General features: G+C 66.8%; 47 protein-coding genes, 1 tRNA gene and 1 pseudogene (2 of these 49 running past the window's edge). 16 read left to right on the top strand and 33 right to left on the bottom strand.

Annotated features, from left to right (window positions below):
* The 6 genes from ABC728_RS16830 to ABC728_RS16805 all read right to left on the bottom strand — a co-directional run.
* On the bottom strand, positions 1 to 269 hold the start of the coding sequence (locus tag ABC728_RS16830) for an ABC transporter ATP-binding protein (protein ID WP_416621745.1). It extends 637 nt beyond the left edge of the window; the window shows 269 of its 906 coding nt (coding positions 1-269); its start codon is at positions 267 to 269; its stop codon lies beyond the left edge, outside the window.
* Positions 266 to 1,156 (bottom strand): ABC transporter ATP-binding protein, encoded by an 891-nt coding sequence (locus tag ABC728_RS16825; protein ID WP_416621746.1) that lies wholly within the window; start codon positions 1,154 to 1,156, stop codon positions 266 to 268. The genes ABC728_RS16830 and ABC728_RS16825 overlap by 4 nt, the downstream gene beginning before the upstream one ends.
* The gene (locus ABC728_RS16820) at positions 1,153 to 2,067 is read right to left on the bottom strand and encodes an ABC transporter permease (protein ID WP_416621747.1); all 915 of its coding nucleotides are present in this window, start codon (positions 2,065 to 2,067) and stop codon (positions 1,153 to 1,155) included. Before ABC728_RS16820 ends, ABC728_RS16825 begins: the two co-directional genes overlap by 4 nt.
* A gap of 4 nt (positions 2,068 to 2,071) precedes the next feature.
* Complete coding sequence (locus ABC728_RS16815) at positions 2,072 to 3,049, bottom strand: ABC transporter permease (protein WP_416621748.1); 978 nt, start codon at positions 3,047 to 3,049, stop codon at positions 2,072 to 2,074.
* Between the two features lie 81 nt (positions 3,050 to 3,130).
* Positions 3,131 to 4,822 carry an ABC transporter substrate-binding protein gene (locus ABC728_RS16810; protein ID WP_416621749.1) on the bottom strand — a complete coding sequence of 564 codons (1,692 nt, stop codon included), beginning with the start codon at positions 4,820 to 4,822 and terminating at the stop codon, positions 3,131 to 3,133.
* A 234-nt stretch (positions 4,823 to 5,056) separates the two neighbouring features.
* Positions 5,057 to 6,085: a glycoside hydrolase family 3 N-terminal domain-containing protein gene (locus tag ABC728_RS16805; protein ID WP_416621750.1), complete on the bottom strand. Its 1,029-nt coding sequence runs from the start codon at positions 6,083 to 6,085 to the stop codon at positions 5,057 to 5,059.
* 295 nt (positions 6,086 to 6,380) lie between these two features.
* On the opposite strand from ABC728_RS16805, the gene ABC728_RS16800 reads away from it, so the two are divergent.
* From ABC728_RS16800 to ABC728_RS16790, 3 genes are all read left to right on the top strand, one after another.
* A complete protein-coding gene (locus ABC728_RS16800; RefSeq protein ID WP_416621751.1) occupies positions 6,381 to 7,898 on the top strand; it encodes a hypothetical protein in 1,518 nt (505 codons plus the stop codon).
* Positions 7,899 to 8,235: 337 nt separating this feature from the next.
* Positions 8,236 to 9,171: an IS110 family transposase gene (locus ABC728_RS16795; RefSeq protein ID WP_445376268.1), complete on the top strand. Its 936-nt coding sequence runs from the start codon at positions 8,236 to 8,238 to the stop codon at positions 9,169 to 9,171.
* A gap of 362 nt (positions 9,172 to 9,533) precedes the next feature.
* On the top strand, positions 9,534 to 12,149 hold the full coding sequence (locus ABC728_RS16790) for a TonB-dependent receptor (RefSeq protein WP_416619556.1): 2,616 nt from the start codon (positions 9,534 to 9,536) through the stop codon (positions 12,147 to 12,149).
* A gap of 294 nt (positions 12,150 to 12,443) precedes the next feature.
* Here ABC728_RS16790 and ABC728_RS16785 read toward each other — a convergent pair whose 3' ends face one another.
* From ABC728_RS16785 to ABC728_RS16750, 8 genes are all read right to left on the bottom strand, one after another.
* Positions 12,444 to 14,264, bottom strand: coding sequence for an SLC13 family permease (locus ABC728_RS16785; protein WP_416619555.1), 1,821 nt, complete (start codon positions 14,262 to 14,264; stop codon positions 12,444 to 12,446).
* Positions 14,265 to 14,380: 116 nt separating this feature from the next.
* On the bottom strand, positions 14,381 to 16,057 hold the full coding sequence (locus ABC728_RS16780; protein WP_416619554.1) for a diguanylate cyclase domain-containing protein: 1,677 nt from the start codon (positions 16,055 to 16,057) through the stop codon (positions 14,381 to 14,383).
* 16 nt (positions 16,058 to 16,073) lie between these two features.
* The gene (locus tag ABC728_RS16775) at positions 16,074 to 16,871 is read right to left on the bottom strand and encodes a hypothetical protein (RefSeq protein WP_416619553.1); all 798 of its coding nucleotides are present in this window, start codon (positions 16,869 to 16,871) and stop codon (positions 16,074 to 16,076) included.
* Positions 16,868 to 17,827: a response regulator gene (locus ABC728_RS16770; RefSeq protein WP_416619552.1), complete on the bottom strand. Its 960-nt coding sequence runs from the start codon at positions 17,825 to 17,827 to the stop codon at positions 16,868 to 16,870. Before ABC728_RS16770 ends, ABC728_RS16775 begins: the two co-directional genes overlap by 4 nt.
* Positions 17,824 to 19,416 (bottom strand): hypothetical protein, encoded by a 1,593-nt coding sequence (locus ABC728_RS16765; RefSeq protein ID WP_416619551.1) that lies wholly within the window; start codon positions 19,414 to 19,416, stop codon positions 17,824 to 17,826. Before ABC728_RS16765 ends, ABC728_RS16770 begins: the two co-directional genes overlap by 4 nt.
* Positions 19,413 to 21,317, bottom strand: a complete 1,905-nt coding sequence (locus ABC728_RS16760) for a glycosyltransferase family 2 protein (RefSeq protein WP_416619550.1) — start codon at positions 21,315 to 21,317, stop codon at positions 19,413 to 19,415. The genes ABC728_RS16765 and ABC728_RS16760 overlap by 4 nt, the downstream gene beginning before the upstream one ends.
* 13 nt (positions 21,318 to 21,330) lie before the next feature.
* Entirely contained in the window at positions 21,331 to 22,404 is a 1,074-nt protein-coding gene (locus tag ABC728_RS16755; RefSeq protein ID WP_445376616.1) for a hypothetical protein, read from the bottom strand.
* A 113-nt stretch (positions 22,405 to 22,517) separates the two neighbouring features.
* Positions 22,518 to 23,348: a cellulose biosynthesis cyclic di-GMP-binding regulatory protein BcsB gene (locus ABC728_RS16750; RefSeq protein WP_445376615.1), complete on the bottom strand. Its 831-nt coding sequence runs from the start codon at positions 23,346 to 23,348 to the stop codon at positions 22,518 to 22,520.
* 38 nt (positions 23,349 to 23,386) lie between these two features.
* Between ABC728_RS16750 and ABC728_RS16745 the strand changes: the two genes are divergently transcribed.
* A complete protein-coding gene (locus tag ABC728_RS16745; RefSeq protein WP_416619548.1) occupies positions 23,387 to 24,427 on the top strand; it encodes a glycoside hydrolase family 113 in 1,041 nt (346 codons plus the stop codon).
* Between the two features lie 388 nt (positions 24,428 to 24,815).
* Here ABC728_RS16745 and ABC728_RS16740 read toward each other — a convergent pair whose 3' ends face one another.
* From ABC728_RS16740 to argB, 4 genes are all read right to left on the bottom strand, one after another.
* Positions 24,816 to 26,390, bottom strand: coding sequence for a hypothetical protein (locus ABC728_RS16740; protein WP_416619547.1), 1,575 nt, complete (start codon positions 26,388 to 26,390; stop codon positions 24,816 to 24,818).
* Positions 26,387 to 27,166 carry a response regulator gene (locus ABC728_RS16735; RefSeq protein ID WP_416619546.1) on the bottom strand — a complete coding sequence of 260 codons (780 nt, stop codon included), beginning with the start codon at positions 27,164 to 27,166 and terminating at the stop codon, positions 26,387 to 26,389. Before ABC728_RS16735 ends, ABC728_RS16740 begins: the two co-directional genes overlap by 4 nt.
* A gap of 129 nt (positions 27,167 to 27,295) precedes the next feature.
* Positions 27,296 to 27,778, bottom strand: a complete 483-nt coding sequence (locus tag ABC728_RS16730) for an AAA family ATPase (protein ID WP_416619545.1) — start codon at positions 27,776 to 27,778, stop codon at positions 27,296 to 27,298.
* A 31-nt stretch (positions 27,779 to 27,809) separates the two neighbouring features.
* Complete coding sequence (gene argB, locus ABC728_RS16725; protein ID WP_416619544.1) at positions 27,810 to 28,724, bottom strand: acetylglutamate kinase; 915 nt, start codon at positions 28,722 to 28,724, stop codon at positions 27,810 to 27,812.
* A 183-nt stretch (positions 28,725 to 28,907) separates the two neighbouring features.
* Here argB and ABC728_RS16720 point away from each other — a divergent pair, with 183 nt between their 5' ends.
* Positions 28,908 to 29,564, top strand: coding sequence for a glutathione S-transferase (locus ABC728_RS16720; protein ID WP_416619542.1), 657 nt, complete (start codon positions 28,908 to 28,910; stop codon positions 29,562 to 29,564).
* Positions 29,565 to 30,129: 565 nt separating this feature from the next.
* Here ABC728_RS16720 and infC read toward each other — a convergent pair.
* The 3 genes from infC to ABC728_RS16705 form a co-directional block, all read right to left on the bottom strand.
* Positions 30,130 to 30,669 carry a translation initiation factor IF-3 gene (gene infC / locus ABC728_RS16715; protein ID WP_416619562.1) on the bottom strand — a complete coding sequence of 180 codons (540 nt, stop codon included), beginning with the start codon at positions 30,667 to 30,669 and terminating at the stop codon, positions 30,130 to 30,132.
* 98 nt (positions 30,670 to 30,767) lie between these two features.
* Positions 30,768 to 32,759 (bottom strand): threonine--tRNA ligase, encoded by a 1,992-nt coding sequence (gene thrS, locus ABC728_RS16710; protein ID WP_445376614.1) that lies wholly within the window; start codon positions 32,757 to 32,759, stop codon positions 30,768 to 30,770.
* Positions 32,760 to 32,934: 175 nt separating this feature from the next.
* On the bottom strand, positions 32,935 to 33,951 hold the full coding sequence (locus ABC728_RS16705) for a porin (protein ID WP_416619540.1): 1,017 nt from the start codon (positions 33,949 to 33,951) through the stop codon (positions 32,935 to 32,937).
* Positions 33,952 to 34,086: 135 nt separating this feature from the next.
* Here ABC728_RS16705 and ABC728_RS16700 point away from each other — a divergent pair, with 135 nt between their 5' ends.
* The 4 genes and pseudogenes from ABC728_RS16700 to catB form a co-directional block, all read left to right on the top strand.
* The gene (locus ABC728_RS16700) at positions 34,087 to 34,794 is read left to right on the top strand and encodes a YggS family pyridoxal phosphate-dependent enzyme (protein ID WP_416619538.1); all 708 of its coding nucleotides are present in this window, start codon (positions 34,087 to 34,089) and stop codon (positions 34,792 to 34,794) included.
* Positions 34,787 to 35,395 carry a DUF4269 domain-containing protein gene (locus ABC728_RS16695; protein ID WP_416619537.1) on the top strand — a complete coding sequence of 203 codons (609 nt, stop codon included), beginning with the start codon at positions 34,787 to 34,789 and terminating at the stop codon, positions 35,393 to 35,395. Before ABC728_RS16700 ends, ABC728_RS16695 begins: the two co-directional genes overlap by 8 nt.
* Positions 35,396 to 35,450: 55 nt before the next feature.
* A tRNA-Ser gene (locus tag ABC728_RS16690) sits at positions 35,451 to 35,541 on the top strand.
* 351 nt (positions 35,542 to 35,892) lie between these two features.
* Positions 35,893 to 36,504, top strand: a pseudogene (gene catB, locus ABC728_RS16685) (type B chloramphenicol O-acetyltransferase); the annotation flags it as partial.
* A gap of 429 nt (positions 36,505 to 36,933) precedes the next feature.
* Here catB and ABC728_RS16680 read toward each other — a convergent pair.
* Entirely contained in the window at positions 36,934 to 37,422 is a 489-nt protein-coding gene (locus tag ABC728_RS16680; RefSeq protein WP_416619535.1) for a MarR family winged helix-turn-helix transcriptional regulator, read from the bottom strand.
* Between the two features lie 181 nt (positions 37,423 to 37,603).
* On the opposite strand from ABC728_RS16680, the gene ABC728_RS16675 reads away from it, so the two are divergent.
* From ABC728_RS16675 to ABC728_RS16655, 5 genes are all read left to right on the top strand, one after another.
* A complete protein-coding gene (locus tag ABC728_RS16675) occupies positions 37,604 to 38,986 on the top strand; it encodes an acyclic terpene utilization AtuA family protein (protein ID WP_416619534.1) in 1,383 nt (460 codons plus the stop codon).
* 10 nt (positions 38,987 to 38,996) lie between these two features.
* Entirely contained in the window at positions 38,997 to 39,311 is a 315-nt protein-coding gene (locus ABC728_RS16670; protein WP_416619532.1) for a DUF4387 domain-containing protein, read from the top strand.
* Positions 39,312 to 39,706: 395 nt separating this feature from the next.
* A complete protein-coding gene (locus tag ABC728_RS16665; protein ID WP_416619530.1) occupies positions 39,707 to 41,323 on the top strand; it encodes a peptide ABC transporter substrate-binding protein in 1,617 nt (538 codons plus the stop codon).
* Positions 41,324 to 41,445: 122 nt separating this feature from the next.
* Positions 41,446 to 43,056, top strand: a complete 1,611-nt coding sequence (locus ABC728_RS16660) for a peptide ABC transporter substrate-binding protein (protein WP_416619527.1) — start codon at positions 41,446 to 41,448, stop codon at positions 43,054 to 43,056.
* Positions 43,057 to 43,341: 285 nt separating this feature from the next.
* Positions 43,342 to 44,937, top strand: a complete 1,596-nt coding sequence (locus tag ABC728_RS16655) for a peptide ABC transporter substrate-binding protein (RefSeq protein WP_416619525.1) — start codon at positions 43,342 to 43,344, stop codon at positions 44,935 to 44,937.
* A gap of 22 nt (positions 44,938 to 44,959) precedes the next feature.
* Here the strand turns inward: ABC728_RS16655 and ABC728_RS16650 are convergent, their stop codons facing one another.
* From ABC728_RS16650 to ABC728_RS16640, 3 genes are read right to left on the bottom strand one after another with little or no spacing between them, the layout of a single operon-like run.
* Positions 44,960 to 46,147, bottom strand: coding sequence for a CaiB/BaiF CoA transferase family protein (locus tag ABC728_RS16650; RefSeq protein WP_416619523.1), 1,188 nt, complete (start codon positions 46,145 to 46,147; stop codon positions 44,960 to 44,962).
* 25 nt (positions 46,148 to 46,172) lie between these two features.
* Entirely contained in the window at positions 46,173 to 46,958 is a 786-nt protein-coding gene (gene proC / locus ABC728_RS16645; RefSeq protein WP_416619521.1) for a pyrroline-5-carboxylate reductase, read from the bottom strand.
* Complete coding sequence (locus ABC728_RS16640) at positions 46,951 to 47,580, bottom strand: FMN-binding negative transcriptional regulator (RefSeq protein ID WP_416619519.1); 630 nt, start codon at positions 47,578 to 47,580, stop codon at positions 46,951 to 46,953. The genes proC and ABC728_RS16640 overlap by 8 nt, the downstream gene beginning before the upstream one ends.
* Positions 47,581 to 47,688: 108 nt before the next feature.
* Here ABC728_RS16640 and pdxR point away from each other — a divergent pair, with 108 nt between their 5' ends.
* Both pdxR and ABC728_RS16630 read left to right on the top strand, forming a co-directional pair.
* Positions 47,689 to 49,158 (top strand): MocR-like pyridoxine biosynthesis transcription factor PdxR, encoded by a 1,470-nt coding sequence (gene pdxR / locus ABC728_RS16635; protein WP_416619517.1) that lies wholly within the window; start codon positions 47,689 to 47,691, stop codon positions 49,156 to 49,158.
* A 101-nt stretch (positions 49,159 to 49,259) separates the two neighbouring features.
* Complete coding sequence (locus ABC728_RS16630; RefSeq protein WP_416619515.1) at positions 49,260 to 50,333, top strand: PepSY-associated TM helix domain-containing protein; 1,074 nt, start codon at positions 49,260 to 49,262, stop codon at positions 50,331 to 50,333.
* A 307-nt stretch (positions 50,334 to 50,640) separates the two neighbouring features.
* On the opposite strand, the gene ABC728_RS16625 is transcribed toward ABC728_RS16630, so the two are convergent.
* The 8 genes from ABC728_RS16625 to ABC728_RS16590 form a co-directional block, all read right to left on the bottom strand.
* Positions 50,641 to 51,618, bottom strand: a complete 978-nt coding sequence (locus ABC728_RS16625) for an ABC transporter substrate-binding protein (protein ID WP_416619513.1) — start codon at positions 51,616 to 51,618, stop codon at positions 50,641 to 50,643.
* A 90-nt stretch (positions 51,619 to 51,708) separates the two neighbouring features.
* Positions 51,709 to 52,065: a hypothetical protein gene (locus tag ABC728_RS16620; protein WP_416619511.1), complete on the bottom strand. Its 357-nt coding sequence runs from the start codon at positions 52,063 to 52,065 to the stop codon at positions 51,709 to 51,711.
* 293 nt (positions 52,066 to 52,358) lie between these two features.
* Entirely contained in the window at positions 52,359 to 52,712 is a 354-nt protein-coding gene (locus tag ABC728_RS16615) for a hypothetical protein (RefSeq protein WP_416619509.1), read from the bottom strand.
* Positions 52,713 to 52,751: 39 nt separating this feature from the next.
* Positions 52,752 to 53,519, bottom strand: a complete 768-nt coding sequence (locus ABC728_RS16610; RefSeq protein WP_416619507.1) for a methyltransferase domain-containing protein — start codon at positions 53,517 to 53,519, stop codon at positions 52,752 to 52,754.
* A gap of 116 nt (positions 53,520 to 53,635) precedes the next feature.
* Positions 53,636 to 54,928 (bottom strand): adenylosuccinate synthase, encoded by a 1,293-nt coding sequence (locus ABC728_RS16605; protein WP_416619505.1) that lies wholly within the window; start codon positions 54,926 to 54,928, stop codon positions 53,636 to 53,638.
* A gap of 74 nt (positions 54,929 to 55,002) precedes the next feature.
* Positions 55,003 to 56,166, bottom strand: coding sequence for an ATP phosphoribosyltransferase regulatory subunit (locus tag ABC728_RS16600; RefSeq protein ID WP_416619503.1), 1,164 nt, complete (start codon positions 56,164 to 56,166; stop codon positions 55,003 to 55,005).
* Between the two features lie 176 nt (positions 56,167 to 56,342).
* On the bottom strand, positions 56,343 to 57,332 hold the full coding sequence (locus tag ABC728_RS16595) for a 2-hydroxyacid dehydrogenase (RefSeq protein ID WP_416619501.1): 990 nt from the start codon (positions 57,330 to 57,332) through the stop codon (positions 56,343 to 56,345).
* A 227-nt stretch (positions 57,333 to 57,559) separates the two neighbouring features.
* Positions 57,560 to 57,671, bottom strand: partial view of an ABC transporter transmembrane domain-containing protein gene (locus ABC728_RS16590; protein WP_416619499.1) — the end only. It continues 488 nt past the right edge of the window; only the last 112 of its 600 coding nucleotides appear in the window; the start codon falls outside the window, past its right edge — the gene reads right to left on this strand; its stop codon occupies positions 57,560 to 57,562.

Genomic DNA, 57,671 nt, shown 5'->3' with positions numbered 1-57,671 from the left:
GAGCGGTAGGCCAGCAGCGCCTTGCGCCCCGACAGGCGGGTGACCTCCCGCCCGGCATGGAAGATATGGCCGCCCGTTGCCGTCAGCACATGGGTCAGAAGCTTGGCGCAGGTGCTTTTCCCCGATCCGCTTTCCCCCACCAGCGCCAGGGCACGGCCGGGATAAAGTGCCAGGTCCGCCCCGTCCAGGGCCGTGAAGGAGCCAAAGCGCATGGTCAGGCCGCGCGTTTCCAGCACGGGCGCGGTCCCCGGTTCGGGCAGGCCGTTCATGGCATCGTCTCCTTGGTGCCGGCCGGGGGCATACCGGCCGGGGATGTGCCGGGCCGGGGGTGCAGCGGCGGGATGGAGGCCCAGAGCCGGGCCGTATATTCCTGCCGCGGCGCCTGGATCATGGCCTGCGGCGTCGACAGTTCGATCAGCTCGCCCCGCAGCATGACCCCGACCCGGTCGCAGAACTGGCTCATCAATGCCAGGTCGTGGGTGATGAACAGGACGGCGAAGCCCAGCCGGTGGCGAAGGGCCGCCACCTCCTCCAGCAGTTCCCGCTGCACCACCACGTCCAGCGCCGTGGTCGGCTCGTCCATCACCACCAGCCGGGGCCGCAGCGCCAGCGCCATGGCGATGACGATGCGCTGGCGCATGCCGCCGGAGAACTGGTGCGGATAATCATCCATACGGTCCGCGCCGATGCCGACCATGCCCAGCAGGTCGGCCGTGCGGTCCCTGATCTCCGCCCTGTCCCGGCACCCGTGCGCCCTGAACATGTCGGCGAACTGGGCCGACACCCGCAGCACGGGGTTCAGCGCGTTCATGGCGCTTTGCAGCACGACGGACAGGTCGCGCCAGCGCCACGCCCGCAAGGCCCTGTCGTCCAGCGCCAGCACATCGGTGCCGGCAAGATGGATGGACCCGCCGGTGATGAAGGCCGGCGGCCGGTGCAGGCGCGCGATGGCGAAGGCCACCGTGCTTTTGCCGGAACCGGATTCTCCAGCCAGACCAAGCACTTCGCCGGGCATAACGTCGAAATTGACGTTTTTGACGGCGCGGACCAGCCCGTTCGGCGTGGCGTAATCGACACACAGATCGCGCACCCGCAGAACGGGGGGAACGGCGGTGCCGGGATCGACGGGGGCCATGGGATGGATGGCATCATTCATGTCCGCCCCCCTTCGCCGGTGCCCTGAAGGGCATGGCTGCGTTTCAGCCCGGCCAGCACCCCCGCCGGCACGCGCAGGGTGCGCAGGCGGGGGTTGGCGATCTCGTCCACGGCGAAATTCACCAGCGACAGGCCCGACCCGAAGATCACCAGCGCCAGACAGGGGGCGGCCATTTCCCACCAGGCCCCGACCTGCAGGGCAGAGGTGGATTGAGCATGATAAAGCATGGTGCCCCAGGACACGACCATCGGGTCCCCCAGCCCCAGGAATTCCAGCGTCGCCTCCGTGATGACGGCATAGAGGACGGAACCGATGAAGTTGAAGCCGATGATGGAGACGAGGTTGGGCAGCAGTTCGGCCATGATGATGCGCCAGGCCGGCTCGCCCAGCATCTCCGCCGCCAGGATATAGTCGCGCTGGCGCAGCGACAGGGTCTGGGCGCGCGTGACGCGCGCGCCCCAGCCCCAGCTTGTCAGCCCGATGATGGTGGCGATGACGAAGGGGCCCGTCTGGCCGATGAAGGCGGCCAGCACCAGCATCAGCGGCAGGTTGGGGATCACCAGCGAGATGTTGGTGAACAGGTTCAGCACCTCGTCCACCTTGCCGCCGAAATAGCCGGCGGTGACACCCACCGCCGTGCCGATGACGGTCACCAGCAGCCCGGCGGCGAACCCCACCAGCAGGCTGGTCTGCGTGCCGTGGATGGTCTGGGACAGCACGTCGCGGCCCATGCGGGTGGCGCCCATCACATGGTCCGCGCCGGGCGGCTCGTGCGGGGTGGCCACGCGCTGGTTGATGTCGAACGGGGCGATCAGCGGGGCCGCCAGCGCCAGCACGACGAAGGCCAGCACGATGGCGGCACCGATGGCCGCCTTGCGGTTGGCAAGCAGGGTTTGCAGCAGGCCGCGCATGGGCTCACCCCTTCCTGAGACGCGGGTCGAGCGCGACGTAAAGCACGTCGGCGATGAAATTGGCCGTCAGCATGGCCAGCGTCATGATCAGCAACTGGCCCTGGATCAGCGGATAATCGCGGGCCATGATCCCCTGGAACAGGGTGTAGCCCAGGCCCGGATAGTTGAAGACCACCTCTGTCACCAGCGCCCCGCCGAAGGCCGCCCCCAGCGTCATGGCAAAGCTGGTCACCGTGGGCAGAAGCGCGTTGCGGGCGGCATAGGCCATGCGCAGCCGCCGGTCGGACAGGCCCTTGGCCGTGCCCAGCACGATGTAATCCTCGCCCAGCAGATTGATCATGCTGTTGCGCATCGTGATCAGGTAGCCGCCGACCTGGGCCAGCGCCATGGTCACGATGGGCAGGAAGGCATGCTGGGCGACCGACCCGATGAAGGCCAGGCTGAAGCCCGGATCGATCTCCGGCGCGTAGGCATAGCCCGTGGGGAACACCGGCCAGTGGATGGCGAACAGGAACAGGGCCAGCAGCGAGGTGACCAGCGGCGGCATGGCCTGCATCATCAGCGCCAGCGGCGCGCCGACGCTGTCGAACCGCCCGCCGCGCCGCCAGGCGGCCAGGATGCCGGCCAGCGACCCGATGGTGAAGGCGATCAGCGACGAGGTCAGCACCAGCATCAGCGTCCAGGGCAGGGCGCGCCACAGCACCTCGTTCACCGTCAGCGGGTGGAACTTCACCGAGAGGCCCAGGTCCCAGGTGAAGACGCTTTTCAGATAGGCCAGGAACTGTGCCGGCCAGGGCTGGTCGATGAAGCCGAAGGTCTCCTTCAGCGCGGTCAGGGCTTCCGGCGGCAGGGTGCCGCCCGCCTGGGCGAACATGATGTCGACCGGATTGCCGGGCATCAGGCGCGGGATCAGGAAATTGAACGTCGCGGCGACGATGAAGGCGGCGACATAGAATCCGATCCGGCGGAGAAGGAAGGCCATGGTTGGTCCTCTCCCGAAACCGAAGATAGGCGATGAGGGCGGATGTCAGGGGTTCGGCGGCGGGCGGACGGCCCGGCCGGATCAGTCGCTGCGGTCCACGGGCTCCAGTGCCAGCAGGTGCAGCAGCCTTTCCGGCGTGCCGTCGAACACGTCGGGCCGGGCCACCGGATTGTCGGCGTTGAACCAGCCCCTGAAACGCTTCGTATTGTATTCGTACCAGATCGGGTTGCTGAACAGCGGCACATAGGGGGTGTTGGCCGCCAGGATCATCTGCACCTTGTCCATGGCCCGGCGCTGTTCGGCCGGGTCGATGGTGGCGACGAAGGCGTCCAGTGCCGCGTTCAGTTCCGGATCAATGAAGCGGGTCGGCGCGCTGCGCGTCTTGCCGGCGAAGCGGGAATGGAAGCCGGTGTCGAAGGAGCGGTGCGGCGTCTCGCCCGTGAAATAGCCGTTGATGGCCATGTCATAGTCGCCGGTGATCAGTTTCTGCGCCCAGCTTGCCGGCTCAGGCGTGGACACGCGGGCGTCGATGCCGATGGCGTTCAGCCCCTCCGCCACGAGTTGCGAGCTGTTCACCCAGTCGGTCCAGCCGTTGGGTGCCAGGATGTCGAAGCGGATCGGCTTGCCGTCCGGCGTTTCGATATAGCCATCGCCATTCACGTCGCGAAAGCCGCTTTCGGCCAGCAGGGCGCGGGCGCCGTCCTTGTCATATTTGGCATATCGGCCGAACTGCCGTTCAGCATCCTGGTTCACCCAGTCCTGATAGAGCCGGCCCAGCCCCGAGGCATATTCGTTGACGATGGGATAGCCGTAGCCCGCGATGTCCACGATGGCGCGGCGGTCCACGGCCATGCTGACGGCGCGGCGGAAATTCACGTTGCGGAAGGCGGCCCGGTTGCCGGCCGCACCCGCATCGAAATTGATGTTCACGGCCACCGTGCCGCCGGGCGGGAACCAGTAGCGGTGATGCACCGGGTCGGCCGCGACATAGGTCCGCTCGATATCGGGCATGAAGGCGCCGAACCAGTCCAGCTTGCCATTGCGCGCAGCGGCCAGAAGCTGTTCGTTGTTCCCGATCTGCGGAAAGGACATGCAGTCGATCCGCAGGCTGGCCGCATCCCAGTAATGCGGGTTGCGGCACTGGACATAAAGCTGGTTGGTGAAGCGCCGGACCTGCGTCATGGGACCGGTGCCCACCGGGTCCGGATTGGTGAAGGTGACGGGGTCCGCCACCTTGGACCAGACATGGCGCGGCACGACGGGGATGCGGGCCAGCTCGTAAAGGCTGTTGGCGTTCACGCGCTTCAGCGTGAAGACCACGGTATGGTCGTCCGGCGCCTCCACGGCCGCCAGCCGTTCCCAGATGTCCAGCGTGTCCAGCGCCTTGTGCCGCCTCAGCATCTCATAGGTGAAGACGATGTCGGCGGCCGTGAAGGGCTGGCCGTCGGACCATTGCACGCCATCGCGCAGGGTGAAGGTCAGCCGCAGCAGGTCCTTGGAGAAATCATAGCCCGTCGCCAGACGGTAATGCGGGCGGCCATTATGCAGGGTGTTGAAGATGATCAGCGGCTCATAGGCGAATTCACGCGCACTGTAGAGCCGGGTCGTCTCGTTGTAGGGGTTGAAGTTGCGCACCCAGCCCGTGGAGAAATTGGCCACCACCGTGATGGTGGACGGATTTTCCAGCGGTGCCGCCTGGGCCAGCACCGGCACCGGTGCCGCCATGGCCGGCAGCAGGGCCGCAAGCGCGGCAAGGTTGCGCACAATCTTCATCCCGTACTTCCCTGTCATGCCGGCCGGCGCCTTGCTGGCTTGTCTGGCCTGATCCGTGGCCCCGACTGTCGGGCAGACATACCCGGCAGTGCTACACCCAACTTCGTTGATTTCGTCGTTCACCGCCATTATCGGCAGGTTTTTGACTGTAGAAGGACGGATAATTACCCCGTCGCCACTGCGCCTGAACAATCCCGTCCATGCGGGGAACAGCTCCCGGGGTGGTCCGCCCGGTCAGGCCGCCTCCAGCAGCATCCGGATTTCAAGCAACGTCGCCTCCACATCCACCATGGCGCCGGCCGGTGGCAGCGGGCGGGCCAGGCGCGCCGCCGCCGCGTGGCCCAGGGGCTTCACCGCCGCCGCGATGGGGATCCATTCATCCACATCCCCATGACTGGACAGCACGATGTCCACGCCTGCCCCCTGCACCGCGGCGGCGCGTTCAGCCAGCGTTCCGCCCAGGCTTTCCATATAGATGCAGTCGGAGATCAGGACGCCGTCAAATCCGATGCGCTCGCGGATGATCGTCTGCACCACATCGCGGGAAATGCTGGCCGGGTTGGCCGCATCCACCGCGCTGTAGACCACGTGGGCCACCATGGCCCAGGGGGCCGTGCGGTTCAGGCGCGCGAACGGCAGGAAGTCGGTGCAGTCCAGCATGTCCAGGCCGGTATCCACGACGGGCCTGTCCTTGTGGCTGTCCACCAGGGCACGGCCATGGCCGGGAATATGCTTAATGATGGGCGTGACACCGACCGACGCCATGCCGTCCATGAAGGCCCGGGCCAGGACGGTCACCACCTCCGGGTCTGTCCCGAAGGCCCGCTCACCGATCACCGGGTCGGCCCCGGCCACGGGCACGTCGGCCAGCGGCGCACAATCGACCGTCACCCCATGCCGGCGCAGCAGCGTGCCGATGGCCGCGCCGTTCAGGCGCGCCGCGCGCAGCCCCGCCAGCGCATCCCCGGCGTAAAGCCGGCCAAAGGCGGCCGGTGCCGGAAAGGCCGGCCAGACCGGCGGTTCCATGCGCTGATGCTCCCCGCCTTCGAAATCGATCAGGACGGGGGCGTCGGTGCGGCCCACGGCATCGCGGAAATCCCCGCACAGACGGCGCACCTGATCGGGGCTTTCGCAATTCCGCTTGAACAGGATCAGGCCCAGCGGGTCGGCATCGCGGAAGAACGCCCGCTGATCGGCCGACAGGACGGGATCGGGTGTGCCGAAAATGACGGCCAGCGGCCGCGACGGGGCGGAATGTGCCATGATGCCTTCGCCTTGGAAGTGGGAACTCCGGATGGCAGGGGGTATTGAGCCGCGACTGTTGCGCGAATGCCTTGCCGGGGCGAAAGCCTTGATCCGGGCCGCGGAACGGTTCAAGCGCTCCTTGCCGGATCAACGATATTGACGGTATGGTGGCACCCGTCTGCGGGGATTATCATGGATAGTTCCGGTTGCGCCGATTGAAACCATAACAGCACCGCACGCGCCCATGACAGCACCACAGGCGCAGTGCGGAAAGGCGCATGAAAAGACGGCATGGGGGCAAGGGAAGGTGGGATTGTCCAGACCGGATGTAATCGCAGCCCTGAAACGTGGCGGCCCCCTTGTCCTGGTGCTGGTCCTGTCGCTGTTCTTCCTGTCCGTGGCCGTGGATGACACGGTCGATATTCAGGTCGACAATGCCGGCCGCGCCGTTGAACGCGAGTTGGACACGCTGGTCCGCAATGTACGCGACCAAAGCTCCGCCTTCGCGTCAACCAGTTTCATCGGCTATTCGGTGGGGCGTTATTACGGCTTCGCCTCGGCGTTTCAGCAGATCTCCCCCGATCCGGAACGCGCCGCGGCCCTGCTGCGCTCCACCTATCCGCCGGGCGATGCGTCCCCCGCCGACATGCCGGCGGCGATGACGCCCTATGCCGCCGTGCATGACCGTTTTCACGCCAGCTTCCGCGACCTGCTATCCTCCACCGTCTTCGATGATCTCTACCTGATCGACCGGTTCGGCCGCGTCGTCTACAGCCTGCGCAAGGATGCGTCCTTCGGTGTCGACCTGTCGGCCCCGCGGCAGCGCGACGGCGCGCTGGGCACGCTGTTCCGTGAGGTGATGGCCCGCATCCAGCAGGCGCCGGTGGCCGAACAGGTGATGGTGCTGACCCAGCCGCTACCGCTCGACCCGTCGCACGGGATGCTGCTGGGCCGGCCCGTGGTGCGCCACGGCACGGTGGAAGGCGTCGTCATCTTCCGCATGCCCGTCGCACGGGTGCAGGAACGGCTGGCCCTGCTGGCACAGCCCGGCATCGGCTTCGCGCTGCTGGACCCCGCCGGCAACATGGTGACCACCGCCCCCGCCGCCACAGAGATGAAGGGCTGGACGCGGCAGGAACCGGCGGGACTGCCCGACAGCGGCTGGCGCTATGTGCTGTTGACGGATACCGCGACGCTGGCCGGCGGGCTGAACTATGTGAAATGGCTGTTGCTGCTGGCCGGGGCCGGGGCTGTCCTGCTGTTCCTGCGCGCCTTGCGGGCCGACCCCTCGCCGGCCCGCCGGCCCGGCGGCGCTGCCGGGCCGGCGGTCACGCTGCCCATCGGGCCATCGGCCCCACTGGACGTGGCGCCGCCCCTTTCCATGCCAGTCCCGGCGCCGGAACCGGACCCCATGTCCGATGCCGGCACGGCGGAGGATGGCGACCCCCACGACCATGGCAGCCACGAGCATGGAGATGAAGCGGAACCCGCCGCCGCCCTGGACACCGATGAGGATTACCGGCGGTGTCTGGTCGATGTCATGACGCTGGCGCTGGATTACTGGCAGAAGGCCAAGCGCAAGGGGAAGATCGAACTGGCGGAGGAAAGCGGGCTCTGGCGCGTCTATATGGACCGGTCTTCGCTTCAGACACGCACACTGGACAAGTATCTGCTGGTGGAAACCCTGCCGCGCAATCCCCGCTGGCGCGACGTGGTGCGCACGGCCGAATATGTCCTGCGCCATTGCGGCGATCCCCCGGCAGAGCGCGAGGCGCTGGCCGCGGCGCTGGGCCGGCTGAAACAGCATCTGCGCCAGGCCGAACGGGTCTGAAACCCCGTCTGCCGGCCGATCGGCCCCATCGATCAGCCCGCATCGGCCGCCGGTTCCCTGCATCCACCGCCCCTTGTCACCGGTTAATAAGTCCCGGCGATCGCAACCGATCACCGGCCTCACTCGCCGGCGCCCACATCCGTGGGCTTGTGTTTTCGAAATGTCAGTAAGATGTGTGATCGCCGGCCGGGGCATGCCCCGGCCGGCGATCCGTCCGGAAGACCGCTCCGTGGAAAGGTAGATCATACACCGTAGCCAAGCATGGTTCTCCGGTCGGCCCCTTCATTGACCCGAACAGTTGCTGGGGTTGCAGCCCCGTACGTGCAAGGCAGGGAGTATGAAGATGGCACAACAGGACTTTATCATCGCCCTGGACGTCAGCAAGGCCCGTCTGGACGGGTTGGATGCCGAGACAGGAGAGGCTTTCCAAGTCGAGAATGCCGAGGCTGGTTACAGTCTCCTTCGGCGACGGTGTGGCAAGCGCGCCGTGCAGGTCGTCCTGGAAGCCAGTGGTGGCTATGAGCGGCCGGTCATGGAGGCTTTATCGAAAGCCGGCATTCCCGTCCGCCTCGTCGATCCTCGCAAGGTCCGGCATTTTGCCAGGGCGCATGGACGCTGGGCCAAGAATGACCGGCTGGATGCCCGGATGATCGCCGCCTATGCCCAGGCGATCCCCGGAGCCGCCTACCAACCCGATCCGGAACGGGAGGTCCTGGCGGAACTGGCCACCTACCGGCGCCAGTTGCTCGACGAGCAGACCATGGTCAGGAACCAGGCCCAGACCCTGGCGGATCCGGAACTGCGCCGCTTGGCCAAGCGGCGCCTGGATGCCATCGCCCTGCTGATCCTGCGCCTCGACAAGCGCATTGCCGAGCAGATCGCGGCATCCAAAACCTTGAAGGTCAACGACAACCTGCTCCAGTCCATTCCTGCTGTCGGGCCGGTGCTGGCGGCCACCCTGCTGGCCCATATGCCGGAGTTGGGCACACTGACACGACATCAGGTCGCCGCCCTGGCCGGCGTTGCCCCGATGGATAACCAGAGCGGCAAACGCGATGGCCCGCGCAGCATCTACGGTGGAAGGCCCGTTGTCCGAACCGTCCTTTACATGGCTGCCGTCGTCGCCAGTCGGCGAAATCCACCCTTGGCCGCCTTCTATAAAAAACTCATCGCCGCTGGAAAGAAGCCAAAGGTTGCCCTCGTTGCCATCATGCGAAAGATCGTCGTCCTCGCCAATGCCATCATCCGCGATCAGAGAACTTACGCCGCATGAAAACAGTTGCTTGGCGACGCCGCATGTGCGGCGCGGCGGCGGTCGCCGCCGTACCAGATCCCGGTGAGTTGCTCTCACCGGGATCTGGTATAAGGTCACCGGTTAAGGAAAATGACGGCCGACTCCAATAGAGACAATGTAATGTTACAGTTCCAACCCATATTCGGAAACAAAATTCCGTCTTTTTCCGTCATTTTCGGCGTTCTGCCGGAACCAGCCTTTCGGAAATCCCGCATTCCGCTTTCCTGAAGCCCGCCAGCCGGGACGGACCCGCAAGCGTTCGGGCCACCCGCAACGGAAATGTGTCAGCGGCAACGCAAAGACACACCAAGGGGAACAGGGCTTACGAGGAGGCACAGGTCATGCAGTTCAAGAAAATGCTCATGCGCGGCACGGTCAGCGCGATCGCCATGATGGCGGTCGCCGCGACGGCCCAGGCGCAGGGCGCGCCGGCATCGCAGGACACACTGGACGAGATCGTCGTCACGGGCATCCGCGCCAGCCTGGTGCAGTCGCTGAACACCAAGCGTTTCGCCGACGCCATCGTCGATGCCATCTCAGCGGAGGATATCGGCAAGTTCCCCGACAAGAACGTCGCCGAGTCCCTGTCGCATCTGCCCGGCGTGCAGGTCGACCGCGATTTCGGCGAGGGCGAGCGCGTGGCCATCCGCGGCACCGATCCGGCGCTCAACCGCACCCTGCTGAACGGGCAGACGGTGGCATCGACCGACTGGTTCATCCTGGATGCACCGGGCCGCACCTTCAACTATGCCATGCTGGCGCCCGAGGTTGTCGGGCAGCTGGAAGTGTACAAGTCGCCGGAGGCGCGCATCGACGAGGGGTCGATCGGCGGCACCGTCATCCTGCATACCCGCCGTCCGCTGGACCTGGACCCGCTGACCCTGAACGCCTCGCTGGAATATGGCTACAATGACCGGTCGGAGAAGGGATCGCCGAACGCCTCGGGCCTGATTTCCTGGGCCAATGAGGCATCGACCTTCGGCATCCTGGCATCGGTCACCCACCAGGAACAGAAGATCCGCCGCGACGGCTTCGAAAGCCTGGGCTATCCCACGGTGACACTGCCCGACGGCTCCACGGCCATCATGCCGAACGTGATCAATTCGGCCCTGTTCGAACAGAAGCGCGAGCGCACGGGCGGCACGCTGGCCATCCAGGCCAGGCCCAGCGACAATCTGGAAATCAACGCCACCGGCCTTTACGTCAAGGGCACCTACGACAACCTCAACCAGAGCCGGTACTATTTCAACAATTTCCGGGGGACGCCCAACAATCCCGTCGTGCGGGATGGTGTGGTCGTCGGCGGTTCCTACAGCAATGCCGGTACCGACACCGCAGGCCTGATGCTGCTGGACGCCATCGCGCGTGAAAGCACCATCGAGACCTATGCCGCCGACCTGAAGCTGGACTATACGGGTGACATGCTGAAGGCCAGCTTCCAGGGCGGCTACACCAAGTCCACGGGCGGCACCAAGCAGCAATATTTCGGAGAGTTCGAGCAACTCACCGGCTACAGCTTCGATATTTCCGGCGCCAACGGTCTGGCCGCGGTCACACCGCAAATTCCGTCCACCAGCAACCAGGCGACGACGCTGGGCTTTGCCCAGTTGCGTCAGCAGCCGACGTCCGATGAAGAGACCTATGCCCAAGCCGACTTCACGCGCGATGTCGAATGGGGCCTCTTGTCGGCGATACGGTTCGGTGCCAAGTACCGCACCCACGAGACGACCCAGGATGCCAGACTGCGTCGGGTCAACGGTGCCGCCACGCCGGTGGACGGCTTCGTCGGCGGCAGCACGCCGTCAGGCTATCTGGACGGCATCAATGTCAACGACACGATGAAGAACTGGAACACCATCAGCGCGGACAAGCTGAAGGACTGGTTCATGGGCCGACCCGCGGCCGGATATGTCGATGCCAGCTATTTCGACTATCTGCCGTCGCAGTTCGCCGTGTCGGAGGATATCTGGGCCGCCTATACGCAACTCAATTTCCAGACCGAGGGCTTCCGTGGCAATGCCGGCCTGCGCTACGTCCATACCGATCAGACTTCGCAAGGACGGCGTGACACGCTGGGCGGCCAGTTCGGCCCGCCCATCGTTCCGGAGACCCAGATTGAACTGATAAAGCTGAAGAAGTCCTATGACGACTTCCTGCCCAGCATCAACCTGACCTTCGATCTGGACAGCAGCACGGTGCTGCGCCTGTCCGGGTCGCGTGTGCTGGCCCGTGCCAACTATGCCGATCTGTCGACCTTCCTGGAAACCAACAACACGCTGCGCACGGCCAATGGCGGCAACCCGGACCTGGACCCGTACCGCGCCAACGCCTTCGATGCCTCGATCGAATATTATCTCGACAAGGTGTCGCTGGTGTCGGCGACCGTGTTCTACAAGGACATCGCCAACTACATCTACCGCGCCACCAGCACGGAGATGCTGATCAACACCGACACCAACCCGCTGACCAATCCGGGTGGCACCACGGTTCCGCAGCCGTTCGAGGTCAGCCGGCCGCGCAATGGCGGGTCGGCGGAGATCAAGGGCTTCGAACTGGCCTATCGCGGTGATGTGTACGGGAATTTTGGCGTCGAAGCCTCCTACACCTTCGCCGACAGCGAGACGGCCGATGCCTCGGTGGCCCTGCCGTTCAGTTCGAAGCATTCCTTCACGCTGACGCCCTATTACGAGGACGACCTGATCAGCGCGCGGGTGACCTACAGCTACCGCTCCAAGTATTTCCGCGAGGTCAACCGGGCCACGGCGGTGATCAATGACAGCTATAACCAGCTGGACGCCTCGCTGACCTTCAACCTGACCGAACAGATCGCCTTGACGGCCCAGGCGCAGAACCTGCTGGACGAAACGCAGTACCAGTATGTCGGCAACCGGGATGTCCCGTTTGCCGCCTACAAGAATGGTCGCCGCTTCTTCGGCGGGGTCCGCTTCTCCTACTGATACTATTTTGCGATGATCAGAACCAATTAAGGTTCTGATCATCGCCCTCAATCGCCGGCGCCAACATTCGTTGGCTCGGGCGCGCCGCATGAGCGGTGCTGTGGCAGTCACCGCCGGACCAACTTGCGATGAGTTCCACTCATCGCAAGTTGGTATGACCGGGGCTTTTTCTCCCCTTGTACCAGATCCCGGTGAGTTGCACTCACCAGGATCTGGTATTGTCGAGGCATCTCCCGAACTGCCCGGCCGTCCATTGTGGACGGCCGGGTTTTTGTCTGCGGGCCGGTGGCCTGCTCAGAACGGCAGGAACACCGGCACCAGCAGCACAGCGACCACCAGCGTGACCATGGCGAACGGCACGCCGATGCGCACGAAATCCCCGAACCGGTAGCCGCCCGGCCCCACGACCAGCGTGTTCACGGGCGAGGAGACAGGCGTCATGAAGGCGGCCGACGCGCCCAACGCCACCGTCATGGCGAACGGCATGGGCGAATGGCCCAGGGTTTCGGCGATGGTCAGGGCCACGGGCCCCATCAGCACGGCCGTCGCCGTGTTGGAAATGAACAGCCCCAGGATGGCGGTGGCGGCGAAGATGACGGCCAGAATCATGCGCGGATGCGCCTCCCCCAGCATCGATACCAGGGCCTGTGCCGCCATGCCCACCCCGCCCGTCCTTTCCAGGGCCAGGGCGAAGGGCAGCATGCCGGCGATCAGGATCAGCGTCTGCCAATGGATCGACCGATAGGCGGAAACCATGTCGACACAGCCCAGGAGCCCCAGGGCCAGGCACCCCAGCAGCGCCACCTGCACATTGGGCAGCACGCCGGTGGCCATGGCGACGATCACGGCCAGCAGCACGGCCAGCGTGTGCGGCGCCCGCGACCGCTTGGGCGCGTAATCGTCGGCCTCTTCCGGCAGGTCCAGCAGGATCATGTCGCGCCGCTGTTCACCCAGGCGCCGCACGGCGCGCCAGGGCCCGGCCAGCAGCAGCGTGTCGCCCACGGCGATACGCTGCTGCGCGGCCACGCCTTCCAGCGGGTCATTGCCCCGGCGCACCCCGATCACGGCCAGATCATGGACGGAACGGAAGCGTGATTCCATCGGCGTGCGGCCGGCCAGCGACGACCCGGACGGCACGATCACCTCCGCCATGCCGAACTGCTGCATGCGGTCGGTGAAGAAGGCGGGGTCGAGCGGCAATTCCTCCAGCCTGTGCCGGTCGCGAAAGGCGTCGGCATCGAACTGGCTGCCGATGATGTCCAGCAGCAGGATATCGCCGGCGCGCAGCTCGGTCTGCGCTTCGGGCCGGATCAGTTCGCGTCGCAGGCGGCCCTGCCGCTCGATCGCGACGATGTTCACCCCGGCCGAGGCCCGCAGGTCCAGGGTTTCCAGCGGCTTGCCGGCCAGATCGGAACCGGGCACCAGCCGCAGCCGCACCTCCCGCCCGGCCAGCGCGTAATTGCGCACCCAGTCGCGGATGCCCGGCCGTGGCGGTGGCAGTTCGGCCTTGCCGGCCAGCCGGCCGCGCACGGCCAGCATGTAAAGGATGGCCAGCATCAGGATGGGCAGGCCGAAAGGTGTGAAGGCGAAGAAGCCGAAACCCTCATAGCCGCGGCGCACCAGTTCGGAACTGATCACCATGTTGGGCGCCGTGGCCACCAGGGTCATCATGCCGCTGATCAGGGCGGCTGTGGACAGCGGCATCATCAGCCGTCCGGGCGGCAGGTTCGCCGTGCGCGCGATGCGCAGCACGATGGGGATGAAGATGGCCACAACACCCGTGGAACTCATGAAGGAACCCAAACCCGCCGCCGCCAGCATCAGAAAGATGATCAGCCGTGCCTCGCTGGACCCGGCCCCCGCCGCCAGCCGGTCGCCCAGCCATTGGGCGATGCCGGTCCGCACCAGCGCATCGCCGATGACGAACAGGGCCGCGATCAGGATGACATTGGGATCGGCGAAGCCGGCCAGCGCCTCGGGCACCGTGATCACCCCCGTCAAAGGCAGGGCCGCGATGACGATCAGGGCCACGGCATCCATGGGCGGGCGGCCGCGCGCGAACAGGATGACGGCCACGGCCAGAAGGCAGAGGACCAGGGAAAGTTCGATCGTCATGGCAAGCCCTTCTACCGGCGGCCGGGGACCCGGACGGCGCAAAGGCCCCGATCATTCCCGATCAGGGGCGTTGCTGTCCATGCCGCCGGCCGGTTCCGGGAGACATTCCGGCCTGTTCAGCCGGGCACCACAAGCGGGGGCAGGTGGAAGGCCACGCGATTCCTGCCCTGCTGCTTGGCCCGGTACATGGCCCCGTCGGCGCGCTTCAGCACCTCGGCCATGGTTTGTCCATGATCGGGCCACAGCGCGACACCGATGCTGGTCCCCACCCGGACCTGCCCTTCCAGGATGTCGATCGGTTCATTGATGGCAGCGACCAGACGCTGGGCCACCTCCATGACCCTGTCCTCCTCCTCGCGGGGCAGGACAAGGATGCAGGCGAACTCGTCCCCGCCGATACGGGCCGCCACATCCTCCGGCCGCAGGCTTTCGGCCAGGCGCTGGCCGATCTGGCGAAGCACCTCGTCCCCCGCATCATGGCCGTACCGGTCGTTCACGGGCTTGAACCCGTCCAGGTCAAGATAGAGCAGGGCCGCCATATCGCCCTGCCGCTGGGCCCGCGACAAGGCGATGTCCAGATATTGCTCGAAGAAATGCCGGTTGGGCAGGGCCGTCAGCCGGTCGTGATAGGCGATGTTCTCCGCGCGCTCCAACGCGGCGTTGGTGGCCACCAGCGCGCGGCTGGAGGCCCGCAGGCCGGATACCAGTTCCCGCAGCACGCGCGACAGCATGTGGATTTCACGTGCGCCGCCCACCTCGGGGATGGTGGCATCGGGCACACCCTTGCTGATCCGCCGTGCGGCCACGGCGATGGCCCGGATGGGGCTGGTGATGAAATGGGCCGCCAGCCAGCCGAACCCGCCGAACAGCCCGGCCAGCAGCAGGCCGGACCACAGGACCTTCCAGCGCATGGCAGCGGCGGGGCGATAGGCGATCTCCACCGGCTGGCGCACCAGCACGGTCCATCCCAGCCCGCCGATGACCTGCTGTCGCGTGCCGCTGGCATAACCGGTCACGTAGCTTTGGCCATCGGGCCAGGTTTCCAGCCGCCAGCCGACCTTGCCGTCGATGGCATCGACCAGGCTGAGCAGCGACAGGCGCTGGCCGATCAACCCATCCGGCCCCAGCAAGACATGGCCCTGGCTGGATACCATGATCACATCCAGCGCCTCGCGGCTGCGGATGGGCGACAGGGAATGGCGGATCACATGCTGGGCCCACGACCAGCTGTAATGCAGGGCCAGCACGCCCTGGACCCGGTCCTGCGGGTCCTTCACCGGCACGGCCACGTCGACGAAGCGCATCGGCTCCCCCGTCGGGTTGGGCAGCAGCTTGGCCAGCAGAACGGCCTCATGCACGTCGCCCAGGAACAGCCCGTGTATGCCATTGCGGTAGACGGGCCGTTCGGACAGGTTCTGGCCCACCAGGATGCCGCGGGCCCCGGCAATCACCTTTCCCGCGGCGTCGGTGACACCGGCCCAGGCCAGCGTGCGGTCATAGGTGATCAGCGTGTCGATCAGCCGCTGTGCCCGACCGGGATCGGCCAGATCGTCAAGACGCGACAGGACCTGCGCCTGGTCGGCCCGGGCCTGCATATCGCCGTTCAGCTTGTCAGAGACATTCTCTGCCACCCCGGCCAGGGACAGACCCACCTCCATCCGCAAAAGCTGTTCGGCATCGCGCCCGACCAGCACGCCACGGATCAGGGTCAGGACAAGGCAGATCAGCCCGATGGTCAGGCCGATCACGTTCCTCAGTGTCAGCAGGCGATAGCCGGTGGACCGGAATGCCATGCCCAGCGCCTTTCTGCTACCGGCTGTCGAACTGCCACCATAATGCCAGCAAAGCCATGCGCTCGCCCCCGGCATTTTCACCGCCGATCGCCTTTGACAGGCCGACCTGCAGGCCCAGATCGTCAGTCAGCCGGCGCACGGCCGACAATTGCATCTTGTAGCGGCGGACATCGCCGTAACCGGCCCCCGGCGCGCCGATGCTGACGGCATTGAAGGATTGCGCGAGCAACAGCCAGTCGGCATCGGGCCGCCAGCCCAGTGTCAGGTCCAACCGCAGTTCATCGGCGGCCGGACCGCCCCGCTGGCGCCAGCCGAACTGCGCATCCAGAAACCCGCCATCGAATCCGTATCCGTAAAGGCCGCGCAGTTCGGCATCCACCTTGCCAGATCCCAGCGGCGGCTGGTCGTCATTGTCATAGCCCAGCGGCACCCGCAGCAACGGCTGGACGGAGAAGACATCGCCATCGCCGCGCCAGACCACCTGGCGAAGGGCGATCTCCGCATCGGCCAGCCCCGCTCCGCTGTCCGCCCCGCCACCGGGCCGGTCGGCCTTCACCCATTGCCAGGCGGGTTGCAGGCTGAGTATCGTATCGGGCCGCCAGCCCCAGGAAATGAGGGGTGCCACCTCAAGCTTGCGGTATTTGGGCGAAGCGCCGCCCTCCCGACCATCGAAACCGCTGTCGGACACCGAATAGGCGGAACCGGCGATCACCTCCACCGTGCCCGGCGCCTGCGGCCAGGCCCCGGCCAGGGCGGCGGCGGGCATCAGGGCCAGTGACAGCAGCAGGCCGGCGGTGAACACATGGCGCCTCATGGTGTCTCCTCCCCCGCGCGCATCCTGGTGCCGTCGACGATGCGGGCACCGCCTTCGGCACGGGCCATGTCCAGGGCGCGGCTGGCCTGCGCACCCGCATCCACGCCCTGCCCCAGGCCGATGGACAGGCTGATATGCGGGCCGGCATTGGATCGCGGATGCGGGATACGGGCCCGCCCCACCAGATCGGTCAGCCTATGGGCCGTTTCCTGGGCGGTGCGCATATCGTCGCTGTCGAACAGGATGGCCAGCCGCCCGTCGCCGGCCATGATCAGGATGTCGCCGATCCGGCCCGGCAGCGCCGCCGCCAGTTCGATGATGCGGCGGGTCAGCTCGGCTGCCGGATCGGCGCCGTCGAGCTCCTCCAGCCGGCCGTAATCATCGATGGCGGCCAGCAGCACGGGGCCGGGATGGCGGTGGCGGGCCCTTTGCGCCAGCAACTGCACATATTGCGACAGCCCCGGCCAGCCGGGCCCGACCTCGTCCCCATGCCGGGCCGGGCGGCGATGACGGCGGTCGGCCACCATCTCGGCCAGCTCGCCCTCCCGCGCGCGGCGGCGCCGCGCCTCGGTCCGCAGCCGGAGCGCAGACTGCACGCGGGCACGCAGCGCCACGGCCGACACCGGCTTGACCAGATAGTCCAGGGCACCGGCGATGAAGGCGTCGTTCAGCGTCTCCTCATCCTCCAGCGTGGAGATGGTGATGACGGGGATGTCGGCCAGACGCGGATTCTCCTTGATCAGGCATATGGCGCTGATCCCGTCCAGGCCCGGCAGCATGATATCCATCAGCACAAGCTCGACCGGGGATTCCGCCCCGTCGGTGCGCTCGGCCTCCAGCAGGGCCAGCGCCTCCTCCGCGCTGCCCGCCTTGACGATGGGGCCGTAGCCGAAGGCGCCCAGTTGCGCCGCGGTCAGCTCGCGGACCTCCTCCATATCGTCGACGACCAGGATCATTTCACCACTCCAGACATATCGTCGCCGTCGGCCAGGCGCCAGACGCGCCAGCCATCCCGGTCATATAGCAAACGGGCCCCCGGTCCCGCATCAAGCCATAGGCCGGGCCGGGCCTGGGCAATGCGGTCCCGTGCCCCGGCGGGAGAGGACGGGTCGCGCAGGGCCAGATGGGCCGACCGCAGCCGGCCCGTGATCAGATCGGCCTTCAACCGGTCGTTGGACGGCAGCACCAGCCCCCGCGCCGTGCCGCGCGCCGGCACGGCGGCGCCGGCCGTCAGCCCGTCGATGGCGACATCGTCCAGCGGGCGCAGGAAACGGCCCAGCGCCACCTGTCCCGCCCGTTCATCGGGCTGCGGAACGGGGCCATGCAGGGCCGCGCGCCAGCCGGCCGACTGTGCATCGCCGGACCAGCCCTGCCCCCACCAGCCGCCCAGCAGCCCGGCCAGGGCCAGCACCGCGACCGCCGCGCCGGGCAGGCGTTGCCGGCCCGCAATGGCCGCCGCCAGGGCGCAGACCGGCGGCAGATAGGCCAGCACGCGCCCCGGATCCCCCAGGAAGCGCGTGGCGGAGGCCAGGACGATGGCCACCAGCAGCAGGGCCGCCAGCAGGACCAGGACCCGCCGCGCCCCCGCATCCCCCAACACGATGCCGGCCAGCAGCAGCGGACCCGATAGCAGCAACAGCGCGGCCCCCGCCGTCAGCGCACCACCGAAACCGGCACCCGGCCCCATCAGCCAGCGACTGCCGCCAATATCCCCGGCCGCGCCCCGGATGGCGGCATCCACCCCGGCGGCGAAGGCCAGGGGGGAGCCGCCGAACACCCAGTTGACATAGAACAGGGCCAGCGCCGCGAACAGCAGCGGGAACAGCACCACCAGCAGGCTGCCCGAGGCAGAGGTGGCCACCATGCGCGGCGGCAGCAACAGCGCCAGGAAGGGAATGGCGGCCAGCACCATATAGGCACCGGCCGCATCGGTGACAGCCAGTCCCGCCAGGGCCACGCCCAGGCCGATCATGGCGTTCACCTCTCCCGCCCGATGCAGCCGCAGGGCAGATGACACGACGATCGTGAAGAACAGCAGCCCGGGCACCGCGGGGCCGCCCCCGGCCACGGACAGGGCGAGGGCCGGTTGAAGCAGCAGCAGCCCCGCCGTGATCACCGCCCAGGCGAACCCATGCCCGCCCGCCGCCATCATCCGCACCCAAAGCCCTGCGGCCAGGGTGACGGCCAGCACATTGACCAGCAGCGGCGGCGGCATGCCACCCAGCCCCGGCAGCAGGGCCAGCAGCATGTCGGCCGCCAGCGGCAGCAACGGATAGGCCGTGCCCGTCAGATCGCGGAAGGCGCCGACATCCGCCGTGGCCAGCAGCGCACGGGTCCAGCGGTCCGCCAGATCGGGCGACAGCCAGCCGGCGGCCAGCGGCCATGCGGCCAGCAGGCCGACCAGCGGCAGCAGCACGCCCATGGATACCGGCAGCATCCAGGCCCGCACCGTACCGCGGCCGCGCGTATCGCGCATGGGCCGGAAGGCCGGATCCCGGGAAGCGGTGGTGGCGACGATGGGGGCGTTGACAATGGTGGCGTTCATGACTGCCCCATGCTGGCCAGCGCCTTGGCCACTTCCTGCTTGGTCGCCTGCGACAGGCCGTGCTGCGTCTTTTCCCAATAGAACGGGTTCTTGACAAGCTGCCAAAGCGCCTTGTAGGCCGCAACCGACATCAGCGCCCAATAGCCGATCACCGTCAGGCCCCAGGGCGCCAGGTTGGTCCAGCCGCGCTTCACGGGCGCGATGATGGAGATGTAGGTGAACAGCCCGTTGCCGGCCAGCAGGTTGAACAGCGACAGATAGAGCAGGGCCGTCGGGAACAGCGGGTCCAGCCAGGTCCCGCCGATCGCCAGCCACAGCAGGTAGAAGCCCCAGAAGACGGGGTTCAGCAGGCCCGACAGCATCGTTCCGCCGATAAAGAACTGGAACCCCCAGAAACCGCCGGCACCGACCGACCGGTAGAGATGCAGGGGATTGCGCATATGCACCAGATAGGTCTGCATATAACCCTTGATCCAGCGCGACCGCTGCCGGACCCAGTTGGGGATGGAGACATTGGCCTCCTCGAACGTCGTGGAATTGACGACGCCCACGCGATAGCCCTTCTGGGTCAGACGCACGCCCAGATCGGCATCTTCCGTGACGTTGAACGGGTCCCAGGCGTGCAGCTTGGTCAGCACATCCATCTTGAAATGGTTGGAGGTGCCGCCCAGCGGGATGGGGATGTTCAGCCGTTCCAGCCCCCCCAGCATGAAATCGAACCAGAGCGAGTAATCCAGCGTGAACATGCGGGTCAGCCAATTCTCATTGGCATTGAAATAATTCAGCCGGCACTGGATGCAGGCGGTATTGGCCGGCGCCTTGCGGAAGGCGACCACGACCTTCTTCAACTGGTCCGGCTCGGGCTGATCCTCGGCATCGAAGATGACGAGATATTCGCCGCGGGCGAAGCGCAGGGCATAGTTGCAGGCCTTGGGCTTGGTCTGCGGCTTGGAGGCGGGAACGCGGATGATCTCGAAGATGCCTTCAAGGCCCAGCGACTTGGCGGCGTCGATCGTTTCCCGGTCGCCGGCCTCCAGCACCAGCTTGATGTCCAGCTTGGCGATGGGATAGTCCAGCCGCCGCAGCGCCGCCGCCAGGATGGGCAGCACCTCCGGTTCCTTGTACATGGGCACCAGGACCGTGAAGGTGGGCAGGTCGTCATCCTTCAGCGCCGCCACCTCTGCATCTGTCACCTTGCGGTCGACGTGCGCGGCATCCGACCCGTACCAGACCAGGATCGTCTTCAGCACGAAATTGCCCAGATAGAACACGGCCATCACGATGTTCAGCAGCATCAGCGTGGCGATCGGCACCAGCGCCAGCCCCAGCAGCAGAAGCGACAGCAGGGTATAGAGCACGACGCTCTGCCCCGGCGTCACGACCGTGCGTGCGCTGGATGCCGGGTCCATGTCGGCCAGGGCGTGCACGGCCTGATGGCTGAAATCCTCCTCGAACAGGCGCTGCAGGGTCCAGACGATGTCGAACTTGGACGTCACGACGAGCCTGACCTGCGGGCCATAGGTCTGTCGCGCGAACAGCATGGCCCTGGGGCCGGGATCGGCGGTGACGACGGTCACCACATCGCCGTCCTTCCGCCAGGGCAGCAGCAGCAGGCGGCTGTAATCCTCCACCCGCGCCTTGTCGGCCAGCCCCTCTTCCGGCCCTTCGGCCATCAGATCGACGAAGGGCAGCCGGAAACGGTCGGCCAGCGTGCGGTAGAACGCCCACGGCCGGACCATGCCCTGGGAGATGACGACATCGCCGAACGGCACCTTCCACTGCCGTTGCAGTTCCAGGGCGCGCTCCACCTGCGCCACGGTCAGCAGACCCTTTGCCAGCAGCAATTCGCCGATGGGGGGAACCGTGTCGCCGGATACCGGGACGATGGGGGGAGCGGCCATGTCCATGGACCGGTCAGACCTTCGGCGCGCGGCTGCGATACCAGCGGCGGAGCGCCCCGACGGCACCCAGCGTCACCAGTATCCAGGCCCCCAGCACCAGCACGATACGGAACCGGTCCAGCCAGTCGGCCCAGCCGGCCTCGTCGGCCACGACGATGCGCACGGCGCGGTCGCGCACCGTGTCGAAGGCCATCAGCAGGCCGGTCTGGTCGGCGAAGGCGACATTGCCGCGATCCAGGGCCAGCCGTTCGGGCAGGGCCGGAATGCTGCCATCGGCCGTGGACAGCGACAGGCCCGGCACGGTGCCGGCCCGGGCCAGCTGCGCCGTGATCAGGCCCCGCGCCCCCGTGATGTCCAGAACCGTGTCACCGCCACGGTCCTGGACGCTGACGGCCCCGCCATCCAGCCGCACGGGCAGATCGGACAGGCCGGGCACGACGGCACCGGGCAGGGCGATGAAGGGTGAAGCGGGCCTAGCTTCCCCCTCCCCGGTCACCATGACCGCCAGGGGGGCGCCGGCCGGCATCAGGTCCGCCGCCACGCGGGCGGCCAGGGTCAGGGCGGATACGGGCTCCTTCAACTGGGCGCGTGTCACCAGCAGCGTGGCGCCATCCGCCATGGCCGGGCCCAGGGCAAAGAAATCGGACGGGACCGCCTCGTCCGGCGCCAGGGTGACCCGGCTGCCGGGCAGAAGCTGGGCCGGGCTGGCCAGGGGCGCCTCCCGGCAATCGCCGCCGCCGGGCTGGCGCTGCAACAGGATGCGGATGGCGTTGGACCGGCCCAGCAGCCCATCGGGCAACGGCACGGTCAGGCGCCGCACGGCCCCGCCATCGGGCAGGGTGACACTGCGCAGCAGGGTGTTGTTCACGAAGACATGCAGCAATTGCGGCCGGTCGCCGATGGTGCTGCCGGGCGCCAGTTCGATTTCCAGCGCGGCGGGCCGCCGGCCAGCGGGTACCTGAGTATAATCAAGGCGCAGCGGCCATTCGGCGCGGTCCACCAGTTCCTGCACCCCTTCGCCCAGCCCCAGCGCCGCGAAGGCGATGCCATCATCATCCTGGCGGGCCGCCGGCAGCCGGCCCGCCACCCGCACCGCGGCACCAGCCGTGTCGGCCAGCGCCGACCAGCCGGCGGTCAGCAGGCGCAGCTTCTGCCCGTCGATATTGTCCAGCAGGACCAGGGCCGGCAGGCCGCCCGTGGTCAGCAGGGCGACATCGGCCCCCTCCCCCCGTCGCGCAGGCGGTACAGCCCGCCGCCGCGCGGCCCGGCGGCCTGACGCAGGCGCTCGCCGGTCGCCTCGATCTCCGCCCGCGATGCCAGCCAGATGGTTCCCGTGCCGGCGTCGGCGTCGGGCGCTGCCGCCTGTGGCAGGGGGGCGATGGAAACCTGACGCCCTTCGCGCAGCAGGCTGGCCGCCAGGGCAACGGCGGCCTGGAACTGCGCCGGGGTCAGCCCGTCGCGCGACACCAGGATGGAAACGCGCGGGCCCAATGCGGACCATGCAGCCCGCACATTGTCGATGGCGGCGGGGTCGATGCGGTAGGTGACGGCGCTCTCCGGCTCCAGCGTGACGAAGCCGCCGGGCAGCCGCTGGTCGACACAGCGGTTATCCGTCCATTGCGCGCCCCAGCCCAGGGTCGCCTTGGCGAATCCCTGGCGCAGGTCGGCCCGCGGCAAGGCCAGGCTGAGCCTTGCCTCCTGGCTGCCCGGCTTCAGCGCCGTGGTCCAGCGGGGCTGGTCGGCCAGCAGGACCTGGACCGCGGCGCGCTGCCCATCGGCCAGCACGCCCGTCAGCCGCGCATCCAGCCGCAGGTCCCCCGTCGCCACCCAGGCCGGCAGCGGAAAATAGAGATCCTGCCGGGCCGCGATGCCCGACAGGGTGATGCCCTCGGCATATCCCAGTTCACGCAGGCTGATGCTGCGCGTGACGCCGTTCCCGGCGGCACCGTCCGCGGCACTGTCGGCAGCGATGGCGACCGGGGCGACCAGACCGGTCAGGCAAAGCAGGCTGGCAAGAAGCGAGGGGCGCATGGGGCTTACCATTGACAGAAGGGAGCGGACATTGCCCGATGGTGGGCGCCCAATGGGGCGACGACACCGGGATGGAGGAACGGGTGGAACGGCAGGGCACCTCGCGGCGCGGCCTGTTGCGCATGGGGGCGGGACTGGCCGGCATCGGCCTGTTGCCCGGATGCGCCGGTGCGGCGGGGACCGGCCCCTGGCGCGGCGTCAATCTTGTCGCCACGCCGGAAGCGCCGCTGGGGTCGGATGCCTGCGGGCGCTCGCTGCGCAATCTGCGGGCGCTGGGGGCCAATGCCGTGGCGCTGATCCCCTTCCTGTGGCAGCCCGCACCCGGCGATCCCGCCATCGTCCCCGGCGATGCCGTGGGGCCGGCGGACCTGCGCGCCGGCATCCGGCAGGCCCGCGGCCTGGGCCTGCGCGTCATGGTGAAGCCGCATGTCTGGGTGCCGCAGACCTGGGCGGGCGCCATCGGCTTCACCGATCCGGCCGACCAGGCGGAATGGCTGCGGCGTTACCGCGCCATCCTGCTGGACCTGGCGGAACTGGCGGCGGCGGAAGGGGCGGAGGCGCTGGCCATCGGCACCGAGCTGCGCGGCGTCAGCGCCGACCCGGCCTGGGGCGGCATCATCGATGCGGTACGCGACCGGTATGGCGGCATCGTCACCTATGTCGCGCATTGGGACGGCGAACTGGCCCGGCTGTCCTTCCGTGACCGGCTGGACGTCGCCGCCATCAGCCTTTATCCCCCGCTGGGCGACGGAACGGACCTGGAGGCGGCCATCGCGGCGCTGGCCGGGGATTTGTCCCGACAGGGGCCGTTGTGGGTGGGTGAACTGGGCCTGCGCAGCGCCGTCGGCGCCCAGGAACGGCCATGGGAAAGCGCGGAGGAGCGCGACGCCCATCCGGATGGCGGCCTGCAGGCCCGCGTGCTGGACCTGTGGCTGGCGGCGCTGACGCGGCATGGAATGGATGATGTACTGGTCTGGCGCTGGTTCAGCGACCCCGATGCCGGCGGACCGCAGGACACGGATTTCACCATCCAGGGAAAGCCGGCAGAAGCGGTCCTGCGACGACATTTCCAGAATTGAATGGCAGTCGCGATGCATAACCGGCCGCACTGAGCATCCCGGCAGAATACACCCGGATACTGCAATATGACTTACAGGGATGGGCTGAATAATCGCCATGCCATCCTTCGGCTCTGCAATGATCATCTATATCAGGGAATGCTGAAAGACTGATCCGACGAGTGCGAGTGGGCATGGAAACCCGTTTGCGCTCCCACATTGTTTTAATGCCCAGACTGGAAACGGGCCAGATGCCTTCCGGGTCCATAAGCATAGGTCCACCGAACCACGACCCGGGGTGGTAGTCCCTTTGCCATGGCATCGGCCCCGCGACGTCAGCCGCGCCGCGGATACGGCCGGCGGATACGGGCGCCGGCACCTGAATGCAGTTGGAAAACGGGGTCTGCCTTCAGAGGCCGACGCCCTCGGCCAGTTCGTCCAGTTCCACCAGTGACTGGTCACGCCAGTGGCGGGTACGCCGCAACTCATTGCGGACCAGCACCATCAGGGCCCGGACCAGGTCGTGCTCACCGTCGCGCAGGGTGCCGCCCTGGCGCAGCCGGTCGGTGACGGTGCGCACCAACCCCTTGTCCAGCAGCGTGATCCATTCCACGGCCGCCCCGCCCAGCGGTTTGGACAATTGCAGCATGCGCACCGCCTGGGCCAGCCGCTCGCCGGGGGGGAACGGGCGCGGATCGGACAGGGCCGCCTGGAACGCCGCGCGGGCCAGTTCCAGCACCTGTTCCTTGAAGGCGCTGTGCCCGGTGCCCCAATGCATGACGCGGCCGATGACGGTCCGCCAGCGCACGCACAGGCCCAGTGCCCATTCCAGCGCATCCTGATCGGGCAGGGCGCGCTCGATGGTGCGGCCGGCGGCAACGCACCGGTCGATCAGGGCCGGATAGAGCGTGCGCTCGATGGCCTTGACCATATTGTCCATGTAATCGCGCGCCTGCATGCCCAGGCGCGGGTCGTCCAGAATCTCGAACTCCTCATAGATGCCCAGGATGGCGTCCATATGGCCCAGTTCGGCCGACAGGGTCAGCCGGCGCACGGTCGTCGCCGCCAGCGGCCCCTTGATCGGCTGGCCGCTGCCGGCCAGAAGACCCGCCTCGGCCGCGAAGCGGGCGCAGGTGCGGCCGAAATGGCTGTCCAGCGCTTCCAGGATGCGGGCCTGCGTGGCCGGCGCACCATCCAGCAGGAAGGGCACCACGGCGCGATAGGCCCGCCGCCGGTGCAGCAGGGCCAGCGGCACCATGAACAGCGCCATCCGCGCCTCGGGCGTATGCACCGATTGCAGCGGATGCAGCGCCAGGGCGCCCGCCACCTCCACCACCGCCGCACTGTCGCTGCTGCCGGCCAACAGGTCGCGGGCCAGCGGGCGCAGGGCGGCGCCGTGCATCAGCACGCCGCGGATGGTGATCATATCCTCGTTGGTCAGGGGGCGCGGTTCAAACCCGGTATTCATCCGGCGCAGTTCGGCGACGCGCCAGGCATTCATGGCCGCCAGCGCCTTGGTCAGCCGGGCGGCATCCCCGGCCAGCCATTCGATGGCGGCACGGCGCACCTGTTCCTGGAACGTCTGGATTTCCGGCAGCGCCATCACCAGGTCCATGGGCTGCTCGGCCACCAAGGCCGGCATGCGCTGTTCGATGGCAGCGGCCAGCCGGGCCAGGGGCCCGGCCGCCGCCTGAACCCACAGCGCGCCGACATCGATGGCATGCAGGATGCCCAGGCTGGAAAAGCCCGGCCGCAGCAATTCGATGTCCGCCGCCAGGAAGGGCTCGAAAAGCTGGGTGAACAACCGGCGCCCGTGCTGTTGGCGGGAAGCGTTGATCCGTTCCACCAGGGCGCGGCGGACAGCCGTCACCTTGCCATTGTCGCGGGCCTGGGCCAGTTCGCCATAGAGCATGCGGGCCGCCCCCGTGGGCAGGCGGGAGACCAGGGCCGCGATCGTTTCTGCCGTGGATTTCTCGTCGCTCATGCAACGCCCCCCGGCGACGTGGCGTTGGCCGTCGGGGTATCAGCCGGCAGGCCCGTCACGGCGATGGTCAGGGAAGGCCAGGGCATCTCCTCGGCCAGCGACCGGGCCAGGGCCAGGAAATCCGACGTGTCCCCGTCACTTTCCACCAGCAGGGAGAAATCGCCCCCCTCCGCCGGCTGGTAAAGCCATTGCGACGCCTGCGGCAGCAGCCCCGCGAAGGCGGCGATCAGCCGGCCCCTGAATTCATCCGCCCCGGCCCGGCCCAGTTCACGGCACAGTTCGGCCCAGTCGCGCACGGCGACATGCAGCAGCACGCCGCGCCCGACCGTGCGCGCCATCAGGCGATCCAGCACATCGCGCGCGGCCACGGTCTGCATGGTGCCGGGCGTGCCCGCCTGGCGCAGCGCCGCCCGCAGCCGGCCGGCCAGTTGCACCGGCTGCACGGGCTTGACCAGATAATCGACGGCCCCGGCGGCCAGCGCCTCGGTCAGGCGGCCACTATCCTCCAGCGCGGAAATGACGATAAGGGGGATGCCCGACAGGCGGGGATTGGCATGGATGCGGGCAGCGGCACTGATACCATCCATTCCCGGCAGCAGCACGTCCATCAGGATGGCGCGTACCGGGCTAGCCGGCCCATCGTGCCGGTCGGCCTCCAGATAGGCCAGCGCCTCCTCGGCCGTGACCAGGGCCGTGGACGGGCCCAGGTTCGAACTGTCGATGATCGCGGACAAGATGATCCTCTGCTCGGGCGTGTCCTCGACGATCAGGATCATGCATCCCCCCACCCGAAGCGATTGCCGGACGCCATCCCATCGGGGACGGCAGTCAGAATACCATACCGCATCCGCCCGCTCCCGCCGCGGGACATAGCCTTCCGCAGGTGGCAGGAATGGCCGGCAACCCTACAGCAGCACGCCATGGATGGTGCCCGCCTCCTGCGGTGAGGGCGGGTCGTAATCATCGCCCCTTGCCGCCTGGTCGCCGCCCATCGCATCGCCGGGAAAATCATCCAGCCGGCGCACACGCGACCAACGCGCATCGCGGGGGCCGTCCGGCAGGTGGAACAGGACATCGGCACCCAGCACCCTGGCCCGCCGCCGCGCCTCGTCCCGCTGCTCACGGCGCTGGAAGCCCAGGTCCATGACGACATCGCCGCCATTGCGCAGCACGGCAGCCGCCATGTCCCAGATCAAACCCTCGCACCTTCCCATGCGCTCCGACAGCCATCCCATGTCCAACGGCGGCACCATGTCGGGCACGAACAGGGTGGACATCCATTCATCAAGGGAAAAGCGCACAGCCGGCAGTTCCCATTCCAGTTGCCTGGCATAGGCCGACTTGCCCGCCCCCTGCGGACCGTGGACCAGATGCATGCGTGCGGCCATGGCGCTCCGCCCCCTGGTGTGTGCGGGAGGTTTACTTGGTGCCGATCAGCGTACCGGCACCCCCCTCGGTGAAGATTTCAAGCAGAATGGCATGCGGCACGCGCCCGTCAAGGATTACAGCGCCTTCCACCCCGCCGACGACGGCATCCATGCAGGTTTCCAGCTTGGGGATCATGCCGCCCGACGCCGTGCCATCGGCAATGGCCGCACGGGCCGCCGACACGGACAGTCCGGGAACCAGTTCCTTTTCCTTGTTCAGGAAACCCGCGACATCGGTCAGCAGCAGCAGGCGTGTGGCGTCCATGGCGGCGGCAATGGCGCCGGCGGCCGTATCGGCATTGATGTTGTAGGTCTGGCCATCCTCGCCGATGCCGATGGGGGCAATGACGGGGATGAAGCCGGCATTGCGCAGCTTGTGCAGAATCTGCGGATTGATGCGGAACGGCTCGCCCACGAAGCCCAGGTCGATGACCTTCTCGATGTTGCTGTCGGGATCGCGCCTGGTACGGGTGGCCTTGCGCGCCTCGATCAGGTCGTCATCCTTGCCCGACAGGCCGATGGCATCGCCACCCGCGTCGTTGATCAGGGCCACGATCTCCTTGTTGATGCTGCCGGACAGCACCATCTCGGCGATCTCCATCGTGTCCTTGTCGGTGACGCGCAGCCCGTCGATGAATTCCGACTTGATCTGCAGCCGGTCCAGCAGCTTGCCGATCTGCGGCCCGCCGCCATGCACCACGATGGGATAGGCGCCGACCTGCTTCAGCAGCACGATGTCGTTGGCGAACTGCCGCGCCAGTTCCGGGTTGCCCATGGCGTGGCCGCCATATTTCACCACGATGATCTTGCCGTCATAGCGCCGCATATAGGGCAGCGCCTCCGACAGGGTCTGAGCCTTGGCGAGCCATTCCTCGCGGGAGATCGTCGGGGCGGCGGGGGCGGTCATGGGCGATGGCTCCGGACAGGCAGAATGGGCGGGCGATTGTGACGGGCAAACGGGCGAGTGTCTAACACCAGTGGCCGCGGGGGGCAATGCGCTTTACCCCGGCGCCCATCGGAAGGCTTGCATGAATGTTCTGCCTATGTTCATGTTCTCCCATAAGGGTCAGCGGGCAACGGAGGGGCGACGATGACAGGCAAGCCGACACTCTATGGGGCGCCGGGCTGCGGTTCGGCCGTGGTGGAGGCCGCCTTTACCCTGACAGGGGAAGGTTACGATTATGTGGAGGCTGAGCCCTGGACCCCTTCCGCCGGGGTGGAGGCGCTGCGGGCCGTCAATCCGCTGGTGCAGATCCCGACCCTGGTGCTGCCCGGCGGGGCGGTGATGACGGAATCGGTCGCCATTCTGCTCTGGCTGATGGAACGGCATCCCGGGGTGCTGGGACCCGGGCCGGATGATCCGGCGCGGCCTTCCTTCCTGCGCTGGCTGGTCTATCTGCCGGCCGCCATCTATCCCATGTACACGGTGGGCGATTTCGCCGACCGCTGGGTGACGGGGGCAACGGCCGCGGCCGAACTGAAACAGGCCACCATCGACCGGACACTGTTCTGCTGGCAGGTCATGGAACGGGCGCTGAAACCAGACGGCGATGCCTGGCTGCTGGACATGCCGGACCTGACGGTGCTGGACCTCTATATCTCCATGATGACGCGCTGGCGTCCCGGGCGCGAGGCCATCCGCACCGTGGCGCCCGGCATCGTCGCCGTGGCGGAGCGGGTGGACAAGATGCCCGTGGTGAAACCGGTCTGGAAGCGTCACTTCCCGGATGAATACACCGATCCGTGACCGGTCATGTCGAGAAGAGCCGATTAATACCAATCTCCCTTGATCGTGACCGATCAAGGGAGATTTAGTGTTCCCTCAATTGCCGGGCGGCGGCATCCGCCGCCTTGGCTCACGGCGCATGAGCGCCGGGCTGGCAGTCGCCAGCCTCCAACCTCCCTAAAGGTCAACCTTTAGGGAGGTTGGTATAATACCAGCGGTCGAAATATTTGCCCGTTGGTATCGGTGGCGACTGCCGCCGCGCGCCACGTGGCACGCCCGAGCCGTTGGCATGTGGGCGCCGGCGCCTGATACTATTTTGCGGTGCTGTGGCGGTCGCCGCCGGACCAACTTGCGATGAGTTCTACTCATCGCAAGTTGGTATGAGGTGCTGAAAACCTTGACCATCGGTCAAGATTTTCGGCCGCTGTCATACTACGCGCCAGACGGCGCGGATACCGGGAGCAAGATTCCCAGGCCCCGGCATGAAACACAAAAATCGAAACGCAAAAGGGGGCGTACCCATGGCACGCCCCCTTTTCCATGCTGAACCATGATACTGCCGGACCATGATGCCCGGCGGCCCGCCCTACCGCGGTGCCAGCACCATGATCATCTGCTTGCCTTCCAGCTTGGGCATCTGTTCGACCTTGCCCAGATCTTCCAGCGTCTCCCGCACCTTGATCAGCACATTCATGCCGATATCCTGGTGGGCCATTTCACGGCCGCGGAAACGCATGGTGACCTTGACCTTGTCGCCCTCCTCCAGGAAGCGGCGCATGGCCTTCATCTTGATCTCGTAATCATGCTCGTCGATGTTCGGACGCAGCTTGATTTCCTTGACCTCGATGATCTTCTGCTTCTTGCGGGCCTCGTTGGCCTTCTTCTGCGCCTCGTACTTGTACTTGCCATAGTCGAGGATCTTGCAGACGGGCGGATCGGCGTTGGGGCTGACCTCCACAAGGTCGAGCCCCGCCTCTTCCGCGGCATACAAGGCATCGCGCAGGCTGACGACGCCCACCATCTCGCCATTGGCATCGACAAGGCGGACGGAACGGACATTGATTTCGCGGTTGATGCGGGGACCGTCGCGCTGCGGTTCACGGTCCTGGGAAGTGGGCCTGGCTATGGAAACTTCTCCTGTTTGCCTGGGACGGCCGCCCGGTGGCCTGTCTAAAGGGGGGCCTGGTGGCGGGCGGCGCGTCCGTTACACTTGTTGTTCGTTACTCAGAATGCGGAATTGGTGGATGACGCATCCGCCGGGGGGCGCGCCTCAGCCGACAGATTAGCAATGGCGGCGTCCAGGGCAAGGATTTCCTGCGCATTGGAGCCCAGACGACGCATGGCGACCGTTCCCTGCTCCGCCTCGCGGGCACCCACGACCAGCATGACCGGCACCTTCTGGAGCGAATGTTCGCGGACCTTCAGGTTGATCTTCTCGTTCCGGATGTCCAGCTCCACCCGCAGGCCGGCCTTGCGCAGGGCGGCCGCCACCTTCCCGGCATAGGCATCCGCGTCGGACACGATGGTCGCCACGGTCACCTGGGTCGGGGCCAGCCACAGCGGGAACTTGCCGGCATAATGCTCGATCATCATGCCGATGAAACGTTCCAGGCTGCCCAGGATGGCCCGGTGCAGCATGACAGGCCGGTGGCGTGCGCCGTCCTGGCCGATATAGCTGGCATCCAGACGCTCGGGAAGCTGGAAGTCGAGCTGAAGGGTGCCGCACTGCCAGGACCGGCCGATGGCGTCGGTCAGGTGGAACTCCACCTTGGGGCCATAGAAGGCGCCCTCGCCGGGCAGTTCCTCGAACTCCAGGTCGTTGGCGCGCAGGGCCACCCGCAACCCTTCCTCCGCCTTGTCCCAGGTGGCGTCGTCGCCCAGCCGCTCATCGGGGCGCAGGGCCAGCTTCACGGCGATCTTCTCGAATCCGAGATCCTTGTAGACGCCGAGCTGGAGGGCGAAATATTCCTTCGCCTCCTCGCCCACCTGATCCTCGGTGCAGAAGATATGCGCGTCGTCCTGGGTGAAGTTGCGCACGCGCAGGATGCCGTGCAGCGCGCCCGACGGCTCGTTGCGGTGGCAATTGCCAAACTCGGCCATGCGCAGCGGCAGGTCGCGGTAGCTTTTCAGGCCCTGACGGAAAATCTGCACATGGGCCGGGCAGTTCATGGGCTTCACGCCCAGGAACTTCTCGACCCCGTCCTCGGTCACCGATTCGCGGACCTTGAACATGTTGTCGCCATACAGGTCCCAATGGCCTGACGCCTTGAACAGGCTGCTGTCATAGAGCTGCGGGGTGCGCACCTCCACATAGCCGGCGGTGACCAGCTTGGCGCGGATATAATTCTCAAGGCTCCGGTAAAGCGCCCAGCCCTTGGGGTGCCAGAAGACGGAACCCGTCGCCTCCTCCTGCACATGGAAAAGGTCCATCTCGCGGCCCAGCTTGCGATGGTCGCGCTTCTCCGCTTCCTCGATCTGGTGCAGATGCTCGGCCAGTTCCTTCTCGGTCCGCCAGGCGGTGCCGTAGATGCGCTGGAGCATGGCGTTCTTGGCATCGCCGCGCCAATAGGCGCCAGCCACCTTCATCAGCTTGAAGGCATGGCCGACCCGGCCCGTGCTGGGCAGGTGGGGGCCGCGACACAGGTCGTACCACTTGCCCTGGCGATAGATGGTGATCGTCTCGCTGGCCGGCAGGTCCTGGATGATCTGGGCCTTGTACTTCTCGCCGATCGACTTGAAATGCTCGATGGCTTCCGTGCGGTCCCACTCCTCGCGCGTGAAGGGGCGGTTCTCGTCCACGATCTCGTGCATGCGCTTCTCGATCTTCACCAGATCGTCGGGCGTGAACGGCGTGTCGCGGGCAAAATCGTAATAGAAGCCCGTGGCGATGGCCGGGCCGATCGTCACCTGCGTGCCGGGATAAAGCTCCTGCACGGCTTCGGCCATGATGTGGGCGGCGTCGTGCCGGATCAGGTCCAGCGCGTCATCCGCATTCTTGTCCGTGACGATCTCCAGGCGGCAATCGCGGGCCAGCGGCAGGGCCAGGTCCCGGACCTCCCCGTCGATCTTCACGGCCAGGGCGGCCTTGGCCAGCGACTTGGCGATGGAGGCGGCCACGTCGGCCCCGGTAGTGCCCGGCGCATAGGTCCGCACGCTGCCGTCGGGCAGCGTAATGGCAACCTGGGCGCTGGAAACGGGCACTTCGGCCGAAGACATGGGCTTTCCCCTGGAAAGACGGTGGTGAAAACAGGATGGAACCGGACTTTTGACCGCTCGGCACCGGCCGGTCAAGCGCGGGAGATGGGTGAATTTCACATGGAAGGCAAGGGTTTCGGGGGGGACGCCCCCGAAATGTGCGCTTCGGGGGCCGGTTGCAGCCCCGCCGCGGGGCTTAGAATCGCGCCTCGACCCCCAGCGTGCCGGACCAGCCGCGACGGCCGCCATCATAGCGCACGGTATCCAGGGACAGCCGCGTATCGCCGGCCACCCGCCAGGACAGCCCGGCGCCATAGGCGTCGTAGTCGCGGCTGACATCCAGGTCCACGCCCTGCCACCAGAGCGCCAGCCCATAAGGCCCGTTCTCGTAACTGCCCATGAAGGTCGTGCTGGTGGCATCATCACCCTTCAGGCGGCCGCTGTCGCCGTCATCCACCCAGACCAGCCCGGCCGCGAAGCCGCCATAATATATCTGACCCGCCAGCTTCAGGCTTTCCGTGTCGCCCAGCGCCGGGTTGCGGCTGTCGGCCATGGCATAGCCGGCCGCAAGATCATAGGAGACGGGACCCCAGTCCCCCTCATAATTCGCGCCGAATTCCCACAGCCCCCGATCGACGGGACCCGGAGTATGCCGCGCGATATCCTCCACCAGGCTGTCACGCTTCCAGGCATAGGACACGCCAACCCGCAGCCCCATGACACGCGGCGTCTCATAAAGGATCTTCGTGGCATCGTCGCTGTCGCGGCCCAGATGCGTCAGCGGTGGGGCGATGGCCGCGATCTCGGTCCAAAGGCCATCCATCTGGCCGCCCGCCAGCAGCGGCAGCACATCGACCGCGCGCTTGGCGGCACCGTCCTCATCCCCCACGCGCAGCCGGCCCCAGGCGGAATCCAGCGTCACGAACAGTTCGTTCACCGTGAACTGGTTGTCGCGCCCCGGCCGGTCCAGGCTTTTCTGATAATCGCCGGAGCCCAGCGTCGCCGTCAGCGACAGGCCCAGCCCGCTGTCCGTCGTCAGCTTCCCTTCGCCCGTCACGGCATAGGCACCGTAGGCATTGTGCCCGTCCCCGGACCGCACCAGCGCCCCCTGGACAACCCCGCGCCAGTCGAAATCGGTCGTCGCCGCATCGGCCGGCAGGGCGGCCAGAAATGGCGACAGGGCAAGCGACAGGCGGCGGGCGAGACGGGTCAAGGCAGCCATCCTTGGCAATGACGGAGGATTGACGGGGCGGACAGGAAGGGCTTTACGTGCGTCATGGGGCGAAAACAAGGCCGAAAGACCCTGTTTTCTCCCCTGCCCGCTTACCATGCGCAGGTCCCGCCAACCATGACCGAATCCGTCAGCGATGTCGCCGCCAACCTGGCCGCCATCAAGGCCCGCATCGATGCCGCCGCGGCAGAGGCCGGCCGGCCGCCGGGTGCTGCCCGCCTGATCGCCGTTTCCAAGGTGCAACCGGTGGAAAAACTGGAAGCCGCCCTGGCCGCCGGTCACCGCCTGTTCGGGGAAAACCGGGTGCAGGAGGCCAAGGCCAAGTTCCCCGCAGCCCGCGACCGGTATCCCGACATCGAACTGCACCTGATCGGGCCGCTGCAGACCAACAAGGTGAAGGAGGCCGTGGCCCTGTTCGACGTGATCCAGACGCTGGACCGGCCCAAGCTGGCCGCCGCCCTGGCCGCGGAAGGGCGCAGGCAGGGCCGCCTGCCCCGCCTGTTCGTGGAGGTCAATACTGGCAGCGAGCCGCAGAAGGCCGGCATCGCCCCCGACGGCCTGGCCGGTTTCCTGGCCGAATGCCGTGATATCCATGGGCTGGCGGTGGAAGGGCTGATGTGCATCCCCCCGGCGGAGGCGGACCCCGCCCCCCATTTCGACCTGCTGGCCCGGCTGGCCGCCCGCCATGGGCTGGGCGCGGTTTCCATGGGCATGAGCGGGGATTACGAACAGGCGGTGCGGGCGGGCGCCACCTTCGTGCGCGTCGGCACCGCCATTTTCGGCGAACGGCTGAAGCCGGACGCCGCCAGCCAGGCCGATGGCTGAACCGCCGCCAGCCGCTCCGGCCGACCTGGGCGACTGGACGACGCTCGCCACGGGCAGCGCCGACCAGCGCCGGGCCCATGCCGTGCTGGCCCGCCATCGGCCCTTCGACCGGCTGGACGGGTTCGATACCGGGTTGGCCGGCACCTTCCCGCTGGACATTGCCGTGCCCGGATCGGACCTGGACATCCTGGTCCATGCCCCCGACCCCGCCGGCCTCGCCCCCCTTGTGGATGCCGCCTTCGGAGGGCAGGCACTGTACGCGCGCCGCCTGATCATGGCCGCCGACGGCCCGGCCCTGGTCGCCGGCTTCCTGCTGGACGGCCTGCCCTTGGAAATCTTCGCACAGGGCCAGCCAGTGGCACGGCAGGCAGGCTGGCGCCACATGCTGGTGGAAGCCCGCCTGCTGGCACTGGCGCCCGGCCTGCGCGGGGAAATCCGGGCCCTGAAGGCGGCGGGCATGAAGACCGAACCCGCCTTCTGCCACCTGCTGGGCCTGACCGGCGACCCCTATGCGGCATTGGCGAGCCTGGAAAACCTCGATAATACAGCACTTTACGGGATACTCGCCCATCGCCGCCCCGCCATGCACGGGGAAGGGTGAATTAAAAGCTTGCGGGATCGATCCGACCTCATTATGTTCCGCCGCCATCCAGTGCGGAGGGGTGGCCGAGTGGTTGAAGGCGCTCGCCTGGAAAGCGGGTATACGTCAAAAGCGTATCGTGAGTTCGAATCTCATCCCCTCCGCCATTTTCTCGCTAAGTCGCGCGACAGCGTGATGCGGCCGGCGATGATCCCAGGGCTCCCCTACACCGGGAAATAACCGACAAGTCGCGTTTTGGACCTGTCTGGCTTTGGACTGCCGGTCCTTGCAGGGTTGTCCTGGCCCAACACCGGCCAGTGGCCTTCCCTTGCATTTCAGTGGCGATGTCCCCATGATGGGTCCATGAAAGAGGCGGACAGTACCACCTGAACCCGCTTCCGCGTCTGCACGCAGGAAGCCGCCATGCTGGCCCGATCCATCGGCCCGCCAGCACCGGTCATGTGCGCGCCCGCATGTGACATGACTGCCAATATGGCAATCATTTCAGTGGTATATCCATGCACAATTTCTTTAAAAGCCCCTTCAGGGGCATCACCCTTGACCGGCAGGTCAGGCACCCGAACATCATTGTTGGCCGGTACAGCTATTATTCCGGCTATTACCATGGCCACAGCTTCGACGATTGCGCGCGATATCTGCTGCCCGACGATGGGGCGGACAAACTGATCATCGGCAGCTTTTGTTCGATCGGATCGGGTGCGGCGTTCATCATGGCGGGCAACCAGGGGCACCGTCACGACTGGATCAGCACCTTTCCCTTCTTCTGGATGCCCGAAGACCCGGCCTTTGCCGGTGCGGCGAACGGGTTCCAACCCGCGGGCGACACAGTGGTCGGCCATGATGTGTGGATCGGGACCGAAGCGGTCATCATGCCGGGTGTCACGATCGGCAATGGTGCGGTGATCGGGACCCGGGCCGTGATCAGCCGGGACGTGGAACCATACGCGATCGTTGGCGGAAACCCCGCGAAGGTGATCCGGAAACGCTTCGCCGAGGCGGACATCGACATGCTCCAGGAAATGAGATGGTGGGACTGGACCGACGCCCAGTTGAGCAAGGCGATGCCGATCCTGACCAGTGGCGACATCCGGGGCCTTCACGCCCATTGGCACGCCCATTGGCACGCCCATTGGCACGCCCATCAGAAGGAAACCGGCCAGAACCTGGATTATACAGGTCCCGGTGAGTAGTACTCACCGGGGGTGGGGTGGCGACGGCCCCGGCGTGCCGCTTGGCGCGTCGCCGAGCCCACGGAAGGGGCCGCTGGCGATTGAGAACCGACATATAATACCAACTTGCGATGAGTAGAACTCAACGCAAGTTGGTCCGGCGGCGACTGCCGCCGCGCCGCTCGTGCGGCGTCGCCCGCGCCAACGAATGTTGGCGCCGGCAATTGAGGGCGGTGACCAGAACCAATAGGTTCTGGTCACCGCAAAATAGTATAAGCCCGGTGATCTATGGGGATCACCGGGAAACGGCATCAGCCACTGCCGGCAGGACCTCCGCCCGCGCTCGCCCCGAAGCGGGCAGGCGGGATGCTATAGCGGTTCCGACTCCAGGCCCCGCCGCATGCGGTCCAGCAGGTCGACCAGCAATTGCCGCTCCGCCATGTCCAGATGGACGACCCCCAGCTGCGCCACATGGTGGCGTTCCTGCTGGCTGCGCAACCTGATCTCCTGTCCCCTGGCCGTCAACACCAGTTGCTGGCGCCGCCGGTTGGAGCCGGCCTGCATCTCGATCAGGTTCTGATTGCGCAGGTTTGCGATGATCTTCGCAACCTGGCCCTTGTCCCGCCTGAAATAAGCAGCGATCTCCGACTGCACACAACCCGGGTGCCGTCCAATATAGTCCAGTATCCGGCCCGCCATATAGACCATGTCCGGCGCCGCGTTGGAATAAGCACGGGCGAGGCGCGCCTGATAAAGCCGCCGGATCAAGTGAATCTGCTCGGCAACCGCCTCCGCATATTCCACCGCGGTCGGCAGCGGGTGTTCTTCACTGTCGCGATCAAGGGATTCGGTCTTCATGACGCAAGGTTAGCAGTGCCAAACCGCAGGCGCAATCCGGCTGTGCCGGCGGTCAGCGCCCCGGGTGGCAACCCCAATTGAGTTGACAATATCAACTCAACATGCAAGCCTATGGATGGTTGACATTGTCAACTCAATTGGGGGTCTGCTTCCAATTGGCCCTGGAGAGAGGAAGGCCACGATGGGTCGAAACTTCGAGTCCGTGAAAATCTATGTGCCGCAGGGCTCACTGGGCACCGGCGCATTCGCCGAAGAGGTGGAATACGCCATGGCCTGGGGTCCGCATGCGATGGCGCTGGACGCCGGGTCGACGGATGCCGGGGCGGCCTATCTGGCCAAGGGGATCAGCAAGAACGACCGGGGCTCGGTCAAGCGCGACCTTGGCATGCTGATGGAAGCGCAGCAGAAGGCCGGCATCCCGCTGCTGATCGGCACGGCCGCCCAGGCCGGCGGCGACCTGAACGTTGACTGGACACGTGACATCGCCCTGGAAATCGCGCGGGAGAAGGGGCTGACGCCGACGATCGCACTGCTTTATTCCGAACAGCCGGCGGCCGTGATCAAGCAGAAACTGGCACAGGGAAAGGTCGGCAACCTGCCGCCGCTGGGAGATCTGGACGAGGCGACGCTGGACAAGTGCCTGCACATCGTGGCGCTGATGGGGCCGGAGCCCTATCATGCGGCACTGGACGCCGGTGCCGACATCATCATCGGCGGCCGCACGTCCGACCCCGCCGTGATCGCCGCCTTCGCCCTGTGGAAGGGCGCGCCGGCCGGCCCGTCCTGGCATGCGGGCAAGATCGCCGAATGCGGCGGCCAGGTGACCTCGGCCAACAGTGGCCAGCGCGGCCTGCTGATCGAGATCCACAAGGACGGGTTCGATGCCGAACCGGCCTCCCCGCGCCTGACGACATCCGTCGAGAGCATTTCCGCCCACCTGCTGTATGAGAACAAGAGCCCCTGGATCCTGACCGAACCCGGCGGCGAGCTGGACGTGACGGGCTGCGCGTACCACCAGATTTCCGCCACCAAGGTCCGTGTGACCGGCTCCGTCTGGCGGCCCAAGCCCTATACGATGAAGATCGAGGGCGCGACCGGCGACAAGTACCAGACCATCCTGCTGGTCGGGATCGCCGACCCCAAGGTGCTGGCCGAGCCGGAAGTCTTCCATGACCACATGCTTCTGCGGCTGACCGACCGTGTCCAGGCCGCGCTCAATCTCGACCCGGGCGCGTTCGACATCTCGCTGCGCATGTACGGGTATAACGGCCTCACCGGCTTCAAGCCCGGCGGCCCGCCGCCCAAGGAGATCGGCCTGATGGGGGTCTTCACCGCCGCCACGCAGGAGCTGGCGCATGAGATCGCCAAGGCCTGCAACCCCTATTTCTTCCACATGCCGGTTCGCCTGAACGATCCGCTGCCCAGCTATGGCTGGGCCTTCACGCCCGGAGAGATCGACCGCGGCCCCGTGTACGAGTTCGTGCTGAACCATGTGGTCAGCGTCGATGATCCGCTGGAACTGGTCCGCATGACGATCATCACCGACATCAACGCGCCGAACTGAGGGCAACCCCATGGCTACCAAACTCAAGGACGTCTGCCATTACATCCGCTCCAAGGTCGCCGGGCCCTTCTGGGTGACGATCGACCTGATGTTCGATTCCAAGGAGAGCTTCGAGAAATACAGCAACGACCCCGCCTTGAGCGCGACGTCCATCGCCGGAGTTTACCGGATCGACCCGGCCAGCGTGTCGCACTATCCGGTGCCGAACCTGAACGTGCTGAAGATATCCTATCCACGGCGCGGATCGCAGGGCGGCGTGGAGGAACGGGACCTGCATTCCGGCCAGCAATATGTCTATATCCTGGACCTGGAACTGGCGGGCTGACACTATTTTGCTGTGATCAGAACCAATTGGTTCTGATCACAGCCCTCAATCGCCGGCGCCAACATTCGTTGGCTCGGGCGACACCGCACGAGCGGTGCTGTGGTGGTCGCCGCCGTACCAGGTTGCGATGAGTTCTGCTTATCGCAACCTGGTATGACATAGGGCCCCGGATGCGGGGCGCCGGATGCCGGGTGGCTGCGGATCGGTTCCATGACCGGTCCGCAGCCACCACCCGCTTCGTTGCGCGGGTGCAAGGGCTTGGCCGCCATGGCGCTTTTCCAACCGGATAATCGGCCCCAAGGGCTTTTTTGCTGCCGCAAACCCTGGACTCCGGGCGCCGCAGGCCGCACATAAGCGGTGGGGGTAATGAACCGATACATCTGGAGTTGGTGACAATGCGTTTTGCGCGTCGTTTCGCGCCGGCCGCCCTGGCGGCTTTCGCCACCTTTTCACTGGCCTTCACCGCCACCGTCGCCCCGGCGGCCGCGGAGATGGTCCTGAACCGCGGCAATCAGGCGGAGCCAACCTCGCTCGACCCGCACAAGGGCACCGATGTCCAGTCGGCCCGCATCGGCTATGACCTTTACGAAGGATTGCTGACCTTCGGCCCCGATGGCGAGGTCGTGCCGGGTGCTGCGGAGAAATGGGCGATCAGCGACGACGGGCTGACCTATACCTTCACACTGCGTGCCGATGGCAGATGGTCCGACGGCACGCCCGTGACGGCGGACGATTTCGTCTTTTCCTGGCGGCGTCTGGTCGACCCCCGGACCGCATCCGACTACGCCTATTTCCTGTGGCCCGTGAAGAATGGCGAGGCCATCAGCAACGGGCAGAAGGAGCCCGGCACGCTGGGGGTCGAGGCGGTGGACGCCCGCACCCTGAAGGTGACGCTGGAACGGCCCACCGGCTATTTCCTGGGCTCGCTGGTCCACCGCATGACCTACCCCATCTCCAAGGCCAATGCGGAGAAGTTCGGCAGCAATTTCCTGCGGCCGGGCAATCTGGTCTCCAACGGGGCGTACCAGTTGGTGGAGTACCGGCCGCAGGCCTATGTCAAGGCCGTCAAGAACCCGCATTTCCGCGAGGCGGCCTCCGTCAAGATCGACACGGTGATCTTCCATCACACCGACAGCCCGGAAACCGAGCTGCGCCGGTTCCGCGCCGGTGAACTGGACATCGTGCAGATGGCGCCCGTGACGCAGATCGACTGGCTGCGCCAGAACATGCCCGACGCGATGCGCTTCTATCCGGTGCTGGGCACGCAATATGCCGCCGTCAACATGACCAAGGAGCCGCTGGCCTCCAACCCCGCGCTGCGCCGCGCCCTGTCACTGGCCGTGGACCGGGACATCATCGTGGAGCGCATCACGAAGTCGGGTGACATCCCGGCCTTCACGCTGACCGCCCCGGGCGTGAAGGGCTATACGCTGCCGGTCGCCAACATGTCGGACACCACGCAGGCCGCCCGCGACGCGGAGGCCAGGCGGCTGCTGGCCGAGGCCGGGTATGGCCCCGGTGGCAAGCCGCTGGTGGTGGAGATCCTTCACAACACCAGTGAGAGCACGCGCAAGATCGCCGTGGCGGTCGCCTCGATGTGGCAGCAGAAGCTGGGAGCCCGCGTCACGCTGAACAACCAGGAATGGAAGGTGCTGCTGCAGAATGCCGGCGAGAAATCCTATGCCAATACGGTCATGCTGGGCTGGATCGCCGACTTCGCCGACCCTTACACCTTCCTGAAGCTGTTCCTGTCGGACGTGGGCAAGATGAACCGGGCCGGCTATGCCAGCGCGGAATATGATGCCAAGCTGGCGGAAGCCAACCTGTCCACCGACCCCGCCCGGCGCATGGCCCTTCTGGCCGAGGCGGAAGCCATCATGCTGGCCGATGCGCCCATGATCCCGATTTTCCACCAGGCCTATCGCAACCTGGTCAGCCCGCGGGTGAAGGGCTGGCTGGAAAGCCCGATGGGCGTACAGCCCACGCGCTATCTGGAAGTAACGGGCAAATAACGGACAAAAGGCGCGGCCCCCAGTCAAGAAGGGGCCGGAACCCGGCAACGGGCCGGAAACAGGCCCGGACCAGGGTGGAAGAGCAACCCATACACGAGAACGAAAACAGGAGAAAATCGGGCATGTCATCATTCTGGAAATCCGTTCGCGGCCTGACCGCCGCCGCGGCGCTTGTGGTCGCCGGGCTGGGCGTGGCGGCCGCCCCGGCGCAGGCACAGAAGGTCCTGCATCGCGGCAACGGCGCCGAGCCGGAAACGCTGGACCCCGCCAAATCCAGCGGCGTGCCTGAAAGCTGGATCCAGTATGATCTGTTCGACGGCCTGCTGGTCCCCGACGGCAAGGGCAATTTCATTCCCGGTGCCGCGGAGCGCTGGGACGTCAGCGCCGATGCCCGCGTCTATACCTTCCATCTGCGCCGCGATGCCAAATGGTCGGACGGCACGCCCGTGACGGCGCATGACTGGGTTTTCTCATGGCGCCGCGTCGTGGACCCCAAGACGGCCGCCGACTACGCCTATTTCCTGTGGCCCGTGAAAGGCGCGCAGGACGTCACCTTCGGGCGCAAGCCGCCGGAAGCGCTGGCCGTGCGCGCCGTGGACGACCACACGTTCGAGGTGACGCTGGAAACGCCCACGCCCTATTTCCTGTCCATGCTGCACCACCATGCCACCTACGCCATTTCCAGGGCGAATGTGGAGAAGTTCGGGAACGATTTCATCAAGGCGGGAAACCTGGTCACCAACGGCGCCTACATGCTGGACCAGGCTGTGCCGCAAAGCCATATCCGGCTGGTGAAGAACCCCCACCATTACGCCGCGGCCACCACCCCGATCGATACGGTCATCTTCTATCCCACGGAAAACCAGGAAGCCGAGCTGAAGCGCTATCGCGCCGGCGAGCTGCACGTGACCTATGAACTGCCGGTGACACAGATGCAGTGGCTGCGGCAGAACCTGCCCAGCGAACTGCGCATGGCGCCCTATTTCGGCACCTACTTCTACGCCCCGAACCTGACCCGGGAACCGTGGAAGTCGGACAAGGACCTGCGGCTGGCCCTGAACCTGGCGATCGACCGTGACATCATCGTGGAAAGGATCAACCAGCGCGGTGAAATTCCGGCCTACAGTTTCGTGCCGCCGAACACCACGAACTATACCCAGCAAATCCCCGACTATGCCAACTGGACGCAGGCACAGCGCGATGCCAAGGCCAAGGAGCTGATCGCCGCGGCCGGCTATGGCCCCGGCGGCAAGCCGCTGGCCATCGAAATCCTGTACAACACCCAGGAAAACCATCGCAAGGTGGCCATCGCCGTCGCCTCCATGTGGCAGCAGAAGCTGGGCGTGCGTGTGACGCTGAACAACCAGGAATGGAAGGTGTTCCTGAGCACCCGCGACGAAAAGCAGTTCAAGGACGTGACCCGTCACGGCTGGATCGGCGATTACAATGACGCCAACAATTTCCTGGAACTGGTTCGCGGCGACATCGGCAAACAGAACCCGTCGGCCTTCGCCGACCCGCAATATGACCTGCTGATGTCCGAGGCGAACACAACGACGGATGTGGCCCGGCGCGCCGACCTTCTCCAGCAGGCCGAACGGCTGATGCTGGAGGAAGTGGCCGTGTTCCCCATCCATTTCTACAGCTCCCGGCATATGGTCAGCCCCAAGGTCGTGGGCTGGACCGACAACCTGATGGACCTGCATCCGTCCCGCTTCCTGGACCTGAAGTAACAACCGCCCTTATACTATTTTGCAGTGATCAGAACCTATTGGTTCTGATCACTGCCCTCAATCGCCGGCGGACCAACTTGCGATGAGTTCTACTCATCGCAAGTTGGTATTAGTTCCCCACCCTGGCCGGGATGGGTCATCGGGCGCATTCCAACCCCAGTCCCCTGGCCAACCCCAGTCCCCTGGCCAACCCCCGGTCCCCTGGGCCGGGGGTTTTTCATTGCCCGGCACGGACTGGCCATTATCCTTGGGGGCAGGATCACATGAATCTGAAAGGTTGGGCGCGTGCGGCACCTGCTGGTCAAATTCCTGTCCGTTCTGCTGGCCCTGTCCTGGCTTGGCGTCGCGGCGACCCCCGCGGAAACGGCACTTCACCGGGGCAACGGGTCGGAGCCGGAAACGCTGGACCCGCACAAATCGACGGGTGAGGCCGAAAGCTGGATCGAGATGGACCTGTTCGAGGGGCTGGTGACGGCCGATGCGCAGGGCCAGGTCATCCCCGGCGCGGCCCTGGCCTGGACCATCAGCCCCGACCGGCTGACCTGCACGTTCACGCTGCGGCCCGACGGCAAATGGTCCGACGGCACGCCCGTGACGGCGGGGGATTTCGTTTTCTCCTGGCGCCGGCTGGTGTCGCCGGACACGCGATCACGCTATGCCTTCTTCCTGTGGCCCGTGAAGAATGCGGAAGCCATCTCCAAGGGCCGGATGCCCGCCACCGCCCTGGGCGCGGAAGCGGTCGACGACCTGACCCTGCGCGTGACGCTGGAGGCGCCGACCTCCTATTTCATCGCGTCGCTGCAGCATCACGCCACCTATGCCGTGTCACAGGCCAACGTGAAGCGGTTCGGCGATGATTTCATCAGGCCGGGCAATCTCGTCTCCAACGGCGCCTTCATGCTGGCCGAAGCCGTGCCCCAGGGCCATGTGAAGCTGGTGCGCAACCCGCATTTCCACGCGGCCGGTGACGTGGCACTCGACGCCGTCTATTTCTACCCGACCGAAAACCGGGATGCCGAACTGAAACGGTTCCGGGCCGGCGAACTGGACATCACCTATGACATACCGGACGGGCAGATCGCCTGGACACGGCAGAACATGCCCGGACAGATGCGGCTGGCCCCGTTCTTCTCCACCTACTGGTTCGTCTATAACCTGCGCAACGAGCCGTGGAAATCCTCCCCCCAGTTGCGCGCCGCCCTGTCCATGGCCATCGACCGGCAATTGATCGTGGACAAGATCACCCAGGCGGGCGAGATCGCGGCCTATACCGTGACGCCGCCCGGAACGGACAATTACAAGGCCCCCCTGCCCGACTGGGCCAGCCTGACCCAGGCCGAACGCGACGACCGCGCCCGCGCCCTGCTGGCGGAGGCCGGGTACGGCCCTGGTGGCCGCCCGCTGGAGGTGGAGCTTCTGTACAACACGTCGGAGAACCACCGGAAGATCGCCATCGCCATCGACAGCATGTGGCGGCAGAAGCTGGGCGTGCGCGCCCGGCTGGTGAACCAGGAATGGAAGGTGCTGCTTCAGAACCGGGCGGAGGGGCGGTTCCGTGACGTGGTGCGCGGCGGCTGGATCGGGGATTACAACGACGCCTACAGCTTCCTGTCCCTGTTCCTGTCCGACGTGAAGGGCCAGAACCATGCCGGCTACGCCAGTCCCGACTTTGACCGGCTGGTCAAGGCCGCCGCATCGGAGATCGACCCCCGCGCCCGCCGTTCCCTGATGGAACGGGCCGAGGCACAGTTGCTGGCCGACCATGTCGTCATCCCGGTCTATGTGCATGTCACCACGCACATGGTGTCCGACCGGGTGCGGGGCTGGCATGACAATGTCCGCAACCTGCACCTGTCACGCTATCTGTCGGTGGAACGATAGCGGCCGCGTCCGGTCACCGGCTTCAAGCGGCGCCGGCATCCGATGGCCGGGCCAGGGGCGCGTCAGCGTCCGTCAGGCCCAGTTCGGCCATTATCTCCGCCCGGTCACCGTCCAGCACGGGCGGCGGTCGGTCGGGCAGCACCTGTGCGGTATCGCTGGCAAAGGGCGGTGCGGCATACATCAGCCCGCCTTCGACCGGATGGGTCATGGTGCGGAAATGGCCCGTGCCGGCCAGATGCGGTTCCGCCGGCAAATCCTCCAGCCGGTTGACGGGCGCGCAGGGAATATCCGCCGCGCGCAGCAGATCCAGCCATTCCGCCGCCGTTCGCGACGGTGCAGCCTGGGCGATCACTTCATAAAGCCGGTCGATCTGCCGCGACCGCTCCTCGTCATTGGTGATGGCAGACGAGGCCGCCAGGTCCGCCTGCCCGATCAGCCGCAGGAAGCGCTGCCACTGCGCCGCCGTGTAGGGCATGATGGCGACATGGCCGTCGCGCGTGCGATAGGGACGCCGTCCCGGCGCGTTCAGCCGGGCATAGCCCCGGTCGGGCAGCGGCGGCACGAAGCTCTGCCCGGAAAGCTGTTCGATCATCAGGAAGGAGGCCATGGCCTCGTACATCGGCGTTTCGATGTGGCAGCCCTGGCCCGTCCGCGCGCGCGACGCCACGCCGGCAGCGATGGCGAAGGCCAGGTGCAGCCCCGCCACCTTGTCGCACATCACGGTGCGCACGAAGCGCGGCTCCCCCTGTGCATCGGCATTCAGCCAGGCCAGTCCGGAGGCGGCCTGGATGCAATCATCATAGGCCGGCTCGTCACCATAAAGCCCCCGGCCGAAGCCGCGGGCCGAGCAATAGACGATATCCGGCTTCAGCGCGCGGATGGCGGCATGGTCCAGGCCCAGCTTGCGGGCGCCATTCTCCCGCATATTGTGGACGAAGACATCCGCCGTGGCGACCAGCCTGTCCAGGATGCGCTTGTCATCGGCCCGCGTCAGGTCCAGCGCGATGGACCGCTTGTTGCGGTTCAGGTTCAGGAACCCCGCGCCATCACCGCCGGGGCGCCCCGGCCGCGCGGCACGGAACACGTCGCCGGCCCTGGTCTCCACCTTGATGACATCGGCCCCCATGTCGGCGACCAGTTGCGTGGCATAGGGGCCGAGCACGACCGTGCTCAGGTCGATGACGCGCAGCCCCTTCAACAGATCGAACATCGCCTGCTTCCCGTTTCCCGTCTGCTCACCGCGGCTGGGACAATTCCCGCGACCGCCGGGCCGCCGCGCGCACCACCTGTCCCGCCAGGGCGTCGATGGCCCCGTCGGCCTCCATCACGGCCAGCCCGGCGGCCGTTGTCCCGCCGGGGCTGGTGACCTGCCGGCGCAGCTCAACCAGCGGCACGCCGTCCACCTCGGCCAGCCGGGCGGCCCCGATGAAGGTCTGCCGCGCCAGCCGCGTGGCGGTCTCCGCGTCAAGCCCCCGCTCCATGCCCGCCTGGATCAGCGCCTCGGCAAAGCGGTAGAAATAGGCAGGACCACTGCCGGACAGGGCCGTGACGGCATCCAGGTCCCCCTCATCCTCCAGCCACAGCACCTGTCCCGTGGCTTCCAGCGTCCGCGTGACGGCGGCACGCTGCCGCGCTGTCACGGCGGGGGATGCCACGGCGGCCGTGATGCCGCAGCCGATGGCGGCCGGCGTGTTGGGCATGGCGCGCACCAGGGCGGCCCCCGTCCCCGCCGCCGCCGACAGCCGTTCCAGCGTGATGCCGGCCATGATGGACAGGATCACGCTGCCCGGCCCGGCCAGCGAAGCCAGCGCCGGGGCGATCGCATCGAAACCCTGAGGCTTCACGGCCAGGACCACGACCGCGCATGCGCCGGCGCCCGACAGGCTTTCCAGCCTTTCCACCCCAGCCGGCAGGTGGTCGGCATGGGGGTCGAAGGCCAGCACCCGGCAGGCCGGTGCCAAGGCCTGCGCGATGGCCCCGCCCATGCGGCCGCAGCCGATCATCAGGATGGTGTCACTCATCGTTCCCATCCCCCAGCCGGTCCGGATTGAAACGGCGCATCCAATCCGCCAGGCCACCATCGGGCAGGCCACCATCGGGCAGGGTGGAAAGGATGTTGCGCAACGTGTCCGGGCGCTCATCCTGGCCCAGCTTGAATTTTGCCTTCTGCCGCGTGACGCGCGCCCGGAACCCCACGATATGCGGGATCAGCAGGTCATAGCGCGGCCCCAGTTCAGCGGCACGCCAGGGCTGCGGCCGGTCACGCTCCACCTGATCGATCAGCATGTCCAGGGCGGCGGGCGTCAGGGCGGGATCGACCGTGATATCGGCCCAGACGCGCAGTTGCACATAGTTCCAGGTCGGCCCCCAGTCACGCCGCCCCGCCTGCGAGGGGGAGATATAATCGTCCGGCCCCTTGAACAGGATGACGGCCCGTGGATCGGTGGCAAAGACCGCGGCCAGCGGGTTGGACCGGGCGAAATGGCCGATCAGTTCGATCAGACCCCCCCCGGCATCATAAACACCCACCAGCGGCAGCAGGCTTGCCTCCTCCCCGTCCGGGCTGGACACCCAGGCCAGGGGATATTGCTCGATCAACCGGCGGACATCGTCCGCCCCATAGGTTTCAAAAACGCTGCCCATCGTGCCGTTTACCCGATCAGACCCTGTGGTTTACCCGTCGCCATCCCTTGATGCTGTGCCGGCACTGGACCATAAGAAACCGCCAAGATCATGAATTCGAGGGGTCCAATGGTACGCACCTGGCAGGTCGGCCTCAGCGAACGGATCGATGCCTCGCGCCCGGCCCCGCTCTACATGCAGATCATCCAGGCCGTGATCCATGATGTGGAAAGCGGCCGCCTGACCTCCGGCACCTACCTGCCCAGCAGCCGGGAACTGGCCCGGATGCTGGGCGTCAACCGCAAGACCGTCGTCCTGGCCTATGAGGATCTGATTGCGCAGGGGTGGCTGTCCACCACGGCCACGCGCGGCACCATGGTGTCCGCCACCCTGCCGGAACAGGGCGCCGGCCGGCGGGGTGGTGCGGGTGGTGCGGGTGGTGCCATCAGGCCGGCGGCCCCGGGCTATCGGTTCAACCGGCCGCCCGACCGGCCATTGGCCCTGCCTGCCGGGCGGGGATTGAAGCTGGATGAGGGCGCGCCCGATGGACGGCTGTTCCCGCCGGAACTGCTGGCCCGCGCCTATCGCACCGCCACGCACCGGGTTTCCCGCAGCAACGGCCTGCAGTATCGCGATCCGCGCGGCACGCCGGAACTGCGCGATGCCATCGCCGGCATGCTGAAGGCCCAGCGTGGCCTGCCCGTGGGCAGGGAGAATATCTGCATCACGCGCGGCAGCCAGAACGGCATCTTCCTGGCGGCCATGGCGCTGCTGCGGCCCGGCGACGCCGTGATCATGGAGGCCTTGACCTACGAACCCGCCATGGCGGCGTTCCAGGCCCTGGGTGCGCGCATCGTGCCCGTCGGCCTGGACGAGGGGGGAATGGATGTGGATGCCGTGGAGGAGGCGTGCCGCCGTCATCCCGTGCGCGCCGTTTTCGTAACACCGCACCACCAGTTCCCGACCACCGTCGCGCTGCGGCCGGACCGGCGCCTGCGGCTGGTGGAAATGGCGCGCCAGTACGGTTTTGCCCTGATCGAGGATGATTATGACCACGAATTCCATTTCCAGTCGCAACCCCTGTTGCCCATCGCAGCCTATGCGCCGGAACAGGTCATCCATGTCGGTTCGCTGTCCAAGCTGCTGCTGCCGGCGCTGCGCATCGGCTATGTCGCGGCACCGGCGCCCATGATCGACGCACTGGCCCACATGATCTCGCTCAGTGACGGCATGGGAAACGGGGTGACGGAGAATGCCGTCGCCACCCTGATCGCCGACGGGGAACTGCGACGCCATGCCCGCAAGGCGCGGCAGGTCTATGCCGGCCGGCGGGAAGGCTTCGCCCGGGAACTGCGCAGGGTGCTGGGCGACCGCGTCGATTTCCGCATTCCCGACGGCGGGCTGGCCTTCTGGCTGCGATTCCCGGGGGACATGGACAGGATGGAGGAGCGGGCCGCCGCCGCCGGCCTGCGCTTCGCCCCGTCGCGCTCCTTCATGGCGTCCGCCGATGCGCCGCGCGGCCTGCGCGTCGGCTTCGCCTCCCTGGATGATGAGGAAGCCCGGATCGCCATCGCGGGGCTGGGCCAGGCCGCGGGTTGAGGTTTGGCTCCCTCCATTTGGCACAAACTGGAGGTTCCAGGGACCGGGCGGACACGGGACGTTCGTAACGGCAGGGGAAGCAGGCCCCGGGGGAAAAGATCATGACCAAATCGACGGGCCGGCGCGGCCTGCTCATCCGGCTGCATCGCTGGCTGGGGCTGGGGGCGGCACTGTTCTGGCTGGTGCAGGCCGTCACGGGTACCCTTCTCAGCTTCCATTTCGAACTCGACGATGCGCTGGTCTCCACGCAAACCCGACCGACCGACCTGGATGCGATCGGGCATCGCCTGGATCAGTTGGGAACGGCGGGGCCGGGGGCCGGCGTGACCTGGATCTGGACCACGGCGGGTCTGCCCGACCGCTATGTCGTCGCCTACCGCGACGAAGCCGGCGCGGCACGGCGGGCGCGGATCGATGGCGCCGGTGCCGTGCTGCGCGACCGCGCGGCGGGTGAGCACAGCTTCCTGGAACTGATGCGCGCCGTCCATATCGACCTGCTGGCGGGTCGCGTCGGGCACTGGATACTGGCCGGCTCGGGCATGCTGCTGGTCACCAACCTGGTCTTCGGCCTGGTGGTCGCCTGGCCGCGCCGCGGGGGCTGGCGGCAGGCGCTGCTGCCGCGCGGGGCCGGCGGACGCACGGCCCGCCTCTATGGGCTGCATCGTGCGGTGGGGCTTTGGGTGGCGGTGCCGGCCCTGTTCCTGGCCGTGACCGGCACCCTGCTGCTGTTCGAGCATGAAATGCGCCACCTGCTGGATGTGGAGGATGTGGCCCTGCCCCCCAACCCGCCGGCGGGGACCCGCCCCGTGGGATTGGCCACCGCGGTCCGGGCCGGCACATCGGCCATTCCCGGCAGCCGCTTCGTGGGCACCACGCTGCCCAGCACCACCGATGCCAGCTATTACATGTGGGTCCGCGCCCCCGGCGAACTGTATCGCGGCGGGTACGGCCGCAGCCTGGTCGTGATCGACGCCAACGATGCCGGCATCCGCGGCACCTACCCCATCCACGACGCCCCACCGGCCGACATCCTGGTTTCCGCCCTGTATCCCCTGCACACGGGCGAGGCCGGCGGCACCCCCGGCCGCGCTCTGGGCCTGCTGACAGGCATCGGACTGCTCGTCGCAACGATCTACGGCCTGCAACTCTGGCTCCGCCGCCGGTCACGACGCTGAGGCGGGAAGAGGCGCCGTACCGGACAGGTTGGCGTCGCCAGTGTGGCGACGCCAACCCCTTGATAAAATTGGTGGGCCCAGAGAGTTGCCCCCCAGCCAGACCGTTGTGAGCGGCATTTGTTGAAATTTTGGACGAACGGCAGCGAACGCGCAAGAACGCCAGAAACCTTAATAACTTCAGATATATATGTGACTTGTCAGCCAACCACGATCTTCGACGGACATCAGCACAGAACGCCGTTCAAAATCAGCATTGCACTTACGGCAGGCTCGGGCCGTTGCCCTTGGGGGAGTGTTTCCACCCGCGTCAGGGTGCCGGCTGGGTGATGAAACGGAAATCCACCCCCTGACGCCAGTCCAGCCCGGCCGGATAAACGCCCAGATCGATCATCTGCCGCGCGAAACGGTCCCAGCGATCGGCCGACATCGTGCCGATGCCATGGGTCAGCGCGTCACCGCTTTCCACCAGCCCATAATCACGCATGCGCGCCCGTGCATAGGCCAGCGTCTCGTCATCCATTTCCGGATTGTCGCGCTTGATCAGGGCGTCGGCAGCAGCGGGGTCGCCATGCAGATATTGCTTCCAGCCCTCAACCGACGCCTCCACAAAGGCGCGGACCGCATCGGGTTTGCGCTCCATCAGGTCCCGGCGGACCATGATGGTGGCGGCATAGGACAGATAGCCGTCATCGGCCAGCAGGAACACCTTGGGCCGGATGCCCGCCTTTTCGGCGGTATGGGGCTCGGACGTGGCATAGCCCTGTTGGATCGCCTGCCGGTTGACCAGGAAGGGGGCGATGTTGAAGGTGTATTTGCGGATCTGCGCATCCTCGAACCCGTAGCGGGACTTCAGGTAGCGCCAGATGGTATGCACCGTCGGATCGCCGATGGCGATGGGCTTGCCCTTCATGTCGGCCAGGCTGTTCACGTCATCCCGGTCGTGGCTCATCAGGATCACGGGATCCTTCTGGAAGAGGGCGGCCACCGTCACGACGGGCGCCCCCGCCTCCACCAGATTGAGCGTGAAGAAACCGCTGGAGCCCATGGCGGCATCGATGGCGCCGGCCGCCAGCAATTGCTGCGGGTCCATGCCGACACCGCCCTGGCGCAGCACGACATCCAGCCCGCGCGCCTTGTAAAGGCCGGCCGCCATGGCCTGATAGAAGCCGCCATGTTCCGCCTGGGCCCGCCAGTCCGTGGCGAAGACGATGCGTTCCTGCGCCGCAGCCGGCAGGGCCAGAAACAACAGGGCCAGGCAGAGCAGGCCGAAACGGCGATGGGACATCTTGCCTCCGGTCAGCGGAATACCTGTCCCTTTGTAAGGGAGGGGGCGCGCCCTGCCAAGCCGCCTGCCGTGTCATCCGGGGCGGCCCCTTCAGGAGGTGGCCGCCCCGTCCCCCACCACGCGCATCCGCCAATGCATCGGGGCGGCGGGAAGCTCGGGCATGGGTGTGGGGCGCGGCGCCATGCGGCGGAAACGGGTTTCCTGCTGGTCGGCCGGCCGGTCCACGATGCGCAGCACCGACGACCCCACCTCCCCACAACCCTGGCAGACGAAACGGCGGCTGAATTCGGCCACGGGCCAGCCATGGCCATGGCGGCGGACCAGCAGGTCCGATCGCCAGCGGCTTTCCTCCCCGCAGCACACACAATGCATGTCGAAATCATGGCCCTTGAAATTGGCGCAGCCCACGCTGCCCACCAGGGCGCTATGCCGGATCGCCGGTCGCATATGCCTGCCTCCTTGGCCGATGGCGGCACGCCGGCCGCCCTTTCTCCATCCTCTGTTCCTTTTCTATAATGTTCTTGTTTTGTTCTCAAGCAGAAAATGGACGGGACATGCCGGGGCATCGGCCCCGGCCGTCGAGCAACAGGGCCCGTCATATCAGATATCGGCAATCGCAACGGACCATCGACCCCGTTGCCGGCGCCGCCACCCGGCAGCTTGGCGACGCGGCATGTGCCGCGCGGCGGCAATCGCCGCCGAACCAGCACCCGCCAGGTCCAACTCACCGGGTGCCGGTATCAATCCTTCTGGCAGGTGGCCTTGTCATCGTTCAGGGCACGGCAGACCAGGCCCTTGCTGGTCTTGAACGACCCGTCCGGATTGCGGCGGATGGAGATCTTGTTGGAAAACTGCACCCAGCCGGCGCTGCCCCAATGGGAGCGGATGCCATTGGTGAAGGTCAATGTGCCGTCGGGGAATTTCACCACACCGATATCGTTCTTGAAGGTGATGCGGTCATGGTCCAGATGGGCCACCTGCCCATTGGTACACAAGACCATCTCCTCCGTCCCGTCCTGCCGCGTGCAGACCAGCGGGTCGCCATTGGCCAGCACCATGGCAAAGATGGTCACTTCCAGCACATTCAACGCCATTCCCGCACCCGGATCGAAGGTGAGCCCCGCGCCATTATCCTAAATCCGCGCGACGATGAAAAGCCGCCGGAAGGGGAAGAGCGTCCGGCCATCCCCTTCGGCCGGATAGGCCAGGCGTAGACGGTTGGCATAGGCCTCGCGGAAGGCGGCGGCCTGATCGGCGGGCAGCCGGGCCATGACCGGCAGCAGGGCCGTGCCGGCGGTCCATTCCAGCACGGGATCGGCGCCTTCCAGCACATGCAGATAGTCGCTGGACCAGATATCCACACTGCCGCAATGGGGCCGCAGCAAGCGCCAGTAATCGGCGGGCGACAGCAGCGCATGATGATGATCCATCGCCGTGCGCAGGGCCGGCGCCCAGGGGCCATCGGCCGCCGTTTCCCGCAACAGAAGGTGGGAGGGGGCGTCGAAATTATCCGGCATCTGCACGGCCAGCACCCCACCGTCGGTCAGACATCCGGCCAGGCAGGGGAACAGCACATCATGGCCGGGCAGCCATTGCAGGGCGGCGTTGGAGAAGATCAGGTCCTGCGGCGCGTCCGGCACCCACGTCGCGATATCCCCCTGCCGCCACCGCACGCGCGAGGCGATGGCGGCCGCCCGGGCCAGCATGGCGGGATCGCTGTCCAGCCCCGTGACGGCCGCGTCGGGGAACCGGTCGGCGAGTTGCCGTGTCAGATAACCCGTGCCGCAACCCAGATCCGTGACCATCCCGGGCCGCAGGGGCGGCAGTGCCGCCAGCAGGTCCCGCCCCGGCCGCTCACGCGGGGCACGGAAACGCTCATACTGGCTCGGGTTCCATTGCATGGGCATTTCCCTCCACGCCGGACGGGACGACGGCGCAAGCCAGTCTGGCACGAGGATGCCCCTGCCGGAAACGACAACGCCGCCCTTTTGGGGCGGCGTTGCAGGAAAAGCGGTGATCAATCCTCGAACGGGTCCTTCATCAGGATCGTGTCGTCACGCTCCGGACTGGTGGAAAGCAATGTCACGGGCGCCTCGATCAGTTCCTCGATACGGCGCACATACTTGATGGCGGCGGCCGGAAGCTGGCCCCAGGACCGCGCGCCCTGGGTGCTTTCGCTCCAGCCCTCGAACGTCTCATAGACCGGTTCCACCTGCGCCTGGGCCGTCTGGCCGGCGGGCAGGTGCTGGATCACCTCGCCGTTCAGCTTGTAGCCCGTGCAGACCTTCAGTTCATCGAACCCGTCCAGCACATCCAGCTTGGTCAGCGCGATGCCGGTGATGCCACCCGTGCGGATGGCCTGGCGCACCATGACGGCGTCGAACCAGCCGCAGCGGCGCTTGCGGCCCGTGACGGTACCGAACTCATGCCCGCGCTCGCCGATCCGGTCGCCGGTCGCGTCATGCAGTTCCGTGGGGAACGGGCCGGAGCCAACGCGGGTCGTATAGGCCTTGGTGATGCCCAGCACATAGCCGACCGAACCCGGCCCCATGCCCGACCCGGCGGCAGCATTGCCCGCCACCGTGTTGGAGGAGGTGACGAACGGATAGGTGCCGTGATCCACGTCCAGCATGGCCCCCTGCGCGCCCTCGAACAGGATGCGCTTGCCCTGGCGGCGCGCCTCGTCCAGGCGCTTCCACACGACGGCGGCATAGGGCAGCAGGCGCGGCGCGATCTCGCGCAACTGGGCCAGCACCTCGTCCTGGTGCAGTTCGGGCGCACCCAGGCCGCGCAGCAGGGCGTTGTGGTGGAACAGCAACTGTTCCACCTTGCTTTCCAGCACGGCCTCGTCCGCCAGGTCGCAGACGCGGATGGCGCGGCGGGCCACCTTGTCCTCATAGGCGGGGCCGATGCCACGGCCCGTCGTGCCGATCTTGTTGACGCCGCGCGCTTCCTCGCGCGCCTTGTCGACGGCGCTGTGCAGCGGCAGGATCAGGGCGCAGTTCTCGGCCACCAGCAGGGTGTCGGGCGTGATCTCCACCCCCTTGCCGCGGATGCTGTCGATCTCCTTCAGCAGGGCCCAGGGATCGACGACGACGCCATTGCCGATGACCGACAGCTTGCCCGGACGCACCACGCCCGACGGCAGCAGCGACAGCTTGTAGACCACGCCGTTGATCACCAGCGTGTGGCCGGCATTGTGGCCACCCTGGAAGCGCACCACGACATCGGCGCGGCTGGACAGCCAGTCGACGATCTTGCCCTTGCCCTCGTCGCCCCACTGGGAACCGACGACCGCCACATTGGCCATGATATTCCTCGCTTCTAGCAGAATTAAGGGGGCGGCCCGCAAAGGCGCCACCCCGACAGGTTTCAATCCGGATGTCAGACGGGCACGGGCCCGTCCGGGGTCAGCAGATGCGAACAGCCCAGGCGCCGCGCCTCGCCGACGGGGTCGTCGGTGGCATCCATGGCGGCCACCGTGTACCAGCCCTGGGCGCGCAAGGCCTGCGCCTCGGCATAATCGGTGCCCGGCGGCAGCAGAACGCGCCGGGCGGGACGCGGACCCGGCAGGGCGCGCAGCACCGTGTCGGTGTAAAGGGTGAAGCCCGTCGCGGGCTCCCCCACCGGATCGGCGCCGCCCGTGCGGTAACGGCCGCCGCGCCCCAGTTCGCCCCGCACCCCGCGGGCGAAGATCGTGAAGCTGACGCCGGTCTGATACTCAAAACCCCGCATTTCCACGGGATCGATGGTGACGGACAGGCCGGGCGCCGCCTTTTCGATCAGGCGGACGACATCGGTCAGTTCGGCGCGCGCCTTGCGCGCCACGGCCGGCAGATCGATGGCGGCCAGCCGCTGCACGGCCGCCGGGGCGGGGCCGCTGGCCTCCAGGATCGCCAGGAACAGCGGTGCGTGGGGTCCCATGGCGTCGGCCACGGCCTTGGCATCGCGGTGGTCGAGTGCGGCGCGCAGGCGGGCGTAATCCTCTTCCGTCAGGGAGAGGGCCTGCGCCACGGCCGGCACCAGCGTCGGCACGGTCAGGTCGATCGAAATGCCCTTGGCCCCGACGCTGCCCAGCGCACTGGCCGCCAGCAGGATGATCTCGGCATCCGCCTCGGCCCGGTCGGGACCGATCAGTTCGACGCCGACCTGGCCGAACTGGCGTTCCTGGCGCAGGCCCGTGCCCTTCACGCGCAGCACCTGGCCGGCATAGGACAGGCGCAGCGGGCGGGGCGCCTTGCGCAGCCGGGTGGTGGCGATGCGGGCCACCTGCGGCGTCATGTCGGACCGCACGCCCATCATGCGCTGGGACACCGGATCCATGATGCGGAAGGTCTGGTTGGCCAGCGTCGCGGCGGAACCGGACAGCAGCCCCTCCTCGAACTCCACCAGCGGCGGTTTCACCCGTTCATAGCCGTGGCGATGGAATTCCTTCAGCAGCCGGCCGACGACCTGCGCCTCATGTTCCGCATCGGGCGGAAGCAGGTCACGCAATCCGGTCGGCAGCAACGCCTTGGCCGCCAGGGCCTTGGTGGGCTTATCGCTCATGGGGCAGAACCGATGTCGCTCAAGATGCACGAAGGGCCGGGGGCTGGTCCCCCACACCGGTAACCGGTCTTAGCCCAGGCCCGCCCGTCACGCAAACGCAAAGGCGGCGGCCGGCAAGCGCGGCTGCCTTGCGCGAAGACGGGGGAGACCCGGCCGGCGCCGGCGGGGAACCGGCGTCAGAACATCATTTCCAGCACGCGGTCGCGCGGCTGGTGGCCATCCACAAAGGTCTTGATATTGACGATGACCTTCTCGCCCATGTCGATGCGGCCTTCCAGCGTGGCGGAGCCCATGTGCGGCAGCAGCACGACATTGTCCAGTTTCAGCAGCTTGGGATCGACATTGGGCTCGTCCTCGTACACATCCAGGCCGGCGCCGCCGATCTCCCGCCGCTGAAGCATGCGGGCCAGGGTCGCCTCGTCCACCACCTGGCCGCGGCTGATATTGACCAGGATGGCCGTCGGCTTCAGCAGGGCAAGGCGGCGGGCGTTCAACAGGTGGTAGGTGGCGGGCGTGCGCGGACAGGTGATGGCCACGATATCCATGCGCGCCAGCATCTGGTCCAGGCTTTCCCAATAGGCGGCATCCAGTTCGGCTTCCACCTCCGGATGCACGGGCTTGCGGTTGTGGTAATGGATGGACAGGCCGAAGGCGCGGGCACGCCGCGCCAGCGCCTGGCCGATGCGGCCCATGCCGATGATGCCCAGCCGCTTGCCCGCCATGCGCGCACCCAGCATCACGGTCGGGGCCCAGCCCGTCCACTGGCCGGACCGGACCAGCCGTTCCCCTTCCGACAGGCGCCGCGCCGTGGCCAGGATCAGGGCCATGGTCATGTCGGCCGTATCCTCCGTCAGCACGCCCGGCGTGTTGGTGACGATGATGCCCCTGGCCCGCGCCACGCGCAGGTCGATATGGTCGACGCCATTGCCGAAATTGGCGATCAGCTTCAATTGCGGCCCCGCCTGGTTCAGCAGCGCCTCGTCGATCGTGTCGGTGACGGTGGGAACCAGCACATCGGCGGTCTTCACCGCCTCCTCCAGTTCCGCGCGCGCCATGGGATGGTCGTCCAGGTTGAGGCGCGTGTTGAACAGCTCCATCATCCGGGTCTCGATGGCGTCGGGCAGCTTGCGCGTCACGATGACCAGGGGTTTCCTGCGTTCAGCCATCTCCACCATCCTCCCATGGATTGTCATGGCCTGTAGCAGTAGCAAGGCCCATGGCGCATTGTCCATCCCGCGCGGCCGGCATGACGGCTGACCTCATCGCGCCCGACCTGATCGGGTCCGGTCGCCGACCGTGAAAGGCTTCCCCCTTCCCCGCAATCTCTCATGCGACAGGCACGGAATCCTGCTGTCCGGAGGCTTGGCGGGGGAGAGGTTCGTCCCGCATGGCTTCATTGACGCCCCCGTCCACCACGATAAAGACGCGCGTCGCCCCGGCGATGGCGGCGGGGCGGTGGGCGACCACGATGCGGGTGACAGGCAGGTGGCGCACCACCTCCATCA

Source organism: Niveispirillum fermenti, assembly GCF_052474395.1.
Note: the sequence above shows the minus strand (reverse complement) of the source record. Positions and strands in the feature narration are given on the sequence as shown.

What these genes read in the sequence shown, in the direction of transcription:
- ABC728_RS16745 (WP_416619548.1), top strand. Translation starts at nt 23,387, where the DNA reads ATGGTGGGCGCCCAATGGGGCGACGACACCGGGATGGAGGAACGGGTG.
- ABC728_RS16675 (WP_416619534.1), top strand. Translation starts at nt 37,604, where the DNA reads ATGGGTCGAAACTTCGAGTCCGTGAAAATCTATGTGCCGCAGGGCTCA.
- ABC728_RS16695 (WP_416619537.1), top strand. Translation starts at nt 34,787, where the DNA reads ATGGCTGAACCGCCGCCAGCCGCTCCGGCCGACCTGGGCGACTGGACG.
- ABC728_RS16805 (WP_416621750.1), bottom strand. Translation starts at nt 6,085, where the DNA reads ATGGCACATTCCGCCCCGTCGCGGCCGCTGGCCGTCATTTTCGGCACA.
- ABC728_RS16650 (WP_416619523.1), bottom strand. Translation starts at nt 46,147, where the DNA reads ATGTTCGATCTGTTGAAGGGGCTGCGCGTCATCGACCTGAGCACGGTC.
- ABC728_RS16760 (WP_416619550.1), bottom strand. Translation starts at nt 21,317, where the DNA reads ATGGCCGCTCCCCCCATCGTCCCGGTATCCGGCGACACGGTTCCCCCC.
- ABC728_RS16660 (WP_416619527.1), top strand. Translation starts at nt 41,446, where the DNA reads ATGTCATCATTCTGGAAATCCGTTCGCGGCCTGACCGCCGCCGCGGCG.
- ABC728_RS16740 (WP_416619547.1), bottom strand. Translation starts at nt 26,390, where the DNA reads ATGAGCGACGAGAAATCCACGGCAGAAACGATCGCGGCCCTGGTCTCC.
- ABC728_RS16795 (WP_445376268.1), top strand. Translation starts at nt 8,236, where the DNA reads ATGAAGATGGCACAACAGGACTTTATCATCGCCCTGGACGTCAGCAAG.
- ABC728_RS16630 (WP_416619515.1), top strand. Translation starts at nt 49,260, where the DNA reads ATGACCAAATCGACGGGCCGGCGCGGCCTGCTCATCCGGCTGCATCGC.
- ABC728_RS16810 (WP_416621749.1), bottom strand. Translation starts at nt 4,822, where the DNA reads ATGAAGATTGTGCGCAACCTTGCCGCGCTTGCGGCCCTGCTGCCGGCC.
- ABC728_RS16730 (WP_416619545.1), bottom strand. Translation starts at nt 27,778, where the DNA reads ATGGCCGCACGCATGCATCTGGTCCACGGTCCGCAGGGGGCGGGCAAG.
- ABC728_RS16640 (WP_416619519.1), bottom strand. Translation starts at nt 47,580, where the DNA reads ATGGGCAGCGTTTTTGAAACCTATGGGGCGGACGATGTCCGCCGGTTG.
- ABC728_RS16605 (WP_416619505.1), bottom strand. Translation starts at nt 54,928, where the DNA reads ATGGCCAATGTGGCGGTCGTCGGTTCCCAGTGGGGCGACGAGGGCAAG.
- ABC728_RS16625 (WP_416619513.1), bottom strand. Translation starts at nt 51,618, where the DNA reads ATGTCCCATCGCCGTTTCGGCCTGCTCTGCCTGGCCCTGTTGTTTCTG.
- thrS (WP_445376614.1), bottom strand. Translation starts at nt 32,759, where the DNA reads ATGTCTTCGGCCGAAGTGCCCGTTTCCAGCGCCCAGGTTGCCATTACG.
- ABC728_RS16595 (WP_416619501.1), bottom strand. Translation starts at nt 57,332, where the DNA reads ATGGCTGAACGCAGGAAACCCCTGGTCATCGTGACGCGCAAGCTGCCC.
- ABC728_RS16790 (WP_416619556.1), top strand. Translation starts at nt 9,534, where the DNA reads ATGCAGTTCAAGAAAATGCTCATGCGCGGCACGGTCAGCGCGATCGCC.
- ABC728_RS16750 (WP_445376615.1), bottom strand. Translation starts at nt 23,348, where the DNA reads ATGCGCCCCTCGCTTCTTGCCAGCCTGCTTTGCCTGACCGGTCTGGTC.
- ABC728_RS16785 (WP_416619555.1), bottom strand. Translation starts at nt 14,264, where the DNA reads ATGACGATCGAACTTTCCCTGGTCCTCTGCCTTCTGGCCGTGGCCGTC.
- ABC728_RS16615 (WP_416619509.1), bottom strand. Translation starts at nt 52,712, where the DNA reads ATGGCGTTGAATGTGCTGGAAGTGACCATCTTTGCCATGGTGCTGGCC.
- ABC728_RS16600 (WP_416619503.1), bottom strand. Translation starts at nt 56,166, where the DNA reads ATGAGCGATAAGCCCACCAAGGCCCTGGCGGCCAAGGCGTTGCTGCCG.
- proC (WP_416619521.1), bottom strand. Translation starts at nt 46,958, where the DNA reads ATGAGTGACACCATCCTGATGATCGGCTGCGGCCGCATGGGCGGGGCC.
- ABC728_RS16700 (WP_416619538.1), top strand. Translation starts at nt 34,087, where the DNA reads ATGACCGAATCCGTCAGCGATGTCGCCGCCAACCTGGCCGCCATCAAG.
- ABC728_RS16775 (WP_416619553.1), bottom strand. Translation starts at nt 16,871, where the DNA reads ATGAGGCGCCATGTGTTCACCGCCGGCCTGCTGCTGTCACTGGCCCTG.
- ABC728_RS16735 (WP_416619546.1), bottom strand. Translation starts at nt 27,166, where the DNA reads ATGATCCTGATCGTCGAGGACACGCCCGAGCAGAGGATCATCTTGTCC.
- ABC728_RS16665 (WP_416619530.1), top strand. Translation starts at nt 39,707, where the DNA reads ATGCGTTTTGCGCGTCGTTTCGCGCCGGCCGCCCTGGCGGCTTTCGCC.
- ABC728_RS16610 (WP_416619507.1), bottom strand. Translation starts at nt 53,519, where the DNA reads ATGCAATGGAACCCGAGCCAGTATGAGCGTTTCCGTGCCCCGCGTGAG.
- ABC728_RS16770 (WP_416619552.1), bottom strand. Translation starts at nt 17,827, where the DNA reads ATGATCCTGGTCGTCGACGATATGGAGGAGGTCCGCGAGCTGACCGCG.
- ABC728_RS16680 (WP_416619535.1), bottom strand. Translation starts at nt 37,422, where the DNA reads ATGAAGACCGAATCCCTTGATCGCGACAGTGAAGAACACCCGCTGCCG.
- ABC728_RS16820 (WP_416621747.1), bottom strand. Translation starts at nt 2,067, where the DNA reads ATGCGCGGCCTGCTGCAAACCCTGCTTGCCAACCGCAAGGCGGCCATC.
- ABC728_RS16780 (WP_416619554.1), bottom strand. Translation starts at nt 16,057, where the DNA reads ATGGCATTCCGGTCCACCGGCTATCGCCTGCTGACACTGAGGAACGTG.
- ABC728_RS16670 (WP_416619532.1), top strand. Translation starts at nt 38,997, where the DNA reads ATGGCTACCAAACTCAAGGACGTCTGCCATTACATCCGCTCCAAGGTC.
- ABC728_RS16765 (WP_416619551.1), bottom strand. Translation starts at nt 19,416, where the DNA reads ATGAACGCCACCATTGTCAACGCCCCCATCGTCGCCACCACCGCTTCC.
- pdxR (WP_416619517.1), top strand. Translation starts at nt 47,689, where the DNA reads ATGGTACGCACCTGGCAGGTCGGCCTCAGCGAACGGATCGATGCCTCG.
- ABC728_RS16825 (WP_416621746.1), bottom strand. Translation starts at nt 1,156, where the DNA reads ATGAATGATGCCATCCATCCCATGGCCCCCGTCGATCCCGGCACCGCC.
- argB (WP_416619544.1), bottom strand. Translation starts at nt 28,724, where the DNA reads ATGACCGCCCCCGCCGCCCCGACGATCTCCCGCGAGGAATGGCTCGCC.
- ABC728_RS16620 (WP_416619511.1), bottom strand. Translation starts at nt 52,065, where the DNA reads ATGCGACCGGCGATCCGGCATAGCGCCCTGGTGGGCAGCGTGGGCTGC.
- ABC728_RS16815 (WP_416621748.1), bottom strand. Translation starts at nt 3,049, where the DNA reads ATGGCCTTCCTTCTCCGCCGGATCGGATTCTATGTCGCCGCCTTCATC.
- ABC728_RS16720 (WP_416619542.1), top strand. Translation starts at nt 28,908, where the DNA reads ATGACAGGCAAGCCGACACTCTATGGGGCGCCGGGCTGCGGTTCGGCC.